Raw genomic sequence first — 57,671 nt, forward strand, 5'->3', positions numbered from 1 at the left:
TTGCCCACGTGCTGGGTCCATATCGTCAACTCCTGACAGTCCGCGGACTGCCGAGCGTGCTCGTCTGGTCACTCCTGGGCAGGCTGCACCTACCTGGCACTCCTCTGGCCACCACTTTCCTCGTCGCGGGGTGGACTGGTTCATACATCGCATCGGGTGTCGTCGGGGGTCTCTACACCGTGGGTGTAGCCGTTGGTGGCCCATTGCGTGGTAGATCTGCCGACCAGGGTGACCCGGCGCGCCTCTTGATCGCCATTTCACTCGCCTACGCGTTGGGACTCACGGCGCTCGCATTCGCCCCTTCGCTGGTGGGGGCGACGTGGTGGCCGATAGCCGCCGTGGTCGCTCTGGTGACCGGACTAGCCCAGCCGCCAGTGACGCAGATCGCTAGGGCAGCCTGGCCGAGGTTGACCGAGGACCCTGCCGCGCGCAGGTCTCTCTACACACTTGAGGCCACCCTCCAGGAGCTGCTGTGGGTAGTTGGCCCGGTACTCATCGCCGTCGTGGTGGCCTTCGGCGGCGGTAGGGCGGGCATGCTCACTTGTGCTGGTCTGGCGCTGGTGGGCTCATGCGGCTTCGCGTTCGTCCTGCACAAGGTGGGCCTGCGCGTGCCCTTGGAGCAAGAGCACCGCACGCCGGGGTCGGTGCTAAGAGCTCACGGCATGCGGGCAGCACTGACGATGAGCCTCTGCGTCGTCGCACCGCTGGTGATCCTGGACATGGCCGTGGTCGCGTGGGCGCGCGACTTCGCCACCCCCGCCGCGGCGGGCGTGCTGATCGCGGTCTGGGCGGTCGGGTCGCTGGTGGGTGGCTTCGCCGCCGGTGCGAGCTCCGCGCCGCCGCGGTTGGCGCTGCGGATCGTGCTCATGGCGTTGGGGTTCGTCGCGCTGGTCCCAGTGCTGCCGCCGGTCACGGGCGGGTCGACGTGGCTGATCGGGCTGGTCCTCGCGGTCGGCGGGATCGCGGTGGCGCCCGCGCTGGCGGCGTCGAACGTGCGCATCGGCGAACTGGCCCCCGCGGGTCGGACCGCGGAGGTGTTCGGCTGGGTGATGACGGCGGCGACGCTCGGCTCGGCGGTCACCCTGCCGATCGCCGGGTGGCTGCTCGACCACATCGGTCCGGCGGCCGCGGCGGGAGCGGCCGCGGTGCTGGCCATGGCGGCCGCGGGCTTCGCCCTGGCGGTGCCGGATCCCAGCAGGCAGGCGAGCGCGGCGTGACATTTGTGTCAACGTCACATCTGTGCCAACCTGCTGCGGCCCCACCGGGAGGAACCACCATGTCCGACGGCGACCTCGCGCCGCACCTGAGCAGGCTCGGCCTGCCGGACGACGAGATCCGCGCATACCTCTACCTGCTGCGCACCGGTCCGTCCACGATCGACCAGGTCTCCATCGGCCTGGCGGAACCCATCGACATCGTCACCCCCGCCGTGCGCACCCTGGTGGACGCGGGCCTGGTCGGGACCGGCGGTGTGGATGGCCGGATTGTGACTCCGGTCCCACCCGCGAGCGGGCTGCAGATCCTGAGCCGCCGCCGCGAGTCCGAATTGGAGCAGGCGCGGGTGGCCACGCTCAACGCCTACGACACGTTCCGACGCGCGGTGTCCCCGCAACGCACCGACGACCTCATCGAGGTGGTCACCGGTACCGCTATCGCCCAGCGCATCCAGCAGATGGAGCTCAGCGCGCGCAAGGAGATCCGCAGGCTCGACTCGCCGCCGTACTTCACCGAGGGGCACGTCAACAACGCCGAGCTCGAACAGCTCGCGCGCGGCGATGTGACCTACAAGGTCGTCTATGCGCGAGCGGCCATAGAGGACCCGGGCCGGTACGCGCAGAACGTCCAGCCCTGTGTTGCCGCGGGGGAGCAGGCCAGGGTGCTGCCAGAGGTGCCGGTGAAGCTGACGATCGTCGATCAGCAGTTCGCGACGGTGTCTCTACCGGTCGCAGAGGCCGATGTGAACCGCTCGCTCTTAGTCGTCCGGCCCAGCAGTCTCCTGTCAGCCCTAATCGGACTGTTCGAGGCGTCGTGGCGGTTGGCAGTACCGCTGCACGCTGGCGCAAGAGCTCCGTCGCCCGTCCAACCCATAGAGCAGCGCCTGCTGGGCCTACTCGCGGCAGGCGCCAACGACGACTCCATCGCGCGCCAGCTCGGGGTCAGTCGAAGGACCGTCTTCCGCCACCTCCAGCGCCTGATGGACCACGCGGGCGCGACCTCAAGGTTCCAGCTGGCCGTTCACGCAGTGCGCCACCGATGGATCTAGCCAACCGGCCCGTGGTGGCCCGCGTGGCGGCAGTCCTGGTCACCGTCCTCGGCGGGGTCGGGCTCGCCACGCAGAGCCGCGTCAACGGCCAACTCGGCGCCCACCTGCGGGACGGTCTGGTCGCCGCGCTGATCTCCTTCTCGATCGGCCTCGTCCTCTTGGCCGTAGGTGTCCTCGTCGCCCCGAAGGCGCGGGCGGCGGTTCCGAAGGTCGTGCAGGCTGTCCGCGAGCGTCGACTACGGCCGTGGCAGGTCTTGGGCGGCGCGGCCGGCGCCCTGTTCGTGACCGCGCAGGGCCTGACCGTCGCGGCCCTCGGCGTGGCGATGTTCACCGTGGCCGCGGTGTCCGGGCAAGTCCTCAGCGGACTGCTGATGGACCGCGCGGGCATCGGACCTGGCGGCCCACGGCCGATCACCCCGACCAGGGCGGTCGGCGCTGTGCTCGCGGTCGTCGCGGTCACCGCCGCCGTGTCCGACGAGTTCGACTCGCCGTCGCGGCTCTGGCTGTCCCTGATCCCGGCCGCGGCAGGACTAGGTCTCGGCTGGGCGCAGGCGGTGAACGGGCGGGTCCGGGCAGCCTGCGGGAGCGTCAGCGTCGCCACACTGGTCAACTTCGGGGTCGGGACCGCCGTGTTAGCCCTGGCCTGCGTGGTTGAGGTACTCGTGCGAGGACTTCCGGCAGGTCTACCTTCCAACCCGATCCTCTACGTCGGTGGCGCGCTAGGAGTCATCGGCGTCTCCGCGAGCGTCTTCGCTGTCCGGTACATCGGTGTGCTCATGGTCAGCCTGGGCATGATCTCCGGGCAGATCGCGGGCGCGGTGCTGTTCGACCTGACCGGGCCCGGTATCGAACCCGCGACCGTGGTCGGTGTCGTGGTCACGCTCCTGGCGGCGGGGGTGGCGTCGTTGCCCAGTGGGCGTCCCCGGAAAGAACCGGCGGCGCAGTGAGAGGATGACCGCCGTGACCGCGACGATCCTTGACGGCAAGGCCACCCGCAACGCGATCCTCGACGAGCTCCGCGTCCGGGTCGCCGCCCTCGCCGAGCGCGGCGTCGTCCCCGGGCTGGGCACTGTGCTCGTCGGCGACGATCCCGGCTCCCACGCTTACGTGCGCAGCAAGCACAACTTCTGCAAGAAGATCGGCCTCAACTCGATCCGCCGCGACCTGCCCGCGCACACCACGCAGGCCGAGCTCGAAGCCGTCATCGACGAGCTGAACGCCAACCGCGACTGCACCGGCTACCTCGTGCAGTTGCCGCTTCCGGGTCACCTCGACCAGGGCCGCGTTCTGGAGCGGATCGACCCGACCAAGGACTCTGACGGCCTGCACCCGGTCAGCCTGGGCAAGCTCGTCCTGGGCGACGCGGGCCCGCTGCCCTGCACCCCCGTTGGCATCGTCGAGCTGCTGCGCCGCTACGACGTACCGCTGGCGGGCGCGCGCGTCACCGTCGTTGGCCGTGGCGTCACCGTTGGTCGCCCCCTCGGCCTGCTGCTGACCCGCCGCAGCGAGAACGCCACCGTGACCCTCTGCCATACCGGCACCAAGGACCTCGCCGCCGAGGTCCGCCGCGCCGACATCGTCGTCGCTGCCGCGGGCAACGCGGGCCTCATCACCGCCGACATGGTCAAGCCCGGTGCCGCCGTGCTCGACGTCGGCGTCACCCGCACCGAGGCGGGCCTGGTCGGCGACGTGCACGAGGACGTGCGCGAGGTCGCGGGCTGGCTGGCGCCGATGCCGGGCGGGGTCGGCCCGATGACCATCGCGATGCTGCTGCGCAACACCGTCGAGGCGGCGGAGCGGGGCCTGCGCGCGTGAACGACGGCCCGCAGCGGGGCGGCAAGCACCCCGCGCTGGTGCACCTGCCGTTCGCCATGGTGATGGCGGTCGTCGTGCTCGGCCTGGTGCGGATCATCCAGTTCTCCTGGCGCGAGGGCACCGTGTGGATCGGCCTCGCCCTGCTGCTCGCCGCCGGGCTGCGGGTGCTGCTGCGCGACGAGCAGGCCGGGCTGGTCGCCATCCGCGGCCGGGCGGTCGACGTGCTGCTCTACGGCCTGTTCGGGGTCATGGTGATCGCGGTCGCGCTGACCATCGAGGGTGGTTGGCTCAGTCGTTGAGGCCGCCGAGCTCGGCGATCATCCTGGTCGACGCCGCCTCGTCCAGCGCGACACTGAGCAGCTCCACCACCACCTGGTCGTAGCGCTTGACCTCGGTCGGGTCCTCGACGAACAGGCTCGACGTCCGGTTCTCCACCAGCACCAGCGCGCCGCGGCCGTGGAACTGCAGCCGCCGGAACGACCCGCGCAACCCCGGGTGGCCGTGGCCGAGCCGCGGCACCACCCGGATCGTCACGTCGGGTTTCGTCCCGGCCTCGACCAGGTAGCGCAACTGCCCGCGCATGACCTCGCGGCCGCCTACGACCGTGCGCAGCGCTGTCTCGGTCAGGATCGCGTAGTAGCGGGGTGGCTGCGGCTTGCGCAGGATCGCTTGTCGTCGGATGCGCTCGGTAGCCCTGTCCTCGATCGCGGGCTCCTCGACCATGTCCACCTCACGCAGCACCGCTTGCGCGTACGGCACGGTTTGCAGCAACGCGGGTACGAGCATCGCCTGGTAGTCGACCAGCATCTCCGCCTTCGACTCCAGCACGCGCAGCGTCGCCGACGGTCGTTGCTCCGGCCACGCGGTCGGCTCGGTGGCGTCGCGGGCCAGCGCGACCAGGTCGTCGCGGCGGGCGTCGCGCACGCCGTAGAGGGACAGCAGCGCCTCGACGTCGTCGAGCTTGTGCGGTCGGCGGCCGTTCTCCAACCTGCTCAGCTTGGAGGTGCTGATCCCGGTCTTCGAGGTCACCTCGGCCAGGCTCATCCCCGCGGTCTCGCGGTGTCGGCGCAGTTCCTCCCCGAGCAGTTCTAGCCGGACAGTGGTGTCCGCGGTGTGCAGCGTCACCCGGCCATGATCCGGCCGCGCGCGGTCACATACCCACAGGTAGGGGGCCTTGTCGGACCAAGTCCACCCGAAGGGGTCGAGACCCTGGTCACCGACGCGGCCCCCGCGCACCCCGGCTTGGTAGCCTGCGCGGTGCCGGGCGACGTCGCCGACAGGGCACAAACTGACTGCCGCGTGACCTCCCCGCTGACTCAATCCGTCTTCCCGGGAGGATCCGCCAAGTGGCACCCGTCAACGTCACAGTCACCGGCGCGGCAGGCCAAATCGGCTACGCCCTGCTGTTCCGCATCGCCTCCGGTGCCCTGCTCGGCCCCGACACCAAGGTCAACCTGCGGCTGCTGGAGATCCCGCAGGCGGTCAAGGCCGCCGAGGGCACCGCGATGGAGCTGGACGACTGCGCGTTCCCGCTGCTGGCGGGCATCGAGGTGACCGACGACGCGAAGAAGGCGTTCGACGGCGCCAACGTCGCGCTGCTCGTCGGCGCCCGCCCCCGCACCAAGGGCATGGAGCGCGGTGACCTCCTGGCGGCCAACGGCGGCATCTTCAAGCCGCAGGGCGAGGCGATCAACGCCGGTGCCGCGTCCGACATCAAGGTGCTCGTCGTGGGCAACCCGGCCAACACCAACGCGCTCATCGCCCAGCAGCACGCCCCGGACGTCCCGGCGGCGCGCTTCACCGCGATGACCCGGCTCGACCACAACCGGGCCATCTCGCAGCTGTCCACCAAGCTCGGCGTGTCGGTCGCGGACATCAAGAAGCTGGCCATCTGGGGCAACCACTCGGCCACCCAGTACCCGGACGTCTTCCACGCCGAGGTCAACGGCAAGTCCGTCGCCGAGCTGCTCAACGACGAGGCGTGGCTGGCCGACACCTTCATCCCGACCGTGGCCAAGCGTGGCGCGGCGATCATCGAGGCGCGCGGCGCGTCCTCGGCGGCGTCGGCGGCCAACGCGGCCATCGACCACATCCACGACTGGGTGCTCGGTACCCCGGCAGGCGACTGGACCTCGATGGCAGTGCCGTCGGACGGCTCTTACGGCGTCCCCGAGGGCATCATCTCGTCGTTCCCGGTGACTACCGCCGACGGTGAGTACCAGATCGTGCAGGGCCTGGAGGTCAACGAGTTCTCCCGCGCCCGCATCGACGCCTCGGTCGCCGAGCTGGTCGAGGAGCGCGACGCGGTCAAGGCGCTCGACCTCATCTGATCCCGGCTTGGTAGATGCGCGGCGGCACCCACTGTTTCGGCGGTGGGGGCCGCCGCTGTGTTTTACGGTGCACTGGTGACCTTCATCCCGTGGCCGATCCCCGAGCCGGACTTACCGGCGAGCGTCAACTCTGTCCTGGCTGACGCGGCCAACGCCGCCGTGGCCGCCTACCGGACCGCGCGCCAGATGCTCACCCGGCCGGAGCTGTCCGAAGAGGTCGCGATGGGGGCGGACGGCACGCCGACCATGCGCGTCGACTCGCTGGTCGAGGACGCCATCGCCGAATCCGCGCAGGCCAACCGCGTCAACCTCTTGTCCGAAGAGGCGGGTTTCATCGACAACGGCTCGTCGACGACTCTTGTCATCGACCCGCTGGACGGTTCGGCCAACGCCGCGTCCGGGGTACCGCTGTCGTGCTTCTCCGGCGTGTTGACCCGTGACTCCATAGCGGTCGAGGCCGTGACCGTGTGGCTGGACACCGGGCGCGTCTGGTGGGCGCGCGTCGGCCAGTCCACCCCGTACCGCACGACCGGTCGCACCACCCTGGACGGCGCCGCCGTGTCGCTGCTGCGGCCCAAGCGCAACAACGGCGACGCCTGGCAGCGGGTGGCCGCCCGCGCCGGTCGGCTGCGGATCCTGGGCACGACCTGCCTGGAGACCGCCCTGGTCGCGGAGGGCTCGGTGGACGCGTTCGCCGACCCCGGGTCGGACACGCTGCGCATCGTCGACCTGGCCGCCGCGCTGGTGCTCGTGCCCGCCGCGGGTGGCGCGGTGATCGACGCGCACGGCAGGCCGCTGGACTTCGACCCGGATCTGACCCGCCGCTGGTCAGGCATCGCGGCGGCCACCTCGGCGCTGGCCGACCAGCTCGCGGAGGCGGTCCTGGGGTGAGGTGGAGCCCTATGAGACGCTGGGGCGGCAGGGACTGACCGATGGGGGTACCGATGGCCGCTCGGGCTAGATGCGCCGTGATTGGAGCAGGTCTCCTACTTGCTGCCTGCACCACCCCCGAGGCGACTCCCTTACCTGATACGCCTGACCCCCACTCGATCTCCAACGCCTCTAGCGCCCACGGCGCCCCAGTGCCGTTTGTCCAGATCGGCGAGTCTTTCCCCTACCGCCTGCTGACCCATTGCGGCATCAAGTACGCCACCTTCGCAGGCCAGAACTGGGTTGCCGAGCACACCTGGCCCGACCCGGAACGTCTCCCCGGCCCGGACGGCAAGGTCACCAACGACGGTTACATAACCGGCCGCGTTGTCCTCCTCGACGACCGAACCCTCCGCTTCAAGGTCGACCAGGCCACCATCGCCGGGAAACCCACCGAGGTCATCTTCCACCCCACCGACGTCGAGATCCCGCTCTGCCAGTAGGCAGATCTCCGCGCCGGAAGGCGTCATGACCGCGCGGCTGGACGGTCTCGTTCTCCGGTGCGGACGGTCCACTGAGGCCGGAGCAGCCGACCTGAGTTCACCTCCGGGTGATGGCGTCATCCGATTACACAGAGACGGGTGCCAAAAGCCGGTCAAATCGTGGCCCGAACGGGGCTGTATGCCCCGATAGCGTGAACGTCGGGCCAATGGCATCACGGGCTGCCGCCAAATGCGTTTCCCTGCTGAAGGTTCGCCACAGCCGACGCGCGAACACCAGGACAGGAGGCTACGAGATGACCAACGACGCCGAGCACTCTGAGCAGATCATCTCGCACTACGGCGGGACTACTCCTGTCCGCTCGCGTTGGACCTACCGGGCCAACGAGCCGTACACCGTCGTCGCCGCCTTCCAGGCCGACGCCGACCGCTGGGTCGAGTGGATCTTCGGCCGCGACCTGCTCGCCGAGGGCCTCGTCCGCGCCGCCGGTGACGGCGACGTGCGGCTGGCCCCGGTGACCACCGGCGGCACCGCCAAGCTGGCGCTGGAGATCGAGTCCCCGGACGGCCACGCCGTGCTCGAGCTCGACCACGCCGCGGTGCAGTCGTTCTTCGCCACCACCACGGCCATGGTGCCGCTGGGCGGCGAGGCCGACTTCTTCGACATCGACGCGCTGATCGAGGAGATCACCAACGTCTGAGCCCGCCAGCCAACCCTGACCCACGTGGACGGATCACTGAGGGGGTGGCCGGTGAACCCAGTACCGATAACGGAGCCGACGGCCGCCTGCGCACCAGGCGGCCGTCGGCTCTCCCGGCTCAGGCGCAGGCTTGGGCCAAGGTGTTGAAAGCGTTGAGCTTCTGCTGTGCCCAGCTGGTGACCGTGGTCGGGTCGAGGTTGGGCACGCTCAGCGACTGGACCTGCTCGGCCATGCCGTTGATGGCCTCGCGCAGCGTGGTGTCCGCCGCGCGCTCGGCGAGGCCGGTGAGGTCTTCCGAGGTCTTCTTCGCGTCCTCGGCGGTCTGCTCGAGGTTCTGCGTGCTCGGGCTGAAGTTCGCCAGCCGGAGCGCCTCGAGGCAGATGCTGGTCTTGTCGGCCGCGTTGCTGGCGTCCTGGACCGCTTGACACGCGGTGAGCGCGCCGAGAAGGGCCGCCGCGCTGAGCGCCGTGATCAGCCGGTGTCGCACTGTGCCCCCTGGAGAGAGTGTGGGTATCTTGCCTAGAATATCCGGTTTGTCGGATCAGCCGGTGGCGAAGGCGCTCCCATCCGGTGGTTCGCCCTCCCCGGGCCGGGCCAAACAGTACAGGTAGAGGCGGTCCGGGCTGCCCGTTTTGCTCGGCAGGATCGTGATCTGCCAGCCGCTGGTGTCCGCGCCCGGCCGGGTCCGCGCGGCCATCACCTCGGCCGTGCAGATGCCCTTGACCTCGGGCGAGGCGGCCAGGTCGGTGCCGGTCATGTCCTGCGCGCCGGTCGGCAGCCAGGTGCCGGTGAACGCCTGCCAGCTGTGCTCGCCACCGCAGTCGAGCGGCTTGGCCTTGATGTCGAGGTCGGCGATGTTCACCAACCCGCCGAAGCACTTGTCCGCGACGCAGAAGCCGTTCTTCTCGCTCTCCGCGCACGCCGTCATGCCCGGTGGCACCGCCGCGGCCTGCGGGGTGCTCTGCGTTTGCGGTGGCTGCTGTTGCTGGGCTTGCTGCTCGGGGCTGGTGAGAGTGCTACCGAAGAAGCCAGCGGCTACGAGCGCCGGTACGGCTACCGCTGCCGCAGCGATGCGCGCTCCGCGGGCGCGGTTGGTCGCAACGTGGGGGAGCGGCCTGATGGGGCGTAGGCCGTCGAGTTCGTCTCTTAGCTGTCTTGCATCCGTTGTCCGGCGCGACGAGTCAGAGGCAAGAGCGTTGAGGAGTGCGGCGTTGAATGCCGGGGGCGCGTCCGGGATCGGTGCTACCGGCGCACGAAGAGCCGCGATCAGGCCGTCGAGAGATTGCGCGGGCCACGGGATGTCGCGGGGACGGCTACCTGTCGCGAGTGTGTAGAGGGTCGCCGCTAGCGAGTAGATGTCTCCTGCGGCACTAGGTGCTGCGTGCGCGAAGACTTCCGGTGCGGCGTAGTAGGGACTGAGGGCGCCAACGGTGACGGTGCTCTCCGCGTGTGCGTCGAGGATCGCGGCCAGACCGAAGTCGGCGAGCTTAACGGCGCCGAACGCGTTCACCAGGATGTTCGCGGGCTTGATGTCGCGGTGCAGGATGCCCACCTGATGCGCCTGCGCGAGTGCGTCAGCGAGCCTGGCCCCCATCTCCGTGACCTCCGGGATGGGCAACCGCCCGCGCTGCGCCAGAACGTCCGCGAGCGAACCGCCCGTGCACAACTCCATGACGATGTAGGGCCTACCGTCCGCGGTTACACCGGCGTCGTAGACGTTCACGACATGCGGGTGCCCTGACAGCCGGGCAGCCGCACGGGCTTCGCGGAGGAACCGGTCCCGGTCGCGATCGGTTTGGAGCACCCGGTTGTCGACCTTCACCGCGACGTCGCGGTGCAGCCGGTCCTGACGGGCGAGGAAGACGGTCCCGAATCCGCCTTGGCCGAGCGGTCCCGCGAGGGTCAGCCCGGGGATCGTCGGCGGGCGGGGTGTCACGTGCACGGGGCGAATGTACTTCCTGCTGCCAGCACCCCGCGTCGAACCAGCCATCGACTCCACGGCCACCCTCTAGCCTTCGACCAACTCCCGTGGCGAGTGGTGCCCGTCTCCCGACTCCCAGCAGAGGTTGGTCAATGAGCTACTTCCACATCCGGCTGTCCGTTGTGGGTTCACCAGACGATGAGGTCAAACTGGACTTGACTCCCGAGCAGTTGGAATCCCAGTTCCTTGCGCCTTACCGAGCCGGCCGGACCATCACGGTCAACGGAACGTCGATCCCTGGACGTATGATAGGTCGCCTGAGGGTCTCAGTGAGCGAAACGCCTTCCAAGAGCCTGATCCAGGACCTTCGAGTGCGAGAAGCGAGTTCATTGATTGCATCCGTCGGGGGGCACTCTCTTAGGTGGCGTGCGGCGAGCCAAGCCCGCGACGTGACCGATGAGTACATCGTCGGCCCGCCTGGCGGCCTTCCCGAACTCGGGTCGGACGAGGGTTCGACTTCTCCGGCGGGGGACAAGAACAAGGTGTTCCTCGTTCACGGACGAGATACCCTGGTGGTCGCTGCGATGAAGCAGTTCCTGCGTTCGCTCGGGCTGAGCATCGTCGAACGAGAGCATGTGGTCAACCACCTCGGGACCCCGAACCCGTACGTCGGCGCTATAGTGCGTGAAGGTTTTGACATGGCCGACGCCGCAGTCATCCTCTTCACACCCGATGAAGTGGTCTCGCTTCGACCCGACCTGACCAACGACTCCGATGGCGAGCCGGAGCGTGCGCCCCAGGCACAATCCTGTCCCGATGTCTACTACGAGGCAGGCATCGCTGACACCATTGATCACCGCCGGACAGTTCTGGTGGAGGTGGGTCGGGTCAAGCCCTTCGGCGATGTCGCAGGTAGGCACGTAGTGCGCTTTGACGGCACGGCGTCGAAGCGCGGGGTGCTGGCCGGACGGTTGAAGACCGCAGGGCTCGCGATCAACAAGAGCGGCACCGATTGGCTCAGTGACGGCGATTTCGAATCGCCACTTCGAGTGATCAACGAAGCGTTGAAGTATCCGACGAACTAGATGGAGTTGAGACAGTGACCGGTTTCTTCCGAGACTTCCTGTACCTGGACGAGCGGACTATCAACAGCTACCTGTCCTCGGTCGAGGGTGGGGTGTACGACGAGGAGGACCGCCACATCACGGTTGACGGCCCCGGCAGCACACCCGAGGGGGAGAAGGCGCCAGCGGGCACGATGGCGACCTCGGATTCCCGCCGGAAGGTCCTGAGGCAGACCGCGGCGGCCAAGTTCGCGAGGCTTTACCACCACATCTCCGATAGCGAACAGGTTCACAAGGTCCGCTCAGGTGAACCCCTGACCGGGTTCGTACCCGCCGATGATGACTTCTGCGAGATCAAGGGGACGGTCGAGATCCCGCAAATAGTCTCGGCCGTCATGAACGCCGAGAAGTACCAGGCGATCGGGAACATGGTCAAGATCTTCGAGGGCCTCGGGTTCTCCACGAATGTCGCGCACACCGAGGCGATGGGCCAACTGGAGGCCCTCGCCCAGGCCCGAGAGGCGATCGGCGACAAGGTGTCGGTCCTGTTGAACGTCGCGACAGGTTTCCCCCGGGTCGTCCTCCCCGTGCGCACCGACGTGATAGGCGACAGGTTCGACGAACTCGAGGGCCGCGTCACCGTGTTCGGACGCGTCGCGGAAGTGCGTCCCCGGGGCAGCGCCTATTCGCTCATCCAGATCCCGGGACAGGCAGGCATGTCCAGGCAGCAGCGCAGGAAGATGGAAAGAGATCGCGGCGCGAACACCGAGGGAATCGTCAAAGGCCCACTGATCGTCCTACACATCCTCGCCGTCTACCGATAACGAAGCCGGCAGTCACGCAGTACCCTTGGCCGCCAACTTGGCCGCCTTCTTGAACTCCCGCACCTCACCAAGACTGGTCGCACTGGTCACGTCCGCGACCGACCGCCGGGAGTTCTTGAGCCCGTAATCCCCAGCAGCCTCCCGCCACCCCCTCGGCGTGACCCCCCGCTGCTTCGCCAACAACGCAAGGAAGATCTTCGCCTTCTGCTCCCCAAACCCCGGCAGCTCCTTGAGCCGCTTCAAGACCTCGGCCCCACCGGGCCCTCCCCGAGTCCAGATAGCTGCCGTGTCCCCGTCGTACTTCTCAACGATGAACTGACACAGCACCTGCACCCGCTTCCCCATAGAACCCCCATACCGATGAATAGCAGGCGGCGTAACCGCCAACTCAACAAACGCCTCCGTCTCGTAGTCGGCGATCTCGTGCACATCGAGCTTGTTCCCCAGCCGCGTGTAGAGCTTGTACGGCCCCCTGAACGCGATCTCCATTTGTATTTGTTGATCTAGCAGCATCCCGATCAACAAGGCCAGCGGGCTCTCGTCCAGCAGGGCGTCGGCTTCCGGGTCTTGGGCGATGCAGAGTTTGGGTGTCATGGGGCACATGGTGGCACGGGGTGCGGGCGGTGCGTCGGACGAGACGGGAGGTGTTGGGGTTATGCGGGGTGCTTGCCGTGGACGGCGTGGTGGGCGGCTTGGCGGAGGGCGGTCATCAGTTCGACCAGGGGTGGGTTGTCGAGGGCGGTTTCGCGGACGGCGGCGTGGATTTCTCGGATGGGTTCTGGGTTTCTGATTCGGCGGACGACTATGCCGGGGTGGGGGTTGGACAGGCCCATGACGGGGATGAGGCTGATGCCGAGGCCCGCGGCCACGAAACCCTGGGCGTTGGTGTAGTCCTCGCTCTCGACGGTGACGTTCGGGGTGAAACCGGCGGCGGCGCAGGCGTCGAGGATGATTCCCCAGCAGGGGCCGCCGATGGGCCACTCGCCCACCCAGGGCTCGTCGGCCAGGTCTGCCAGGTCGATGACGCGCTTGCCCGCGAGGCGGTGGCCGCGAGGTAGGACTACCCGGTACGGGTCGTCCAAGAGGTGGGTCATGTGGACGCCGCGGGGGGCTTCGCGGGGGTGGACGACGATGGCGAGGTCGGCTTGGCCCTGGGCGATCTCGGGGAGCGGGTCGCCGGGGTCGACCAGTTTCAGGTCGACCTGGACGCCGGGGTGCACGGCGCGCAGCCGGGCCAGGGCGGGTGGGACGAGCGCGGACCCGGCGGTGGCGAAGTAGCGCACCGCCAGCCTGCCGGTCCGGCCGGCGCGCAGGTCGGCCAGCGCGGTCTCGGCCTCGGCGACGTGCCGGGAGATGATCGCCGCGTGCTCGGTGAGCAGCCTGCCCGCCGCGGTCGGTTGGACGCCGCGGCCGACGCGTTCGAGCAGGGCGATGCCCGCCTGCTTCTCCAGGGCCGCGATCTGCTGGCTGATCGCTGACGGTGTGTAACCGAGGTTGGTGGCCGCCGCCGTCACCGAACCGCTCGTGACCACGGCGCGCAGTACCTGCAACCGACGCACATCAAGCATGAAGCCCAGCTTAACGGTCCATGCAGGACATTTCACTTGTCCTGGACGAAGCTCTCCGTCATGGTTGCCTGGGGAATGACCCGATGGGGAGGAAAACCAAGTGATCAGCGGCGGTAGGGGCACACTTGTCCGGATGGGCGTGCTTGCGCTGCTCTGGGGGTCCAGCTTCCTCTGGATCAAGCTGGCGCTGCACGGTCTGAACCCGGTCCAGATCACCATCGCCCGGTGCGCGCTCGGGGCGCTCGTGGTGGTCGTGCTCTGCTACTCAGCGCGACACAAGCTGCCCCGGGATCGCCGGGTCTGGGGTCACCTGGTCGTGGCCGCCTTCTTCGGCAACGCGCTGCCGTTCGCGCTGTTCGCCCTGGGTGAGCGGACCGTCGACTCCGGGGTCGCCGGGGTCCTCAACGCCACCACCCCGCTGTGGGCGCTGCTGATCGGCATCCTCATCGGCACCGAGCGCGCCCTCAAGCCCGTCCGGCTGACCGGCCTGCTGCTCGGCTTCGTCGGCACCCTGCTGATCTTCGCGCCCTGGCAGCAGGCGGGTGTCGCCAGCTGGGGTTCGCTGATGATCCTCGCCGCCGCCGCGAGCTACGCCGTCAGCTACACCTACATCGGCAAGACCCTGTCCGGTCGCGGTGTCGCCCCGATAGCCCTGTCGGCAGCCCAGCTCGTTACCGCTACCGGCCTGAGCATCTTCGCCCTCCCGATCGGCGGGTTCGCGACCGTCGACCTGAACCCGACGGTTCTTATCGCGATCGGCGTGCTCGGCGTCTTCGGCACCGGGTTCGCCTTCGCCATCAACTACCGCCTGATCGCCGACGAGGGTCCCACTAACGCCACCACTGTGGGCTACCTGCTGCCGGTCGTCTCCGTGCTCCTAGGAGCCGCGTTCCTCGGCGAGGGCATCAACCTGCGCGTCATCGCAGGCATGGCCGTAGTGCTCATCGGCGTCGGTATGACCCGGTGGCAGAAGAAGACGCCCTCGCCCGTAGTGGCCGAGGACCCGACCGCGGTCCTGGCCAAGGCCCCTTAGACGAGGCGGCGGTCTGAGGCCCAGCGGGAGAGTTCGTAGCGGTTCGACAGTTGGGTCTTACGCAGGACGCTGGATACGTGCGTTTCCACTGTCTTCACCGAGATGAACAGCTCCGACGCGATCTCCTTGTAGGCGTACCCGCGGGCCAGTAAACGCAGCACGTCGCGCTCGCGGGGCGTCAGCAGGTCCAGCTCGGGGTCGCTGATCGGGGCGGCGCCCGGTCGGTCGGCGAAGGCGTCCAGGACGAATCCGGCGAGCCGCGGCGAGAAGACCGCGTCGCCGTCGTTGACCCGGATCACCGCCGTCACCAACTCCTGGCTGGAGATCGTCTTCGTGACGTACCCGCGCGCGCCTGCCCGGATCACCGCGATGACGTCCTCGGCGGCGTCGGACACCGACAGGGCCAGGAACACCACCTCGGGGAACGCCTTGCGCGCCTGCCGCAGCACCTCGGCGCCGCCGCCGTCGGGCATGTGCACGTCGAGCAGGACCACGTCCGGCCGCAGGTGCCCGATCCCGGCGACGGCCTCGCCGACCGTCCCGGCCTCGCCGACCACCTCGATGTCGTCGGTGAGGGTGTCGAGTTCCGCGCGTACCCCGGCGCGGAACATGCTGTGGTCGTCGACCAGGAAGACCCGGACCAAGCGCTTCTCACTCATGTGGTCACCTTCGCACGCGGCATGTGCAGCTGTACCTCTGTCCCGTCGCCGGGGGCGGTGCGCAGGGTGATCTCACCGCCGTTGCGCTCCATCCTCCCCCGGATCGAGTCCGCGAGCCCGTGCCGGTCGTCGGGGACCGCCTCCGGGTCGAAGCCCTTGCCGCGGTCGCGCACGAACACGGTGACCTTCTCCGGCTCGACCTCCGCGTACACCGACACCTCGGCGACCCCGGCGTGCTTGGCCGCGTTGACCATCGACTCGCGGGCGGCCATGACCACCGCGACCAGTTTGTCGTCGAGCTCGCAGTCGCCGACGGCCACGTGCTGGACCTTGATCGCGAAGGTGTCCTCGACCTCGCCAGCCGCCCTGGCCAGCGCCTCGGCCAGCGACCCGCCCGCCAAGCCCTCCGCGCCTCGCCCATAGCCAGATGGCCCGTAGAGCCAGCTGCGCAGTTGACGCTCCTGGCCGCGGGCCAACCGCAGCACCTCGCGCGGCGCCTCGGCCTGCTTCTGGATGAGCGCAAGCGTTTGCAGCACCGAGTCGTGCAGGTGGGCGGCGATCTCGGCGCGTTCCTCGGTGCGGATGCGGGCCCGCCGCTCCTCGCCGAGGTCGCGCACCAGCCGCAGCCACCACGGGACGGTGATCACCGCGACGCCGACCAGCGCGGCCACCACCGCCAGCAGCGCGAACTGCACCTGGTCCAGGCCGATGCTGCTGATCAGGAAGATGATGATGCCCGCGGCGACCAGGGCGGCCCCGCTGAGCACCCGGATGACCGCGGAGCGCCCGCCGCCGCCGAACACCGCACCGCGGACCCGCCGCCGCTGCCCCTGGTCGGCCTCCCGCCAGACCAGCGCGGCACCCACCAGCGCGACGCTGGTCGACCCGGCCACCCAGCCGTTGACCGTGCCTGCCAGCGTGCCCGCGCCGATCGCCAGCCCGACCCCGAGCGCGACCAGGCCGAACGCCTGCTGCCGCTCCCGGCCGGTGATCTCCCGCGCCGGTTCGTCCGAGGACACCTGCGGCACGAAGATCCACAGCAGCCCGTAGGCCACCACCCCGGCCCCGCCGAGCGCCGCGAGCAGGGTGAACGCCACCCGCGCGTACAGCACGGGGATGCCCAAGTGGTCGGCGATGCCCCCGGCGACCCCGGCGACGGCACGGCCGGACCGGCGCCGGTAGACCCGGGTGTCCCCGGGTACCGCCACCTGCCGGTCGACGCTCGTCACCGCCCGCTCGATGTCCGCCTCCGCCTCGCGCTCACGCAGTACAGCCGTCACGTCAAGAATGCTCACACGAGGCCATCAGCGCCACATCGGGGTTTGACCCTGAACGCGAAGTCAGGGTCGTTCCCCGATGCAGAACGTGCAGGTAACGGGCCATTCTTGTCCTCGTGAGTGGCACAACGAACCAGACGCGCCCCGGCGCAGCAGGCGTCGAGGAGACGCTCAAGGACTTCTGGGCGTCCCGACCGCGGCGACCGAGGCAGGGTCGCAAGGTCGCGGGCGTCGCGGCGGCCATCGGCAACCGCTACGGCGTCGACCCGGTCATCATCCGGGTCGCCCTCGCCGTCGCCACCTTCTACGGGGGCGCCGGTGTCATCTTCTACCTCTTCGGCTGGCTGCTGTTCCCCGAGCAGGACGACGAGTCGGCGCCCGCCGAGGCGCTGATCGGCCGCGGCCGCAGCTCCAGCTCGACGCACTTCACGGTGGGCCTGATCGTCGCGGTGATCGTGTCGTTCAGCGTCGGCTTCGACTTCAACGGGTTCCTCGGTCTGCTCGTCATCTCGGCGCTGATGTTCCTGCTGCACCGCAGCCGGGGGCACCTGAACCGGCCGGTAGGGCCCACGTCCGACTACGACACGTCGGTCCCGCTGATGACCGTCCCGGTAGCCACGACGACTGAGGTGCCATCGCCGATGACAGCGCCACCTTCCGGGGCCGAGACAACGCCCCTGAACACCCCACCTGACTACGGTTACCCCAACCAGCCCCCCGCGTGGGACCCGCTAGGTGCGGCTCCGTTCGCGTGGGACCTGCCCGAGCCCGCGGCGGCCATGCCGGACCCGGAACCCCCGGCCGTCCGACGCCGCTCCAAGATCGGCGCGGTCACCCTCGCCGTCGCGTTCCTGTTCGTGGGCACCGCGGTCGTCATCGAGCCGCACACCGGTGACTGGTTCAGCGTCCGGCACATCGTCGGCGTCGTGCTCGGCGTCCTCGGCGCTGGCATGGTCATCGGCGCGTTCACCAGGGGCGGCCGCGGCCTGATCGGGCTGGCACTGCCGCTGGCGGCGCTCGGCATCGCGATGACCGTGGTCTGGCCGGACGGCTTCAAGGCCAACGGTGTCGGCGACATCCAGGCGACCCCGCGCACCTTCGCCGAGGTCCAGAACACCTACAGCCGCGACATCGGCTCCATCGACGTCGACCTGACCCAGCTGCCCACCAGCGGCTCGATCAGCACCGTCGCCGAGGTCGGCATCGGGGACGTCACCGTGATGGTGCCGGAGAACGCCGACGTCACCGTGTTCTGCGAGGCGGGCATCGGCGACGTCGACTGCCTCGGTGAGCAGCGCGGCGGCACCGACACCGCCGTCGACCGCACCGACCTCGGCGCCGACGGCGAGGGCGGGCTCAAGATCGAACTGCGTGCCGAGGTCAATGGACCGGGAACTGTGAAGGTGCTCCGTGGCTGACGAGACCAAGACCCCCCGCGGGTTCGACCCGCTGGCCATGATCGCGGGCCTTGCCACCCTGGCCGCCTCGGCCTACGTGCTCACCGACGGCCGGATCTGGCTGCCGTCGCTCGACCCGCGCTGGATGATCGCAGGCGTCGCCGTCCTGGTGGGGCTGCTGCTGCTCGGCGGCACCCTCCGCGGCCGGAACAGGTGCCGCAAGTAGCCACTACGACGCCACTCACGACGAAGGCCCGGCTGGGACAACCAGCCGGGCCTTCCCGTGTCACAGCCTGTCTAGGCCAACGCGGCCTCTAACGCCTACTCCCACACTGCGCCTATCCCGCCCGCCCTACTCCCACACTGCGCCTATCCCGCCCGCCCTACTCCCACTCGATGGTGCCCGGCGGCTTGCTGGTCACGTCCAACACCACCCGGTTGACCTCCGCGACCTCGTTCGTGATCCGGGTCGAGATCCGCTCCAGCACGTCGTAGGGCAACCGGGTCCAGTCCGCGGTCATCGCGTCCTCACTGGACACCGGGCGCAGCACGACCGGGTGGCCGTAGGTGCGGCCGTCGCCCTGCACGCCGACGCTGCGGACGTCGGCGAGCAGCACCACCGGGCACTGCCAGATGTCGCGGTCGAGCCCGGCCGCGGTCAGCTCCTCGCGGGCGATCGAGTCGGCGGCGCGCAGGATCTCCAGGTTCACGGCGTTGACCTCGCCGATGATCCGGATCCCCAGGCCGGGCCCGGGGAACGGCTGGCGCTGCACGATCGTCTCCGGCAGCCCCAGTTCGGTGCCGACCCGGCGCACCTCGTCCTTGAACAGCGCGCGCAGCGGCTCGACCAGTTCGAACTCCAGGTCGTCCGGCAGCCCGCCCACGTTGTGGTGGCTCTTGATGTTGGCCGCGCCCGCGCCGCCGCCGGACTCGACGACGTCCGGGTACAGCGTGCCCTGCACCAGGAACCGGTACTTCTCGCCGCCCGCCTCGGCCTGCAGGTCCAGCTCGGCCTGCTCGAAGACCCGGATGAACTCCCGGCCGATGATCTTGCGCTTCTCCTCCGGGTCGGTCACCCCGGCCAGCGCGTCGAGGAACCGCTCGCGGGCGTCCACGGTCACCAGCCGGACCCCGGTCGCGCTCACGTAGTCGCGCTCGACCTGGGCGCGCTCACCGGCGCGCAGCAGCCCGTGGTCGACGAACACGCAGGTCAGCCGGTCGCCGATGGCCCGCTGGACCAGGGCGGCGGCCACGGCGGAGTCGACCCCGCCGGAGAGCCCGCAGATGGCCTTGCCGTCGCCGACCTGGGTCCGGATCCGCTCGACCTGCTCGTCGACGATCGACGCCGTCGTCCACCGCGGGCGCACACCGGCGATGTCGTGCAGGAACCGGCGCAGCACCTCCTGGCCGTGCGGCGAGTGGTGCACCTCCGGGTGGTACTGCACGCCCGCGAAGCGCCGCTCGGTGTCCTCGAACGCCGCGACCGGCGCGCCCTCGCTGCCCGCGGTCACCGCGAAGCCCGCGGGGGCCTTGGTCACGCAGTCGCCGTGGCTCATCCACACCGGGTGCCGCTCGGGCAGCCCGTCGTGCAGGACGCCCTCGTTCGCGGCCAGGTCGGTGCGGCCGAACTCGCGGGTGCCGGTGTGCTCGACGGTGCCGCCCAGCGCCAGCGCCATCGCCTGGAAGCCGTAGCAGATGCCGAACACCGGGACACCGGCGTCGAACAGCGCCGGGTCGACCGAGGGGGCGCCGTCGGCGTACACGCTCGACGGGCCGCCGGAGAGGATGATCGCCGCGGGGTCCTTGGCCAGCAGGTCGGCCACCGGGGTGGTGTGCGGGACCACCTCGGAGTACACCTGCGCCTCCCGCACCCGGCGCGCGATCAGCTGCGCGTACTGGGCACCGAAGTCCACCACGAGGACCGGGCGCTGACTGTCTGTCATCGACGTGCACCTTCCGTTGGCGCGGAAGCCGGAGCACCGAAACGGGGGGTCCCCACATCGGCGCACGGCGTCCATGACCGTGCGCCGACCGGTCCCTCCCTGGGTTTCTCTCCCGGAGATGCCTGCCCGCGCACCTGTCCGCGCGGGCTTTCCGTGACGCTCGAACCAGACCCGGGCCTGATCAGGCCCGGCGGAACCCTAGTCACCACCGTCGGTCAGCCACCGACATCCTAACCCGGGGCGTTCTCGGCCAAGCCCCGCACCCGGACGCGGCCTACCGTTGCGTCATGACCGACGAACAAGACGCCGTGGTCGCCAAGCCGCGCCCGTTCTGGGTGGCGGGCAGACCGCACAGCAGCGACGACACCATCGAGGTGCGCCACCCCTACGACGGCACCGACGTGGCGACGGTGTCGGTGCCCGGCCCCGAGCACGTCGAGGCCGCCATCGCCGCCGCGGCCGCCGCGGCCAAGCCGCTGCGCTCGGTGCCCGCGCACGTGCGGGCGAGCGCGCTGGCGCACGTCGCGCGCACACTGGCCGCCCGCACCGAGGAGATCGCCGAGACGATCACCGCGGAGAACGGCAAGCCGCTCAAGTGGTCCACCATCGAGGTGGCCAGGGCGGTGTCGGTGTTCACCTTCGCCGCCGAGGAGGCCCGCAGGCACGTCGGCGAGCTGCAACGGCTCGACACCGACGTCGCCGGTGAGCGCCGCCTCGGCCTGATCCGGCGCCGCCCGCGCGGCCCGGTGCTGGCCGTCGCGCCGTTCAACTTCCCGCTCAACCTGGTCGCGCACAAGGTCGCCCCGGCGCTGGCGGTCGGCGCCCCGGTGATCGTCAAGCCCGCGTCGGCCACCCCGCTGTCCGCGCTGCTGCTCGGCGAGATCCTGGCCGAGACGGACCTGCCGGCAGGCTCGTTCTCGGTGCTGCCGGTGCGCGGCGCGGACATGGCGACGCTGATCGAGGACCCCCGGCTGCCGGTCATCTCGTTCACCGGCTCCACCGGCGTCGGCCACGGCATCAGCGCGGCCGCCCCGCGCAAGCACGTGGTGATGGAGCTGGGCAGCAACAGCGCGGCCATCCTGTGCCCCGACTGGACCGACCTGGACTTCGCCGCCAAGCGGATCGCCACCTTCGGCAACTACCAGGCCGGGCAGTCGTGCATCGCGGTCCAGCGGGTCGTGGTGCACCGGTCGCTGGCCGACGAGTTCATCCCCAAGCTGGTCGCCGAGGTCGAGGCCCTGCGCACCGGCGACCCGCACGACCCGAACGTCGACGTCGGTCCGCTGATCGACGAGCGCAACGCCGAGCGGGTCGAGACCTGGGTGACCGAGGCGGTGGCGGCCGGGGCGACGCTGCTGACCGGGGGCAAGCGCACGGGGGCGACGGTCGAGCCCACCGTCCTCAGCGGTGTTCCGGCGGCGGAGAAGGTGTCCTGCGAGGAGGTCTTCGGGCCGGTGCTCGTGGTGACCGTCGTGGACACGGTGACGGAGGCGTTCGAGGTCGCGAACGGGACCGACTACGGGCTCCAGGCGGGCGTGTTCACCCGCGACCTGCAGACCGCGTTCCAGGCATCCGCCGACCTGGAGGTGGGCGGCGTCGTCATCGGCGACGTCCCGTCCTACCGGGCCGACCAGATGCCTTACGGCGGCGTGAAGGGCTCCGGGACCGGCCGCGAGGGCCTCCGCTCGGCGATGGACGACTTCACCGAGGAACAGGTGATGGTCCTGTCCGGGATCGACCTGTAGTGGTTTTGCCGAGCTGGTCATCCCTCTGGTAGTCGTACCGGGATGACCAGCTCGATCACCTTCCCGGACGGCGTCACCGTCGAGGCCAGGGGCCTGCGCACCGGCCCCCGCACCGGCACACCCCCCGACTTCGGCCTCTACCTCGGCGGCTCCCGCCTGCGCCGCCACGAACCCACCCTCACCTGGCCCCACTCCTGGATCGACTGGCCCGACTTCCTCCTCCCCCGAGACCGCTCGGAAGCCATCCGACTGATCCGCGCCACCCACACCCGCGCGGCAGGCGGCGAAGTCGTGGAAATCGCTTGCGGCGGGGGAGTCGGCCGAACGGGGACAGTCCTGTCGTGCTTGGCCATCTTGAGCGGGGTAGCGCCCACTGACGCCGTTGCCTGGACACGACAGCACTACCTGCCGCGTGCGGTCGAAACCCCGTGGCAGAAGCGTTGGGTGGAGCGGTTCCCGACTACCTGAGCCCATGTCGATCCGGTGCCTCGTCGGTCTCCGCTGCTAGCGTTGACCAGTGAGTTCAGTTGCTGCGAGAAGCCTGGGCCGAGACGTCTTCGTCATCCACGGTCGCAACAAGAAGGCCCGGCGGGAGTTCTTCGACTTCTTGCGCGCCATCGGCCTCAGACCCATCGAGTGGGGCGAAGCCCAGGCGCGGGTGCCCGACGGCTCGCCGAACATCTGGGACACCGTGGACACCCTCATCGGTGGGCAGCACGCCATTGTCGTGTTGTTGACCCCGGACGACATCGTTCGACTCGACACCGCCCACGCCGACGACGAGGACGACCCGGAGTTGCTGGCCACGGGCCAGGCCAGGCCCAACGTGGTGTTCGAAGCGGGCGTCGCGTTCGGGCGCTGCCCCGAGTTGACCGTGCTGGTGGAGTTCGGGAAGGTGCGCCGCTTCACCGACCTGGACGGGCGCTTCAAGGTGCGGCTCGACAACAGCCCGCAGAAGCGGGTCGAGTTGGCCAACCGCCTCAAGGCCATCGGGTGCCCGGTCGACACCGTCGGCAAGGACTGGCTGGTGTCCGGCGATCTCACCCCGCCCGTCCTCTCGGAGCAGGGTGCCGCGACCTCGTGAGGCACGGCGGGTCGTGACCGGGTTCTCCATCGGCGCTGTGCAGGGGAACGCGCTCCAGGCCACCGCGATCCACGGTGGTGTGTCGATCGGGGCGGTGCCCACCCCCGTTCCCCGACAGTTGCCGTTGGCCGGGCACCCCTTGGTGGGGCGGGACGGCCTGCTCGCGCTGGTGGACGACTCGCTGGCCGAGGGTGGGATCGTCGTGTTGTCGGGCATGGCGGGTGTCGGGAAGACCGCGGTGGCGGTGTGGTGGGCGCGTCGGGCGGCGGCGCGGTTCCCGGGTGGGCAGTTGTTCGTCGACCTCCGGGCGTTCGCCTCGGCGGCGCCGCGCGGGGTGGCCGAGGTGTTGGCGGCTTTCCTGCGGGCACTGGGGATCGAGCGGCCGGACGAGTTGACCGCGGTGGAGCGGGAGGCGACGTTCCGGACGCTCATGGCCGGGCGCAGGGCGATCGTCGTGTTGGACAACGCGCGGTCGGTTGACCAGGTGCGCGCGCTCTTGCCCGGCGAGTCCCGGTGCGCGGTCGTGGTCACCAGTCGGGTAGCCCTGCCGGGATTGGCGGTGCACTTCCCGGTGACGGCCGTGGAGGTGCCCAGGCTCGACCACGTCGCGTCGGTGGCCTTGGTGGCGGAGGCCGTGGGCACCGCGGACGTTCGTGAGGTCGACGAGTTGGCACGCTTCTGCGCCGGGCTCCCGCTGGCGCTGCGACTGGCCGGGTGCAGGCTCGTCGCGGGGGATCGGGCGCCGCTGTCGTTGGACCTGTTCGACTTGGAGGACGGTTCGACCGTGGCGTTGCGCAAGGTCTTCTCGTGGTCCTACGACCACCTAGAGGCCGAGGCGCGGATCGTCTTCCAGCTGTTCGGCGCGCTCCCGGGCGGCAGCCTGGACGCGGCCGCCATCCGCGCGATCTCCGGCTTGCCGAGCGAGGCGGCCGAGGCTGCGGTGCGTTCACTGCGGCGGGCGAGTCTGCTGGTGGAGAGCGCGGCCGGGCGGTACGAACCGCACGACCTGTTGCGCAGCTATGCGCGTGAGCTCGTGAGCGACCCGGTCACCTTCTTGGACCGTGCCTTCGACTACTTCACCGCTGCCGCCGATCACGCTGATGACCTTGTCTCGCCGGGGCGGTATCGCCCGCCGTGGACCCTTCGAGGCGGTGTCGGCGACCGGGCTTCGGCGTTGGCCTGGGTGGACGTGGAGTTGGCGAACATCGTGGCGTTGTGCGCTGTGGGAGACGAGCGGCTCGACCACCGGAGGTGGCGGCTGGCCTACGCCGTGCGCGGGTACTTCTACTTCACCAAGCGCGTCGACGCCTGGATCCGGACGCACACCGCCGCGTTGGCCGCCGCGGTCAGGCTCGGGGATCTCGCTGCTGAGGCGCTCACCCGCAACAACCTCGGGATGGCACTGGTGGAGGCCGGTCGCCTGGATGAGGCGACGGAGCACTACGGCCGCGCGGGCGAGCTGTTCGGCCAGGTCGGCGACTCGCACGGCCGGTGCAACGCCTTGGTCAACCTCGCTGCCGTTCTCCGCAGGCAGGGCGACTTCGTGGCCGCGCTGGCCAACCACCAGGAAGCCCTCGCCTACTACCGCGATCACGGGCTCGGCCGCAACGTCGGCATCACGGTGCGGAGCATGGCCCGGGTGGAGTCGGAACTCGGGATGACAGCGGAAGCCGTCGGTCACGCGGAAGAGGCGATCTCCCTGGCGGTGTCGATGGACCTGTACCTCGACGCTGCCCAAGCCTGCAACACCCTCGGGCTTGTCCTCGTCAGTGCCGAGCACTACGCACGCGCGGAGGTCGCCCACCATCTTGCGGTCGACTACAGCAGGAAGGCGCGGAGCCTGCGCGAGGAGGGCATTGCCCTGTGGCGGCTCGGTGGTGTGGCCCGATCGACCGGTGATCCGCAGGGGGCGGCGAGGTGGTGGTCGGCGGCCCGCGACTGCTTCCAGGCGATCGGCGCCAAGGAGGTCAGGGCTGTCGACGACGATTTGGGCAGCCTGGAGGGGTTCCCGGCTACCTGAAGTCGCGGGATTTGGCTTCTATGCGCATGTGCAGGGTCTGGAGGTGGTCGGCGTAGAGGCTGATCACGCCCTCGTGCTTCTCCAGGGTGCCGCGGATCAGGAGGGCTGCGCTGGTGCGGGCTACGCGGCGGTAGCGGGTCCAGAGGCCGGGGGAGCAGACGACGTTGACCATGCCGGTTTCGTCTTCGATGTTCAGGAAGGTCACCCCGCCCGCGGTCTGCGGGCGTTGGCGGTGGGTCACCGCGCCGCCCAGGAGGACCCGGGTGCCGTTGTCTACTGTGGACAGCTTTGTCACGGAGAGGGCGCCTAGACGGTCCAGGTAGGGGCGGATGAACTGGGTGGGGAAGCTGTCGGGGGAGATGCCGGTGGCCCAGACGTCGGCTATGGCTTGGTCCAGGGTGTCCATGCCGGGCAGGGTGGGGGCGTTAGCGCCAACGACCGTGCCGGGGAGGTGGCCCTTCCCTTCGGAGACAACGGCACCTGCGGTCCATAGGGCTTCCCGCCTGTGTGGGGTGAAGCAACTGAAAGCGCCCGCAGTAGCCAACGCCTCTATCTGGGGACGGGTCAGTTCAACGCGGCGCGCTAGGTCTGTCATGTCGGTGAAGGGGGTCTCGCTGCGGGCCTCGACGATGCGGGTGGCTAGTTTCTCGCCGATGTTGCGGATGGTGCTTAGGCCAAGGCGGATGGCAGGTCGTTCACCCGCCGGTTCGAGGATGGGATAAGAGATGCTGGCGTTGATGTCCGGCCCGAGCACTGTTACCCCGTGGCGGCGTGCGTCGGCTACCAGGGACTGCGGCGAGTAGAACCCCATCGGCTGCGCGCGCAATAGGGCGGCACAGAACGCCTCTGGGTAGTAGAGCTTGAACCAGGCGCTGGCGAAGACAAGGTAAGCGAAGCTGAGGGCGTGGCTCTCCGGGAAGCCGAAGTTCGCGAACGCCAGTAGTTTCGCGTAGATGCGCCCGGCCAGCTCCTCGTCGATCCCGTGCGCGGCGGCACCGGCGTAGAACCGCTCCCGCAGCCGCTCCATCCGCCGGGTGGACCTCTTCGCGCCCATCGCGCGGCGCAGCTCGTCGGCCTCCGCCGGGGTGAAGTCGGCGATGTCGACGGCCATCTGCATCAGCTGCTCCTGGAACAGCGGCACGCCCTTGGTCTTGTGCAGGGCCTTCTCCAGCAGCGGGTGGTCGTAGGTGACCTTCTCGTTGCCGTTCTTGCGCCGGATGTACGGGTGCACCGACCCGCCCTGGATCGGACCGGGCCGGATCAGCGCCACCTCCACCACGAGGTCGTAGAACTCCTCCGGCCGCAACCGGGGCAGCGTCGCCATCTGCGCGCGGCTCTCCACCTGGAACACACCGACGGAGTCGGCCCGGCACAACATCTCGTACACGCCCGCGTCGGCCAGGTCGAGCGCGCCGAGGTCGACGTCCTCGCCGTGGTGGTCGCGCACCATCTCCACCATGTAGCGCAGCGCCGACAGCATGCCCAACCCCAGCAGGTCGAACTTCACCAGCCCGACAGCGGCGCAGTCGTCCTTGTCCCACTGCAGCACGGTCCGGTCGGCCATCCGCGCGGGCTCGACCGGGCACACCTCGCTCACCGGCCGGTCGCAGATCACCATGCCGCCGGAGTGGATGCCCAGGTGCCGGGGGAAGTCCTCCAGCTGCCCGGCCAGCTCGAGCACCGCGTCCGGCACGTCGAGGTGGTTGTCGCCGACGGTGCTGGTCAGCGGGCCCCACCGGTCGATCTGCTTGCTCCACGCGTCCTGCTGGCCCGGCGAGTACCCCAGCGCCCGCGCCATGTCCCGCACCGTCGACTTGGCCCGGTAGGTGACCACGTTCGCCACCTGCGCCGCGTGCCGCCTGCCGTGCTTGGCGTAGACGTACTGGATGGCCTCCTCCCTGCGGTCGGACTCGATGTCCAGGTCGATGTCCGGCGGCCCGTCCCGCGCCGGGGCCAGGAACCGCTCGAACAGCAACTCCCACCGCACGGCGTCGACGTTGGTGATCCCCAGCGCGTAGCAGACCGCCGAGTTCGCCGCCGACCCCCGGCCCTGGCAGAGGATCCCGTTCACCCGGCAGAACCGCACGATGTCCCACACCACCAGGAAGTAGCCAGGGAAGCCGAGTTCCTCGATCACCGTGAGCTCGTGCGCGATCTGCGCGTGCGCACTCGGCGCCTCCGCCGCCGACCCGTACTTCTTGGCCGCGCCCAGGTGCACCAGCTCACGCAGGTAAGTCACCTCGTCATGCCCGTCCGGCACGGTAAACGGCGGCAGCTTCGGCGCCACCACCTCTAGGTCGAACGACACTGCGACACCCAACACCGCCGCGCGCTGCACCGCCCCCGGATACCGTTCAAACCGCGCCGACATCTCCGCCCCAGTACGCAAATGAGCCGTAGGCGCGGGCGGCAACCACCCCTCCAACTCCTCCAGACTCCGCCGCGCCCGCACAGCCGCCATCGCCGCCGCCAGCCGCCCCCGCCCGGGATGCGCGTAGTGCACAGCATTGGTCGCGACGGTCGGTAGACCTAGATCAGTCGCCATGCCCGCGAGAAGGTCGTTGCGCTTGGAGTCCGTGGGGTAACCGTGGTCGACCAACTCGACGAAGACGCGGTCCTCGCCGTAAGCGACCTTGAGTAGCCGCAACTGCTCAAACGCTGCGGTAGGACCACCTTCGCTGAGCGCCTTACGAACAGCCCCCTTGCGGCAACCCGTGAGAGCGACACAGTGATCCCGCGTCTCTTCCACTACCGCCCGCAGATCGTAGAGCGGCTTGCCTTTCTCCTCACCGTCGAGATGGCCCGTAGTGAGCACCCGACACAGCCGGTGGTAACCCTCTTGCCCGGCCGCGAGGAGGAGGAGATGCTCCCCCTCAGGATCAGCAACCCCATTCTGCGGAGCCGTCAACCCCAAGCTGAGCTCGGTACCGAAGACTGTTCTGACCCCCACTTCCCTTGCCGCCTCGGCAAACCGAACGACCCCGTACATCCCGTCGTGGTCGGTGATCGCAATGGCATCAAGCCCCAGCAACGCTGCGGCTTCCACCAACTCCTCGGGATGTGAAGCGCCATCGAGGAAGCTGAAGTTGCTGTGACAGTGCAACTCCGCGTAAGGAACCCGCCCCTCCCCGCCGCCACTATCGGCAACCACCTCCCCCACCGCCGAGAAAAACCGCTCCCGCTGCCGAGTCCACGCCGGACTATCCCCCCCATCCCCCACCGCCGGCGGCCGCCCGGACAAAATCCTCTCCAACTCCGACCACCGAACCGGCGGATTACTCCACCCCACGCGACCCCCTCCACGTCCGTTGCCCCAGGAGCCCCGATAGAGACTCCGCGCCGTTGGCCCTACGCGTCCGCCACGGTCGTTTGCCCAACCGCGCCCTCGAAGTCCCACTCCCAACCCGTAGAGACTCTGCAACGTCGCCCCCGACGCGCCCCTCACGATCGTTGGCCCAACCGTGCCCCTCCCAGGCGCTGGTCCCCACCCGGCCCTCGCGATCGTTGGCCCCTGCGTGCCCCTCTACAACGTTGGCCCCAACGTGCCCCTCCCGGGCATTGGTCCCCACCCGGCCCTCACAGACGTTGGCCGACCACGCGCCCCTAAACAACGTTGGCCGAACACCGCTCCTCGGAGTCGCTGGTGCCAGGCAGGCTCGATGGGGTGGACTTGTTTTGTGTGGGGGGACAGCAGCCGTAGCGTCGTTCACGCGGCAGGGCCTGCTTTTGGGCCCCTGCTTTGTGGTTCTGCCACGGTTGTTGTAGGGGCCCCGCGCAAAACAAGTTCGCCGCATCGAGCTCTTCGCTTTCTCGCGCCCCGGCCAATGCCGCAGGCGAGGCGTTTACCGTCGACGGCGAAGCCGAGAACAAGAGCCGGACTGCCCCCAGCTCAAGATCAAACCCGCCAAAGCACCCCCCGATATACAGCTTACCGAGCGGCACCGACAAACCGGTCAGAGCAAGCAGCCACCCTGTGGACAACCCCACGGAGCGCCCCACCCCTCACTCCGTCCTCGTCTCCTCCGGCGACCTCCGCTGCACCGGAATCAGCTCAGCCAGGTCGAACAGATCAAGCCACTCATCCAGAATCGGGTCAGTCGGGGACATCAGTCGTAGATTCCTTCCACGGACCACTTCTCGTTCTCGCGTACCAGGAGCAGCGCGTCCTGGTTGTCTACTTCGGACTGCTCGGCCAGCAGCACCTGCAACCGCGCCCGTCGCCTCCCGTTGTCCTTCTCCCACCAGCGTTCGTCCGCAGGCCACGGCCCCGCCCACGCGATTACCCGCCGGGTGCTGCCCGCAACCGCTACCTCATCCGGTTGCGAGGTAAGCGTGAACCGCCCGGTTACCCCTACCTCCCCGCCATCGCGGTCCAGCACCGTCGCCGGGACGCGTTGTGTGGGGATCGTTGCCGGTGATGGGCTCGGTAATCGGCCGGGCCAGGGGAGGTCGGGGGAGGTGGTGGGGGTTTGTTCGTCGCCCCAAGGGGTCAGGGTTACCTGGTCGCTGGGGGAGCGGCCGCCGTTGATAGTGGGGGTGAGGACGCCTTCTTGGCCTAAGAGACCTTGGACGTGGATCATTGCTCGGGAGGCGCGGGAGGTTTGTTCGTCGTTGCCGCCTTGCCATAGGCCCAGTTGGAGGGCGTGGCCGTCGACGGTTTCCTCGGGTTCTAGGTGTAGCAGGGTGATTCCGGCTGACGGGCGGGCAGGGCTGCGGAGCCAGCCGTCCAGTTGCCAGCGGACACGGTCGGAGATGCCGGACGGGGTAAGAGGATCCGCGCAGCGCCAGAGGCGGGTCAGGTCCTCGCCGTTGGCGGTGCTGGCGTGGATGGCCAGGCGGGTGCAAGCCAGGCCGTGGGAAGAAAGCAGGTTGTGCAGCTTCTCGCCCAAGGTGCGGGCGATGAAGGCGGCAGCGTCGACTCGGTCGATCGGTGGGTCAGGGCTGAGTGTGACCGATAGGTCTACCGGTGGTCGTCTGCGCGAAGGGGGGCGTTGCTCCAAGCCGCTGGCGAGGCGGTGGGCGTAACCGGCGTCTGCGCCGAATCGGGACGTGACGTCGTTGTGGGACAACGCGGCGAAGGCGCCCAGGGTGTGGATCCCCAACCGCCGCAACAGGTCCACCAGGTCGGGGCGGTCGGCGAGTTCGCGGATGTCCAGCGGCGCGAGGAACCGCGCGCTCTCACCCGGCGGCACGACCAGACCCCGGTGCGCGGCCAGCGTCGCGGCGAACAACCCGTCCGCCACGCCGACCTGGGACTCGGCCCCGGTGCGGGTCGCCACCTGGTCGATCACCCGCTCGGCGGCCGACTCCTCCGACCCGAAGTACCCCGACGGCCCCCGCGCGGGCACCGCGACCACCCCGGGGGCGACCACCTCGACACCGACCGCCAACTCCTCCACCGCGGCCGCCACCGGCTCGAACAACCGCGCGTCCCGGTCGAGGTCGGTGGGCAGCACCGCGAGATCCGGGCACCGGCCCTGCGCCTCCCGGCGGCGCAGGCCCTGGCGCACGCCCTCGCGGCGCGCCTGGGCGTTCGCGGAGACCACCTGGTTCGCCGAGACCACCGCGGCGGGCGCGTCCGCCGCCAGCCCCGCCGCCATGCCCGCGGCCACGACCGGCCAGTCCGGGCACCAGAGGACGAGCAGGCGGGTCACGGTGTTCTCCTGATAGCGGTGTCGTTGTCGCTGATGGCAGCGCTGCCGTGGTCGAACATATGTTCGAACGGCGGTGTCGTCAAGGGCGTCTCACCCCGCAAGGTGAACGTGGTCCGCCGGGGTCGGGCGGCCGCGCCGCGACCACTGGCGCGCACCTCGACCGAGTGGCTGCCGAGATACCCGTGGCCGTCGTGCAGGCCCGACCAGCGCCCGTGCGCCACGGTCAGTTCCAGTTCGGCACCCGGCCACGGACCGACCGCGATCAGTGCCGCGCCCCGGCTGCGGGCGCGCGCGGACAGCTTGCGGGCGAGTTGGTCGCCGATCCGGTTCGCGGCCACCGCCACGATGTCGAACCCGTCGAGCAGTGCCGCGACGACCGCGGTGAGATCCGCGCCAGGTTGCGGTACCAGGGCGATGCGCTGGACAGCCATACCTGCCTCGGATGCGGCCAACATCCCCAGGTTGGGCATGCCTACTACGGCAGTCCAAGACCCCTGTGAGCTTGCCTCTGCGAGCAAAGCGAGTAAGAGCCCGGACGACCCCTGGACCGAGACCGTGCCACCGCGCCGCAAGCCGCCCCAGGGGAACAGGCTCGACAAGCCTTGGTGGACAGGGAGAACGCGCGGACCGGCAAGGGTGCCTGGTTCGACGCGAAAGGGCTGTGGGCTCGAGTGCGCCGACATGCTCAGCCGCCGCAGGGTGAGGCAAGCGCGCCGTGGGCGCGTTGGGGCTTGGAGGGTTCTAGGGCCGCTCCGCGCCGATGGCGCTGACGGACCGATCGGGTGTCGCAAGGCGACGCGTGCCGTGGTGGGCACGCCGGGAAATGGAAAGTGGTCGCTACCTGCGCCCGAGTACTTCCCCGCGCCGGGAACAGGTAGCGACCACACCGCGATACCTCCCACGGGTCCACCGCGCGCGCCGCTCATTTCGCGCGTGGTCTGCCGTGGGGAGACGGCGGTTCCCGGGCGACCGGCTTCGACTCCGACCGCCCGACTCGAACAGGTGTTCGACATCCGAAGAATACCCCACCCGGACCCGCTGTCAAACCGGTCCGGGGCGGGTCGCGCATGACGTAGATCTCGGCGCGCCGACCCCCACCCCGCACTATGGTCGGTTGCGTAAAACCACTGACCACGAGGTGTGCCGCCATGAGCGTCCTGGCCGATGTCGAACGCGTCGACGAGAGTTGGCGCTCCTGGACCGGTGCCCACGGTGGCCTCTTGGCGGGCATAGCGCTCGACCACGCGGGGAGGCTGGTCTCGGGACTACCGGCCCGAGCCGTGCACGTGTCGTTCCTGTCGGCAGTGCGGTCCGACGAGGTTCACGTATCGGCAGACCTGGTCAAGGCGGGCCGCAGCAGCTCGACCGTTATCGCGCGCCTGGAAGCAGGCGAGAAACTCGCCCTGCTCGCTACGGCTACCTTCGGTGGTGGGGACCACGGGCCAGGCAGCCCGGCTATCCCTCTGCCGGACGTCCCTGATGTCGACACCCTGGCGCCGTTCACGCTGCCGCCGGATCTTGTGCCGTTCGCGCAGCACATCGAGTTCCGGCCGGTAGGCGGTGTTCCGCTCAGTGGCGGCGACAGTCCTGTCCTGACCTCTTGGGTCCGCCTTGTTGCCCCGCCCGCTCGACCCGAGTCAGCGGCAACGGTGCTTCTGGACGTGCTCGCGCCAGCGCTCTATGCCACACGCACGACCCCGGTCCCGATCCCCACGGTCGAACTGGCCGTGCACTTCACCGAGGCGGCGCACACCTTCGACGCGGGCGAGTGGGCGTTCGCGCGCATCCACACCGAACACGCGAGCGCGGGTTGGTGCGTCGACGCCAGCGAGGTGTGGAACCGCGCGGGCGAACTCGTCGCCACCGGCCGCCAGACCCGCCGCATCCTCCAGGGCTGACCGTGGGGGCGGGCGAGTCCCCGCCCCCACGACAACGTCAGTGCGCGAAGTGCCTGGTCCCGGTCAGGTACACCGACACCCCGGCCGCCTCGGCGGCCGCGAGGACCTCCGCGTCGCGGACCGAGCCACCCGGCTGCACGATCGCCTTGACCCCGGCCTCGACCAGGACCTCCAGGCCGTCCGGGAACGGGAAGAACGCGTCGGACGCGGCGACCGCGCCCACCGTGCGGTCCCCGGCGCGGGCCACCGCCAGCTTGGCCGCGTCCACCCGGTTGACCTGGCCCATGCCCGCGCCCACGGTCGCGCCGCCCTTGGCGATCAGGATCGCGTTGGACTTCACCGCCCGCACGGCCCGCCAGGCGAAGGCGAGGTCGGCCAGGGTGGCGTCGTCCACCGCGGGCCCGGTCGCCAGCGCCCACTTGGCAGGCTCGTCGCCCTCGGCCTCGATGGTGTCGATGGTCTGCACGAGCAGCCCGCCCGACACCGGCCGCAGCTCGGCGCCCAGCCTGCGCGGCGGCTCGGCGAGCAGCACCCGGATGTTCTTCTTGCGGGTCAGCACCTCCACCGCGCCGTCGGCGTAGGCGGGGGCGACGACGACCTCGGTGAAGATCTCCGCGACCTGCTCGGCCATTGCCAGGCTGACCTCGCGGTTGCTGGCGATCACGCCGCCGAACGCGCTGGTCGGGTCGCAGGCGTGCGCGTTGCGGTGCGCCTCGGCGATGTCCACGTCGGACACCGCGATGCCGCACGGGTTGGCGTGCTTGATGATCGCCACGCACGCCGCGGCGTGGTCGTGCGCCGCGCGCCAGGCAGCATCAGCGTCGACGTAGTTGTTGTAGGACATCTCCTTGCCGTGCAGCTGCGTCGCCGTCGCCAACCCGGACGAACCGTCACCCTGCACGTACAGCGCGGCGCTCTGGTGCGGGTTCTCCCCGTACCGCAGCACGTTCTTGCGCTGCCAGGTAGCGCCAACCCACCCGGGGAAACCGGAACCCTCGTCGTCCGGCGCGAGCGTGCTGCCGATCCAAGAGGCCACAGCGACGTCGTAGGACGCCGTGTGCCGGTACGCCGCCGCGGCGAGGGACTGCCTGTCGGGCAAGGTGAAGCCACCCGCGCCGACCTGCTCCAACAGCCACGAGTAGCGCGAGGGGTCTACCACGACGGCGACGCTGGCGTGGTTCTTCGCCGCCGCGCGCACCATCGCGGGCCCGCCGATGTCGATCTGCTCGACGCACTCCTCCGGCGACGCGCCCGAGGCGACCGTCTTGACGAACGGGTACAGGTTGACCACCAGCAGGTCGAACGGCGCGATCTCCAGCTGGTCGAGCTGCGCGACGTGCGCGGGGTCGCGCATGTCGGCCAGCAGCCCGGCGTGCACCCTCGGGTGCAGCGTCTTGACCCGGCCGCCCAGCGACTCGGGGAACCCGGTGACCTCCTCCACCGGCGTCACCGGGACCCCGGCGTCGGCGATGGTCTTCGCGGTGCCCCCGGTGGAGACGATCTCCACCCCGGCCGCGTGCAGGCCGGTCGCCAACTCCAGCAGGCCGGTCTTGTCCGACACGCCGATCAGCGCGCGGCGGATCGGCCGCCGCTCGACCTCGGTAACGGTCACGGGATGCTCACCTTTCGTCCGTCCACGGTGTAGCCGTCCGCGGTCATCCTGGCGACCACGTCGACCAGCAACCGCCGCTCCACCGCCTTGATGCGTTCGTGCAGGGCCGCCTCGTCGTCGCCGACCTCGACCGGCACCGGCTCCTGGCTGATGATCGGCCCGGTGTCCACGCCGCCGTCGACCAGGTGCACGGTGGCCCCGGTGACCAGCACGCCGTGCTCGATGGCGTCGCGCACCGGGTGCGCGCCGGGGAACGAGGGCAGCAGCGCGGGGTGCGTGTTGATCATCCGGCCGCCGAAGCTGGCCAGGAACGCCGACCCCAGGATCTTCATGAAGCCCGCCGACACCACCAGGTCCGGCTCGTGCGCCGCGACCGCCTCGGTCAGCGCGGTGTCCCACGCGTCGCGGTCGGCGTGGTCGCGGGTGCGCGTGGTGAACGTCGCGATCCCCGCGCGCTCGGCCCTGGCCAGCCCCTCGATGCGGGTGCGGTCAGCGCCGACGGCGACGACGGCGGCCGGGTACCCGGGACGCGCGCACTCGTCGAGCAGGGCCTGCAACAGGGTGCCGGAACCGGAGACCAGGACGACGACCCTGGCAGGCGCGGTTGGCGGGTGGTGAACGCTCAAGCGTGGTCTCCTGCGACGGCCGGAACGGGGGTGTGCCCAGCGTAAGCCGTGCGCAGTCGATCTTGGTCAGCGCCCCGATGCCTGCTCGTCCCCGGTGTCCGCGCTCGCCGCGGGCTCCTCGGCGCCGCCCGGGTCCTCGCGGTCGTCAGCCGGGATGGTGGCGGGGTCGGTGTCGGGGTCAGCCACGTCCTCGACCTCCGCCGACTCGCCATCAGCGGTCTCGAGTTCGTCAGCGTCCTCGACTTCGTCGACATCGTCCGGCTCGTCCTCGGACTCCTCGAACTCCTCGGCGTCGTCGAGGTCCTGGTCGGAGTCCTCGTCCGGCACCGGTTCCGCGCGGGGCGGCTGCGGCCCCGCGGTCCAGGCGACCACCGCGCCGGGCAGCGCGACCCAGGCCACCAGCGCCACCGACAGCCACGCCGCCCGCAGGTCGAGCGGGTGGAACGGGCCACCGCCGAGCGCGCCACCGGCCGCGCCGCCGAGCACCGCGAACGCCATCGCCACCACGACCGAGGCGACCACCACCGCCCGCACCCGCACGGTGGGCGACTCGTCGACCTCCCGCAGCACCCAGCCGACCAGCGTCCCCACCGCGGCGGGGAACGCGAACAGCAGCAGCCACCACGCCTGCCCGTGCTCCGGCAGGGCGCCGAGCAGCGGCAGCGGCGGTACGACGCCACCGTGGAAGTCCACCGGCGACACGACGACCGAGCCGAGCGAGAACCCGGGCCCCGCCGAGAACGCCGTGGCCGCGACCACCGCGTTCGGCAGGTAGCCCAACGACAGCAACAACATGCCGATGCCGCCGCCGATGCCCTCGACCGCGAACAGGTGCTTCACGGTCGGGAAAGACAGCGCCAACGCCAGAGTCAGGACAGCCGCGCCAGACGCCAACAACGCCGCTACCGCGAGCAAACCGGCTCGAAGGCCCCTGAGCGCTATCGCGTCCATCCGGTCGGACAACATGTGCGACAACCCCGCGCGCGGCAACACACCTGCCACAGCAGCGATACCGGACAACAGCGCCGGGTAGTACAACCCTGCCAACGGATCGATCGTGACCGTGCCGTCGGAACACAACAACGCCAACGACAACCCCGCCACGGCGTGCGCGCCGACGATCGCCCCCACGACCTGACCGGCTTCCCGAGGTGTCTCGACCGCCAACCGGTCCGCCGCTGCCGCCGCCGTCCGCCACGCCAGCACCAACACCAACAGCGTGGGCAGCAGGGGCAACGCACCCAGTTCGTGGCCCTCGATCCGCACCGGCACCTGGTGCGCCCCGAGCCAGCCGGGCACCGCCGCCGCCAGCACCCCGGAGGTGGTGAACAGCGCCCGCGGCGCGATCGCGGTGACCAGCGCCAACACCGCGGCCACCGCGGCGTACCCGGTGAGCAGCGGCCCCACCGCGGCGACCGCGAGCACCCGGACCCGCAGGGACCGGGGGAGTTCGACCCGGTCCTCGGCCTCCAGCAGGTCGGTGTGCGGCATGCCGCCAACTCTGACATCCGGGTTGCTCCGATCGGGTCAGGCACGCCGCCGTGACCCCATCCGGTGAGCGCCGGTGCGCGCCGGGAACGCGGAACGGGCGGGGCGGCCGGTTTCCCGTGCCACCCCGCCCGTTCCGGCGAAGAGGTGTGTCAGCCCTGCTGCGGGTACCCGCCGGGCGGCGTGCCCGGCGCGTGCGGCGGCTGGCCGAACTGGCCCTGCTGCGGGGCGAAGGTGGTCTGCCCGCCCGGCTGCTGCTGCGGTGGCTGCTGCTGCACCGGCGGCTGGCCGTAGGGCTGCTGGAACTGCCCCGACGGCGGGTTGTAGCCACCGGGCTGGCCGAAGTGCCCGTGGTGCTGGCGCGGCGCGGGCGGCTTGAGCAGGCCCGCCTCGAACAGGAACGCGGCGACCGCGAGACCCGACTGCAGCAGGCCGAAGACCAGTACGAGGATGCCACCCGCCTTGATCTCGGCGGAGATGGCGAACACGGAGAACAGGAACGCCAGCGTCGTGCCGAGCACGACGGCCATGGAGGCGACACCGACCTTCTTGTCACCCGGGAGCACCGCGGGCAGCGCGAGCAGACCGCCCGCGAACAGCAGACCGGGGATCCAGCCGCCACCGACGCTCTCGTAGAAGCTCACGGCGTTGAACGCGGGCGCGAACCCGAGGAACAGGTTCAGCGCGCCGAGCCCGATGACCAGCAGGTTCAGCGTCTGCGCCAGGGTGAACCTGCTGCCGACCGGCGGCGGTCCGAAGCCCGGCTGCGGCTGGGGCTGCGGTTGTCCCGGCCCCGGGTATCCGCCCGGCGCACCTGGGTAGGTCATCGCGTGCTCTCCTCAGCGACGAAGAAACATCAGAGCCAGCGAAAACGCTAGCCCATCCCTTCCCGTTCGACGTCGGCCGGTCGGTGCCGGTTCCCGAACGGATGAAGCGAAGTGGGGCCGGACGCTACCAGCGCCCGGCCCCACGACCCACCGCGGCGGACTAACCGCGCGCGGTGAACAACTCCCTGGCGAGGGCGGCGGTCTCCGACGGCGTCTTGCCGACCTTGACCCCGGCGGCCTCGAGGGCCTCCTTCTTCGCCTGCGCGGTGCCAGCCGAGCCGGAGACGATGGCGCCCGCGTGGCCCATCGTCTTGCCCTCGGGGGCGGTGAAGCCCGCGACGTAGCCGACGACCGGCTTGGTCACGTGCTCCTTGATGTAGGCCGCGGCCCGCTCCTCGGCGTCGCCACCGATCTCGCCGATCATCACGATCAGCTCGGTCTCGGGGTCGGCCTCGAACGCGGCGAGCGCGTCGATGTGCGTGGTGCCGATGATCGGGTCGCCGCCGATGCCGACCGCGGACGAGAAGCCGATGTCGCGCAGCTCGTACATCATCTGGTAGGTCAGCGTGCCCGACTTGGACACCAGGCCGATCTTGCCGGGGCCGGTGATGTCCGCCGGGATGATGCCCGCGTTGGACTTCCCGGGGCTGATCAGGCCGGGGCAGTTCGGGCCGATGATCCGGGTCTTGTGCCCGGTGGCGACCGCGTGCGCCCAGAAGTAGGCGGAGTCGTGCACCGGGATGCCCTCGGTGATGACGACCGCGAGGCCGATCTCGGCGTCGATGGCCTCCAGGACGGCGTCCTTGGCGAACTTCGGCGGCACGAAGATGACCGACACGTCCGCGCCGGTCTCGGCGATCGCCTCGGCGACGGTGGCGAACACCGGCAGCGACTGGCCCTCGATCTCGACCTTGGTGCCCGCCTTGCGCGGGTTCACCCCGCCGACGACGTTGGTGCCGGACTTGAGCATCCGCGCGGTGTGCTTGGTGCCCTCGGAGCCGGTGATGCCCTGGACGATGACCTTGCTGTTCTCGGTCAGGAAGATAGCCATCTGGGTCAGACCCCCGCAGCCGCGAGCTGGGCGGCCTTGTCGGCCGCGTTGTCCATGGTGTCGACGACGGTCACCAGCGGGTGGTTGGCGTCGGCGAGGATGCGCCGACCCTCCTCCACGTTGTTGCCGTCGAGGCGCACGACCAGCGGCTTGGTGGCCTCGGCGCCGAGGATCTCCAGCGCCGCGACGATGCCGTTGGCGACCGCGTCGCAGGAGGTGATGCCGCCGAAGACGTTGACGAAGACGGACTTCACGTCCGGGTCGCCCAGGATGATGTGCAGCCCGTTGGCCATCACCTCGGCCGAGGCGCCGCCACCGATGTCGAGGAAGTTCGCGGGCTTGACGCCCTTGTGCTTCTCACCGGCGTACGCGACGACGTCCAGGGTGGACATGACCAGGCCCGCGCCGTTGCCGATGATGCCGACCTGGCCGTCGAGCTTGACGTAGTTGAGGTCCTTGGCCTTGGCCGCGGCCTCCAGCGGGTCCTCCGCCTCCTTGTCGACCAGTTCGGCGTGGCCGGGCTGGCGGAAGGACGCGTTCTCGTCCAGGGTCACCTTGCCGTCGAGGGCGATGACCTTGTCCTGCGGGTCGCGCACCAGCGGGTTGACCTCGACGAGGGTGGCGTCCTCGCTGACGAAGGTCTCCCACAGCTTGACGATGACCTCGGCGGCCTGCTCGAGCACCTCGGCCGGGATCTTCGCCTGGGTCGCGATGTCGCGCGCGGTGTCCAGGTCGACGCCCTTGATGGCGTCCACCGGCACCTTGGCCAGCGCGTCCGGGCGCTCGACGGCGAGCTGCTCGATCTCCATGCCGCCCTCGGCCGAGGCCATCGCCAGGAAGGTGCGGTTGGCGCGGTCGAGCAGGAACGAGAAGTAGTACTCCTCGGCGATGTCGGAGGCGACGGTCACCAGCACCTTGCGGGTGATGTGGCCCTTGATGTCGAGCCCGAGGATCGCCTCGGCCTTCTCCTTGGCGCCGTCGGCGTCGTCGGCGAGCTTGACCCCGCCCGCCTTGCCGCGGCCGCCGGTCTTCACCTGCGCCTTGATGACGACGGTCTGCCCGAGGCGCTGCGCGATCGCGTGTGCTTCCTCGGGGGTGCTTGCCACGTCGCCCGGCAGGACCGGGACCCCGTGGGCGGCGAAGAGATCCTTCGCCTGGTACTCGTACAGGTCCACTCGACAGTCTCCTGACTTACGGTGTCGACGTGCTGCTGTGGGACGTGCTGCTCTTGGCGACAGGCTTGGGTGAACGTCGCGCTGTCGGACGACACGGGAACCCTAGCGACGTGGGATGGGGCTTGACACTTCGCATCCGGTGAGGTCCGTCACGACCGGTGGTGATGTCACTCACCGGCCGTGTCGACCACCCAGGACACGATCGAGTCCACGCCGACCACGGCGATGTCGGCGGCACCATTCTCCGCCAACAGCGCGGTGATCGCCCCTAGAGGGGCCGGTGCCGCGATCGCGTCGGCGTCCTCTTGCACTGCCGTGCGCACCAGCCTGGTTGGGTCTGTGTCGACCAGGTAGATGACCTCGACGCCGTGGTCTCTTAGCTGCGTCGCTATAGAGGTGACTGTGGCGCTGCTGTCGCTGACCAGCACGATCCTCACCGGCGGCTCAGCACCATCAACCCGGCGACGACCAGCGCCCCCGCGCAGGCCAGCGAGAGCCACAGGCCGGGGCCGGGCACCGACCCGGCGGCGCGCGCGGCGGTCAGCGGGTACTCCAGGACGCGCACGCCGACCAGGCCCGCGCACCCGAGCAGCAGCGCGCCCGCCCGCTGCGGCCGCGACAGCGGGGTCAGCGCCACCGCGACCACGACGGTGAGCGCGGCGAGCAGCAGGCCGAGCGAGGCCAGCCGGAACTCGGTCCAGATGCCCGGCGGGACCAGGCCGGTCGCCTTGACCACGGGCAGCCCGAACGCGCCGACGGCGAGCAGCCCGGCGACCGCGAGCGGGGCGACCAGCACCAGGTCGAGCGGCCGTTCCTCGACCTCGCCGCGTTCGGCGCTGCCCGCGACCAGCGCGACGACCGCGGCGGCCGCCGCGAGCGCGCCAGCGGCCGCGGTGAACCAGACCGCCGCGCCGGTGCCGACCGTGGCGTCCACCGCGGTCGCGGTCACCACCGCGTCCAGTGTGGACATGCCCGCGAGTGGGACGGCGGCGAGCGCGGCGGCGAAGGCCGGTCGCAGTGGGGTCGCAGTTCTGCTGAAGAGAAGAGGTAGGGCCAACGCGGCTACGAGGATGCCCGCGGGCAGGAACAACCGGTTCGAGTAGGTCTCCTGGGCGACACCGTTGACGGCGATCACGGTGGTGGTGCCCGCCGCGATGGCCGCCAAGCCCGCGAGGAGACCGAGCACGCCCGCGATCCGGACCGGCTCCGACCTGCCGTGCGCCCGCGTGGTCACCCACACGGACACCGCCAGTCCCGCCGCGGACAGCAGGGCCACGTACGGCCCCGGCGCGGCGTCGAGCAGGGCCACCCACAGCCCGGCGGCGATCTGCGGAGCGGTGATCGCGAGCACGCCGAGCGCCGCCCCGATGCTCACCCCGCGCGCCACCGACGGCCGCGACCCGGCACCCACCAGGGCGGCCGCGACCACACCGGCCCCTGCGGCGAGCAGGGCGAACCGGAGCAGCCACGGGCTGTCGATCAGGCCCTCGGCCAGCAGGAAGGCGTTGCCCGAAGTGAACGGGGGCAGCTGGAGTCCGAACGCGGCGGCGACCCCGGCCACCAGACCCAGGGGCGCGGACCGGTGCCGCACCTCGTCGTCGAGCTCGGCGGCGTAAGGGGTCCCGTAGGGAGCACCCGCGCGGTTGGCCGCCATCAGCCCGGCCGCGATCACCAGCAGGTGGCCGACGAGCAGGACCCACAACCCGGCGCCAGCCCGCAGCGGGGCGAGGCTCGTCGGGACCATCACCTCGGGCCGGGACACGACCAGCGGGTCGAGGAGGAACTGCAGGTCGCAGAGGAACCGGCCCGGGGTCAGCAGTGCCGCGCCGACCAGCACACCGGCCGCCACGATCGGCCTGCCCGCGATCGCCAGCGCCGTCGCCACCACCGGCGGCAGCACCGCGAGCAGGACCAGGAGCGGGACCGCGGCGAACGCCGCGGCCGGGGACGCGTCGACCAGTCCGACGAGGGGGCCCACGACCTGGGCCACCGCACCCGCCGCGGCCACCGCGAAGGCGAGCCGCAGCCGGGCCGGGCTCTCCGCCCACCCGATCCGGGGGCCGGGGCTGGCGTCGGCGGCCGGATCGGCGGCGGGCGGGGTGGTGATCCGCAGAGTCATCGCGGGCAACGCTAGCAAGCAGATCGTTCCGGCGCGGCCCAGCGTGCTGCCGGACCCCCTGCGGCACCGTCTTGTTTGTCCGCTCTGTCGCCTGCCTCGACGTGTGCGGTGCGTACACAGAATTAGTGAGCGCCGCCGAGGGCCTCCGTGAGGCTGGAGGAGCGCATGTGGGTGAACGCGAGAGTGTCGCTGCGCGGTGTCACCGGCCGTGACCTGGGGCGACCGCCCGAGGGGGCGGCCGGAAAACGGGTTGCCACCCGGATGGCCGATTGAACGGAGACGCAGCTCACACTAAGGGTGTGACTTCGGGTTAACTTTGCGTAATTACCGCTGGGTGTCGCGGTCTGCCCGTAGGGCGTCCGATGAGATCCGGGTGACCGATGTTGCCTGCGGCGCTGCCGCCCCGTTACTGTCCCCGGGTCCGTTGTCACAGTCCGGTCACGAATAGGGCCGGGGAGGAATCCAGTCGGAAACCTCCTCAGCCGGGTCCCCCGCCCGGTACGCCCCGCACCAACGCCCGTCCCCCCGGCGAGCAGGTGTCGACGCGATCGAACTCCCCGAAGGCGGAAGGCTAGGTCTTGTCCCGACATCGCTCCACCGGTGGCGAACACGAGTTCGCCACGCTCGATGAAGCGCTCGACCGCGGCGCCCGCCGCGCGAAGGGTGCTCACCGGATCGCCCCACCGTCGTCCGCCCTGCGCGGCCGCGTGGTCGTCGCCGCTGTCGCGGTCGGCGCCTTCGCCGCCGCTGCCGCCGGGCAGACGATCCACGCCGTCTCCGGCGACGGCGCCACCACCGGCGCCGCTGCCGACGAGATCGTCCCGGTCGCGGGTGTCCGGCAGGCATCCGCCTCGATGGGCATGGGCGGTGACGCACCCGCCGCTCCCGAGCTGCTCGCGCTGGCCGGTCAGGCCGACGGCACGCTCGAGGCCCAGAAGATGGCCACCACCGAGCGGCTCACCCAGGCCAAGGCCGAGCGCGCCGCCGCGCTCAAGGCGCAGCAGGACGAGGCAGCCCGGCCCAAGTACGTCCGCCCGGCCGTCGGCACCTTCACCTCCGGCTTCGGCGCCCGCTGGGGCGTCACCCACTACGGCGTCGACATCGCCAACCGCATCGGCACCCCGATCCTGTCCGTCGCGGACGGCGTCGTGGTCGAGGCGGGCACCGCGAGCGGCTTCGGCCTCTGGGTCCGCGTGCAGCACGCTGACGGCACCATCTCGGTCTACGGCCACGTCAACGACTACGTCGTGCGCGAGGGCCAGAAGGTCAAGGCGGGCCAGCTGATCGCCCACATCGGCAACCGCGGCCAGTCCACCGGCCCGCACCTGCACTTCGAGATCTGGGACGCGGACGGGCGCAAGATGAACCCCACCCCGTGGCTGGCCTCGCGCGGGATCGCGCTGTAACTCCCCACGGGCGCTGTAACTCCCCACGGGCACTGCCCTCGGTCCGGTATCGACCGGCGGCGCTGGCCACCGCGGCTGGGTGTCTCGCTCGGCGCTGTTCAGTTGTGGCGCTCGGCCGTCACCCTGCCTGGGTCGACACCGTGCGCTGCTGCTCACCGTCCACTAGCAGAATGCCCCCTCCTGCGTCCGACGAAACCCTTTTTCACCCGACCGTGTTCCCATCCGACGTGTCAACCGCTGTGCTGGCCATGGGAGAAGTGAACCGCAGGGGTACGACAATTCCGGGGCCCCGGCTAGGTTGGCGGACATGGACCAGGTGAGGCTGACCCGGCACCGGGACGTCATGGCGCGCCACGTCGACAGCGGGGCCGTGCCGGGGGTCGTCTCCCTGCTCGACCACCGCGGCGAGGCCCACGTGAGCGTCCTCGGCGACCTCCCCGCCGGTGCCGACACGATCTTCCGCATCTCCTCGATGACCAAGCCCGTGACGGCCGTCGCCGCGCTGGTGCTGGTCGAGGAGTGCGTGCTGCGGCTCGACGACCCGATCGGCGACCTCGTCCCGGAGTTGGCGGCGCCGCGGGTGCTGCGCTCGCTCGACAGCCCGGTCGACGACACCGTCCCGGCCCGCCGCCCCATCACCCTGCGTCACCTGCTCAACTCCACCTTCGGCCACGGCGTGCTCATGGCGGCGCCCGGCACCCACCCCGTCCAGGCCGCCATCGCCGCGGCCGGGTTCGAGCCGGGACCGCCGAACCCGGCGTCCACACCGGACTCCGGCGAGTTCGTCCGGCTACTCGGGACACTCCCGCTGCTCAGCCACCCCGGCGAGAGGTGGTGGTACGACACGGCTTACGACGTGCTGGGTGTCCTCATCGAACGCGCGACCGGGCAGGGGCTGGGCGCGTTCCTCGCCGAACGGATCTTCACCCCGCTCGGCATGCCCGACACCGGCTTCCACGTCGCACCGGACAAGATCACCCGGCTGGCCACCGCGTACACGACCACGGACAGTGGCGACCGCGCCGTCTACGACCCGGCCGAGGGCGGCCAGTGGAGCACCCCGCCCGCCTTCCACTCCGGCGCGGGCGGCCTCGTCAGCACCGCCGCCGACTACCGCGCCTTCCTGACCATGCTCCGCCGCGGCGGCGCCCCGGTCCTCTCCCGCCCGTCCGTGCTGACCCTGTCCTCGGACCAACTGACCAGCGCCCAGAAAGCAGGCGGCGGCCTGGTCGACGGCTTCTTCGACACCGCAACCTGGGGCTTCGGCGTCAGCATCATCACCACCCGCGACGACCTCCACAAAACCCCCGGCCGCTACGGCTGGGAAGGCGGCCTCGGCACCTCCGGCCAGGTGGACCCGACCGAGGACCTCATCACCATCCTGCTCACCCAACAGGCATGGACCTCCCCAGCAGGCCCCAAGATCTACTCCGACTTCCTGACCTCCGCCTACCAAGCCCTCGACTGACCCAGTCCCAGGTCCGCCACTTCCACTAGGTCCCCGGCCCGGCGCCCACCCGCGCGCCCGACATCCCATCCGCCCAAGTCGTCCCAACCGACACCAGGTAAACCCAACCGGCCTCAGGTCCCTCTACCGACGACAGGTAGCCCAACCGACGGCGGGTCCCCAGCCGACAACAGGTAATCCAACCGGCCGCAGGTACCCCCACCAGCCGCAGACTCCCCCACCGGAACCGCTTCGCGCGCACGCGGTCCCGACCCTGCCCAGCCCCCACCCACTCCGGGGGGCGTCCCAGTGCCAGTCTATCGGCACCCACCGACAGTCGATCTTGAAACAGGGCCTCGAAGATCCACATGTGGATAACTTCTGTCCCTGAACCGGGTGAACTCGGCGCGGGAGCACGGTGCGAGACCAGTGCGGCGACCTCGCCCAACCAAGCCAGCGAGCTGCGGAAACGCCCGGAAGACCCCCAGCCCGAAAGACCCCAGCCCGCAGGCCGAGGTCCGCCGAGAGCAGTCCCGGCTAGAGCTTCACCATGGGAACGCCGCCGATGAGCATCAGGCGGATGGTGCCTGAGGTGCCGAAGTCGATGGTGGCGGTGGCGCGGGCGCCCTGGCCCTCGGAGGCGATGACCGTGCCCAGGCCGTACTTGTCGTGGTTGACGCGGTCGCCGACGGACAGCGAGAGGGAGGGGGCGTCCTGCCAGCCCCTGGTCGGGGAGGAGCGCTGCCTGCTGGCCTGGACCGACTCGCTGGAGCGGCTGCCCCAGGTGGTGGCCCTGGTGGGCATCGAGCGCTCCGGGCCGAGGCGGCGCCAGTCGAGGAGGTCGGGGGGGATCTCGTCGAAGAAGCGGGAGGCCGGGTTGGTCATCGGCTGGCCCCAGGCCGAGCGGACGATGGCCCTGGACAGGTACAGCCGCTCGCGGGCGCGGGTGATGCCGACGTAGGCGAGCCTGCGCTCCTCGGCCAGTTCGACCGGGTCGCTCAGTGCGCGCATGTGCGGGAAGATCCCGTCCTCCCAGCCGGTGGAGAACACGACCGGGTACTCCAGGCCCTTCGCGGTGTGCAGGGTCATCAGCGTGACCACCCCGCCGGTGTCCTCCGCGTCCGGGATGGAGTCCGCGTCGGCCACCAGCGACACCCGTTCGAGGAACGCCGCGAGCGACCCGGCCGCCGGTCCGGTCTGCTCGACCGGCTCGATGCCCTCTGGCGCGTTGTCGGGTGCCATCACCTCGGGGGCCTCGGTGAACTCCCTGGCGACGGTGATCAGCTCGTTGAGGTTCTCCAGCCGGGACGCGTCCTGCGGGTCGTCGCTGGCCTCGAGCTCGGCCCGGTACCCGGTCTGCTCCAGCACCGCGTCGAGCACCTCGGCCACGTCCTGGCCGTCGTCGACGAACCGGCGCAGGCCGTCCACCAGCTCGACGAACCCGGAGATCGCCCGCTGCGAACGCGGGTTGAGCAGCGGCACCTTGCCCTCGGTGGCCGCGCGCAGCGCCGCGGCGAAGGAGACCCGTTCGCGGTCGGCGTAGGCGGACACGCACGCCTCGGCCCGGTCGCCGATGCCGCGCTTGGGCACGTTGAGCACCCGGCGCAGGCTGACCGTGTCGTCCGGGTTGGCCAGCACCCGCAGGTACGCCAGCGCGTCGCGGATCTCCCTGCGCTCGTAGAACCGGACCCCGCCGACCACCCGGTACGGCAGCCCGAGCCGGATGAAGATCTCCTCGAACACCCGGGACTGGTTGTTGGTGCGGTAGAACACCGCGACGTCGCTGTTGTTCGCCGAGCCGGAGTCGACCAGCCGGTCGATCTCGTTGGCGACGAAGTTGGCCTCGTCGTGCTCGTTGTCGCCGACGTAGGCGACGATCTTCTCGCCGTCGCCCATGGCCGTCCACAGCCGCTTGTCCCGCCGGTTCGGGTTGCGCGAGATGACCGCGTTCGCCGCCGTGAGGATGTTCTGCGTGGAGCGGTAGTTCTGTTCCAGCATGACGGTCGTCGCGTTCGGGTAGTCCCGCTCGAACTCGACGATGTTGCGGATCGTGGCGCCGCGGAAGGCATAGATGGACTGGTCTGCGTCACCGACCACGCACAGCTCTGCCGGTGGCAGCCCGTCGTTGCCCTTGCCGACCAGTTCCCGCACCAAGGTGTACTGCGCGTGGTTGGTGTCCTGGTACTCGTCGACGAGCACGAACCGGAACCGGCGGTGGTAGTACTCGGCGACGTCAGGGAACGCCTGCAGCAGCTCGACCGTCCGCATGATCAGGTCGTCGAAGTCCATCGCGTTGGCCTGCGTGAGCCTGCGCTGGTACTCGGCGTAGACCTCGGCGACGCGGCGCTCCAGGTCGTTGCCCGCGTTCTGCGCGGCGGTCTCGGCGTCGACCAGTTCGTTCTTCAGGTTCGAGATGTGCACCGACAGCGTCCGCGCCGGGTACCGCTTCGGGTCCAGGTCGAGGTCGCGGGCCACCAGGGTCAGCAGCCGCCGCGAGTCGTCGGCGTCGTAGATGGAGAAGCTCGACCCCATCCCGAGCGACTTGGCCTCGCGGCGCAGCACCCGCACGCACATCGAGTGGAAGGTCGACACCCACATGGCGTTCGCCCGGCGGCCGACCAGGTCGGCCACCCGCTCCTTCATCTCGGCGGCCGCCTTGTTGGTGAAGGTGATCGCCATCACCTGGCCGGGGTGCACGTCCCGCTCGGCGAGCAGGTAGGCGATGCGCCTGGTGAGCACCCTGGTCTTGCCGGATCCCGCGCCCGCCACCACCAGCAGCGGGGTCCCGGCGTGCTCGACGGCGCGGCGCTGCTGGTCGTTGAGGTCGTCGATCAGCGCGGCCACCCTGGCCGGGCGCGCGGGGGCCGGGCCGGGATCGGGGGCGGGGAGGTCGAAGAGAGCTTCCATCGTGGCGACAACGGTACCGGGGGTCACCGACGATCCGGCGCCGCCACCGCCCGCGCGTGATCGTCTTCGGGAATTCACGCAACTGCTCGACCCCCGCGCCCGCCGTGTGCCATGCTCGTCTGGTGCTGACCTGCTACGAGTTTTTCTACGGGAACCGGACTCCGGCTCCCGTAGTGGTGTAGGCGCACACAGCAGACCACCGCGAAGCCCCGAGTCCACGGACCCGGGGCTTCCGTTGTCTCGGGAACGTGACCTGGTGCCAGAGATCACCGAGGGAAGATGATGAGCCCGATCACCGAGAACAAGCCCGAATCAGCCAAGCCCAGTGTCGAACTGCCCGCGCCGGAGGAAGTGGCCGAGCTGCGCAAGGAGATCGACTTCCTCGACCAGGAGATCCTGCGCCTGGTCAAGCGCAGGGCCGAGGTGTCCAAGGCGATCGGCGCGTCCCGGATGGCCGCTGGCGGCCCCCGGATCGTGGTCAACCGCGAGATGGACGTGCTCGCCCGCTACCGCGAGCTCGGCCCGGCCGGTCGCACGCTCGCGCTGGCCCTGCTGGACCTCAGCCGGGGCAAGCTCGGCCGCTGACCCGGCCGAACCAGGGGTGGACTAGGGGGAATCCCCCATTTCCGCACGGCAGGGGTGGGGCAGACTGGGCGCATGGTGGATCTCATCGCGGTCCTCGTCGCCGTCATCGCCCTGGTCGCCGCGCTCGGCCTGGTCGGGTACCTCGCGCTGCTGAACTCGGCGGCGCGCAAACGTGGGGCGAGCGGCAACGCCGTCGCCACGTACGTCCGCAGCAGGTGGCCCGTCGCCGGGATCACCACCGCGGGAGCCGCGCTCGCCTGGTTGCTGACCAGCGGCGGCGGGTTCCTCGACGTGGTGGCGATCCTGATCGCGGCGGGCTCCGGCGCGGTCGCGGGCAAGGAACTGTCCCGCACGATGGAGCGCTACCGCACCGATAGGTGAACCCAGCGCGCATTTCCGGCCCGCGCGTCACGCGAACGTGTGGCGCGGGTCGGGCGATGTCGGCGCAGGCGAGACAACAGCGCGTAACCGCATAGTCTTCTCCGCGTGATCGGAGCTACCCCACGCGACGACGTGCGCCGGGCCATGGTGGTCTGCGCGCACCCCGACGACGTCGACTTCGGCGCCGCGGGCACCGTCGCGAGCTGGACCTCGGCCGGGGTCGAGGTCACCTACTGCGTCGCCACCAGGGGCGAGGCCAGCGGCGACGGCAGCCGCCCGCGCGCCGAGGTCGGCGCGACCCGCCAGGCCGAGCAGCTGCACGCCGCCGACCTGCTCGGGGTCGCCGAGGTCGTCTTCCTCGACCACCCCGACGGCGCCGTCGAGCCCACCACCGCCCTGCGCCGCGACCTGACCAGGGTCATCCGGCGGGTCCGCCCGCAGCGCGTGCTCGGCTGGTCCCCCGAGATCAACTGGGACCACGTGCCCACCGCGCACCCGGACCACCGCGCGGTCGGCGCTGCCACCTTCGCGGCGATCTACCCCGACGCGCGCAACCCCAACGCCTACCCAGACCTCCTCGCCGAGGAGGGCCTGGAGCCGTGGGCGGTGTCGGAGCTGTGGATCGCCGACGCGCCGAAACACCTGCGCAACCACTGCGTCGACACCACGGAGTTCTTCGAGCGCCGGATGGCGGCGCTGCGCTGCCACGTCTCGCAGGTCGGTGCCAACACCGAGCTGGAGTCCCGGATGCACGCCCACTTCACCGACACCGCCGCCAGGTACGGCCTGCCCAGGGGGCGGCTGGCCGAGGAGTTCCAGGTCGTCAACACCGGCTGAGACGCCGAAGAGGAGTCGTACGCACGATGGCCCCCAGTGACGGCCAGCACGAAGAGATCCCCGACACCGACCCGCTCCACCTGGACACCGAGTACGCCGATAGCGCTGACGGTGTCGACGACAGCCAGGGCAAGCACCGCGCGTACGGGGTCCGTGCGCGGCGGGTGCGGGGGGCAGGGGCGCACGCGCTCAGCAGCGCCGCCCGTGCCGCCGACGAGACCGACGTGCTCCCGGTCATCGGCGCCACGGTCCGGGTCGACCGGCCCGCCACCGGGCTGGCCAAGTTCGACCTGGGCAGCATCCCGGCCTCGGTCACCCCGCCCCGCTCCTGGCGGCACGCGGCGTGGTTCGCGGTGACCTCGGCGATCCTGGTGGTGATCGGCCTGACCTACGCGGCGGCGACGCTGATGTCCGGGCCGCGCCGCCCGGACGTGATCGAGGCGCTGCCCGGGCTGCCCAGCCAGTTCCCCCGGCCGCTGACCGACGCGCCGTCCGGTCTCACCTCGACCCCGGAGCAGCAGCGGGAGTCCCCGGCGCCCACGACCACGACGGCGGACTCGCCAGCGCCGGGTCCGGTCGCCCCGCCGCCGACCGAGGCGCCGCCCACCGCGAGCGGGCCGGGGTCCTCCGCGCTCGTGCAGTCGACCAGCGCCCCCAGGCCGTTCTTCGAGACCGACGAGCCGCCGAGCGCGGCGCCGCGCAGCACCGTGGTCACCCCGATGCTGGTCGTCCCGCCGAACGACCCGAAGGCGATGGGCGACCGCACCGAGGACTACTACCGGCGCGTGGTCACCGACCCGGACGCGGCCTACGCGATGACCAGCGGCTACCTGCGCCGCCAGGGCCAGGAGCAGATCCAGCGGCGCTACGCCGGGGTGAGCAGGGTCGAGGTGGAGCGGATCGTGATCGACCCGACCAGGGCGCGCACCCGGTCGGTGCTCAAGGTCTTCCGCGAGGACGGCACGGTCGTCAGCGAGGAGCGGGAGCTGACCTTCTCCTACGGCGACGACCCGCTCATCACCGCGGACAAGGTGGCCGACTAGCCGTGGCCGCCGGGTGGTTCACCTCTTGCGCCTGGTCAGGCATGATGGGCGGGGTGGGGCCGAGGTGATGGACCGCGCGGCCCCCGGTGTTGGTCCGATCGCACCCGATCCAGCGGGTTCCGGTCGGAGCCGTGTGTCACCACTGCTCTTTTCGAGTGAATCTGGTCGCCGCCTATCGCCTCGATCGGGTGATGCGCCGAGAAAGAGTGGTGTGAGCACCCGGCAGCACGGTACGAGTTGCCCCGACGAGCGAGTCAGGCGGAGGAAAGCGGCAGTGGATCGTCCGACGACCGGTAAGCGCCGGGTGCGCTCCGGGTCGGTTCGCGTCGCAGACCTGATCCGGCGCCAGCCGGAGCCCGGCCCCGACCCCGTGGACGCCCCCGAGGCGTTCACCCCGACGGTGGACACCCAGTCGGTGCGGTTGGTGCCAGGGCACGAGGTCGGCGAACCGGGCCACCCGGCCTCGCGCACCGCGCGGTTGGCCAAGCTCACGGGTCTCGGCGTGGCCGTGGTCACGCTCTGCGGCGCGGTCGCCGCGGCGACGGTCGTGGCCCGTGATCGGGACTCCGGCCGTGGCGGGCAGCCAGATCACCGGCGAGCGCGCGTTGCTCCCGCACCAGCTCGGCCGGGTCGTCGCCGGTGACGGGCAGGTCGACGTCCAGGTAGTGTCGCAGTCCACCGGCGCGGCCTCGGCCAGCATCAGCCCACCGGCGAGCACCACCAGCCGCCCGCCGGTGGCGGGCTCCGGCCAGCGCAGGGGCACCGGGGACACCAACCCGGCGCGCTCCGAACGCGGCCAGCGGGCGCTCACCTCCAGCCGCGAACTGGTGCTGGAGTACTACCGGCTGATCGAGGTCAACCCGCGGTCGGCGTTCGAGCTCATCGCGGGCGACGTGCTGGGCACCACGCTCGGCGAGTTCCTCGGTTCCTGGACCGAGGTCAGCCGCATCGAGGTGCTCGACGTGGTGGAGCGGCGCGACGGAGTGCTCGCGGTAATCCGGATCCACCTGCGCGACGGTGTCCACCTGCGGGTGCAGCAGCTACTGACGGTCACCAGGACCGTGCCGCAGCGCATCGTCGACGCCGAGTTGGTCTCCGCGCAGCAGGACTGAGGTCCGGTGTGGTTGCCCCCATTCGGGGATGATTGTGACAGTATGTAGCGGTCACCGGTGGCGCCCCCGTGGTGGTGGGACTGCGTTCGTGCGCGCTGCGTGAACGCCTAGCCTGGACCGGTCGGCCAACCCCGGATCCGCACCGGTGACGCCGGTGCCGGGGTGCGCTCCGGTGGCGCGCACCCGCGCCGTTGACGAACAGCCCGCGAAGCGCTTCGCGGGTGAGGGAGGTTCCGGTCGGGATGAGCGACGAGGGCCGGCTGGTCGCCGGGCGCTACCGGCTGGAGCGACGCATCGGCAGCGGTGCCATGGGCGTCGTCTGGCAGGGCGTCGACGAGCGGCTGAACCGCACGGTGGCGATCAAGAAGCTGCTGCTGCCCCCCGGCCTGCCGGTCGACGAGGCCGAGGAGGCGGTGGCCCGCTGCAAGCGCGAGGGCCGCATCGCCGCCCGCCTGCACCACCCGAACGCGATCGCGGTGTTCGACGTGGCCGACGAGGACGGCGCGCCCTGCCTGATCATGGAGTACCTGCCGTCGGTGAGCCTGGCGATCGCGCTGACCGAGCGCGGCCCGCTGGCCCCGGCCGAGGTCGCCGCGATCGGCGCCCAGGTGGCCGCCGCGCTGGCCGCCGCGCACGCGGCCGGGATCGTGCACCGCGACATCAAGCCGGGCAACATCCTGCTCGGCGACGACGGCTCGGTGAAGATCACCGACTTCGGCATCTCCCGGGCCACCGACGACGTCACCGTCACCAAGACCGGCCTGATCGCGGGCACCCCCGCGTACCTGGCCCCCGAGGTCGCCATCGGCCGCGACCCCTCGGCCGCCTCCGACGTGTTCTCCCTCGGCTCGACGCTCTACGCGGCCACCGAGGGCGAGCCGCCGTTCGGCCTGTCGGAGAACACCCTCGGCCTGCTGCACGCGGTGGCCTCCGGCAAGATCAACCCGCCGTCGCAGTCCGGCCCGCTCACCGACGTGCTGGTGGCCCTGCTGGCCTCCGACGTCGAGGCGCGGCCGAGCGCGGCCAAGGCCCGCGACATGCTGATGGCGGTCGCCAGGGGCGACGAGCCGGACGTGCCCCCGGTGCCCACCGCGTCCGACTCGCGCACCAGGCTGATCGCCGCAGGCGCCCCCATCCAGGTCGGCGGGCGCACCCCGAGCAGGCAGGGGATGGCGAAGGTCGCCCCGCCGCCGCTGCCGCCGCGCTCGCGGATGCCGCTGGTGGTCGCCGGGGTCGGGCTGGCCGCGATCCTGGCGGTCGGCACGTTCTTCATCCTCAGCAAGGAGAACAGCGTCGGGCCGTCCGACCGGCCCGACACCGTCAACAACCCGTCCCCCTCGGTCGTGCTGCCCACCACCAGCGCCGACAAGCCCGAGGTCGGCCCGACGACCAAGGTCGTCGTGCCGACCACGAACCAGCCGAGGCAGACGACGGTGGTGACCACCACGACCACCCCGTCGGCGGCGACCACCACGACGACACCGTCGGTGCCGACCACCACCAGCACGCAGGTCACCACGACCACCCAGGACCCGAACAACTCGAGCGCGACCCCGACCACTACCCAGTGAGCCAGGAGCGGTAGCACATGACCAGCGAGCAGACCTTGGTGGCCGGGCGCTACCGGCTCGGCGCGCGCATCGGCAGCGGCGCCATGGGCGTGGTCTGGCAGGCCAAGGACGAGCGGCTGCACCGCACCGTCGCGGTCAAGCAACTGCTCTCCCAGCCGGGGCTCAGCGCCGACCAGGCCGAGGAGGCCCGCCAGCGCGCCATGCGCGAGGGCCGGATCGCCGCCAGGCTCGCGCACCCCAACGCGATCACCGTCTACGACGTGGCCGAGCACGACAACGAGCCGTGGCTGATCATGGAGTACCTGCCGTCGAAGAGCCTGGCGACGGCGCTGACGGAGCGCGAGGTGCTCCCCCCGGTCGAGGCGGCCAGGATCGGCACCCAGATCGCGGCGGCCCTGGTCGCCGCGCACGCGGCCGGGATCGTGCACCGCGACGTGAAGCCCGCGAACGTCCTGCTCGGCGACGACGGCACCGTCAAGATCACCGACTTCGGCATCTCCCGGGCCACCGGCGACATCACGGTTACCGCTACCGGCATGCTCGCGGGCACACCGGCCTACCTGGCGCCTGAGGTCGCCAAGGGCGAGGCTCCTACGCCTGCCGCGGACGTGTTCTCGCTGGGTTCGACGCTCTATACGGCGGTAGAGGGGCATTCGCCGTTCGGGCTATCGGAGAACACGCTTGCGCTGCTGTACGCGGTCGCCGCGGGCAAGGTGACGCCGCCGCGCCAGGCCGGGCCTCTTACGGCTCTCCTGATGCAGCTGCTGCGCGCCGACCCGAAGGAAAGACCGACGATGACGGCGGCGAAGGAAGCCCTCGCCGCGGTCGCCGCGGGCAAGCCGCTGCCCGCTGTCGCCATGCTCAACCAGCGGACCGTTCCCGCGCCCCGCCCGCAGACCCTGCCCCCGGTCAGCGGAACCCGCCTGGACGTCAACCCGTTCGCGGAGCCGAACCCGTCCGGCCCGATGCGCCAGCCCGCGGTCCCCCAACCACAGCAGCCGCCGCGCAACTACGGCCCCCGCACGCCCCCCGGCGGCGCCGTCCGCCAGCCCCCGGCCCCGGAACGCAAGAAGAAGCACGACGTCCGGTCGATCCTGCTGACGGTCCTGGCGATCGTCGCCGCCGCTCTTATCGGCATCCTGGTCGCGAGCCTGTTCACCACCAAGAACTCTCCCCAGGCAAGCGGCCTGTCTTCGACAACTACCGCAGCGCCGACCACTACGACCAGCAGCACGACTCCTCGCGCTTCGACGACCACTCCGCCGCGCCCCACCACGACGTCGCCACCCCCATCGCCGTCGTCAGGCCCAACGGCAGCGGAAGCCGAAGGCGCACTGCGGAACTACTACGCATTCCTCCCCGCGAACACCAAGGCCGCCTGGGAGCTGCTCACCGACAAAGCCCGCGACAAGTCCGGCGGCTACGACAAGTTCACCAAGTTCTACGACACCCTGACCGCCGTGGAACTCGTCGAGGCCAAAGCCGAGGGCAACCGGGTGGCCGCCCAGATCAAGTTCACCCACAAGAACGGCAAAGCCTCCCAGGAGCCCTACATCTTCGTCCTCGCCAAGCAGGACGGCACCCTCAAGATCGACAACTTCGCCCAGGCCCGCAACGGCTGAGGGACGCGCCCCCGCTCCACCCAGGACAGTGCCCGACCCGCGTCGACATCCACTCGATCGTGCGGGTTGGGGTGGTGAACGCCGGTCTTGGGTTGCCGTGGTGGGCGGTGGGGCGCAGGGTGCGGGTGAGGAGAGGAGCCCGGGATGGCGATCTGCGACACCTGTGGGAATGACTACTGGATGGCGTTCGAGGTGCGGACCGTCAGCGGGCAGGTCTACACCTTCGACTGCTTCGAGTGCGCGGCGACGAAGTTGGCGCCGGTGTGCGAGCACTGCTCGTGCCGGATCCTCGGGCACGGGGTGGAGGTCGAGGGGCGCTTCTACTGCTGCGCGCACTGCGCCCGGTCCGTGGACGACCGGTTGGGGGCGCGGATTCGGGACGCCGTGGGGGCGCATCCCGGGTGAGGCAGGCCCGGCCCCAACCGCGCGGGGTGGTGGGGCCGGGTCGCCGGGGGTCAGGTCCGGGGTTTGAGGGTGATCTCGAGGGTGTTGCCCGGTCCGGCGATGAGGCCGCTGAGCAGTGGGGTCAGCGGGCCGCAGCCCTGGAGGGCGGGCAACGTGTAGGTGCCTGCCAGTTTCCCGCCGCGGATCGGGTCGAAACCGGGCTTGGACGCCAGCGGGATCACCGCGGGGGACTTGGTCTGGCAGCCGGGGTTGGCGCTGATCGGGAAGCCGAGGACGCTGACCCGGGGCAGCTTCACGATCACGGTGGACGTGGTGGTCAGTGCCCCGCCGGACAGGGTGCCGGTGGTGCTGCCGACCTGCTCGAAGCGGACCTGGGCGGTGACCGGCAGCAGGCCCCACAACCGGAACCGGCCGGTGGTCGGGTTGAGGGTCAGCTTCGCGTCGACCGCGCCCGTGGTCAGCACGACCTGGGCGTCGATACCGCCGCGCAGGTCCAGGCGGCCGTCGAGGGCGCGGAGTGTGCCGGTGCCGGTCAGTTCGTAGCCGTACTTGATGACCGGCGGCCCCGTGGTCGGCTTGGTCAGCACGGTCACCGCCGCGCTGGCGGGTGACACATTGCCTGCGGCGTCACGGGCCTTGACCGTGAACGTGTACGAGGTGTCCGCGGTGAGCCCGGAGACGGTGGCCGTGGTCCCGGTGACGCTGGTGGCGAGGGTCGTGCCGCGGTACAGGTCGTACCCGACGACGCCGACGTTGTCGGTGGCCGCGTCCCACGCGAGGGTCGCGGAGGTGTCGGTGACGCCGGTCGACCGCAGGTTCCCCGGTGCGCTCGGCGCCGCGGTGTCCGACGACGACTGCGTCCGGACCGTCAGCGCCGCGCTGGCGGGTGACACGTTGCCTGCGGCGTCGCGGGCCTTGACCGTGAACGTGTACGACGTGTCCGCAGTGAGGCCGTTGATCGTCGCCGTGGTGCCGCTGGACGTGGCCACGGAGGCGGTGCCCTGGAAGACCTCGTACCCGGTGACGCCCACGTTGTCCGTGGCCGCGTTCCAGGCGAGGCTGATGCTGGTCTGCGTGACGCCGGTCGAGCGCAGGCTGCCCGGGGCGGTCGGTGCCGCGGTGTCCGGCGCCTGCTGGGTGCGCACCTTCAGCGCCGCGCTAGCCGGGGACACATTGCCCGCCGCGTCGCGTGCCTTGACGGTGTAGGTGTGCTCGGTGTCGGCGGTCAGCCCGGTGATGGTCGCGCTGGTGCCGGTCGAGGTGGCCACGGAGGTGGCGCCCTCGAAGACCTCGTACCCGGCCACGCCCACGTTGTCCGTGGCGGCGTTCCAGGCGAGGTTGACGCTGGTCTGTGTGACGCCGGTCGAGCGCAGGTTGGCTGGGGCGGTCGGTGCCGTGGTGTCGGGTGCGGGCTTGGTGCGTACTGCCAGCGCCGCGCTGGCGGGTGACACGTTGCCTGCGGCGTCGTGGGCTTTGACCGTGACCGTGTATGGGGTGTCTGCGACTAGGCCGTTGATTGTGGCTGTGGTGCCGCTGGTTGTGGCCACGGAGGTGGTGCCTTGGAAGACCTCGTAGCCGGTGACGCCCACGTTGTCCGCCGCCGCATCCCACGCGAGGGCGACACTGGTCTGGGTGACGGTGGTGGCGCGCAGGTTCCCCGGCGCGGTCGGTGCCGCGGTGTCCGGTGCTGCCTCCGTGCGGGCCGTCGCCGCCGCACTGGCGGGTGACACGTTGCCTGCGGCGTCGCGGGCCTTGACCGTGAACGAGTACTCGGTGTCGGGGGAGAGGCCGTCGACGGTGGCGGTGGTGCCGGTGACGGACTTGGCGAGGGTGGTGCCGCGGTAGACGTCGTACCCGGTCACACCCACGTTGTCGCCCGCCGCCGTCCACTCCAGACTGACGCTGGACTGGGTGGTGCCGGTGACGCTCAGGTTTGTCGGCGCGCTGGGAGCCTGGGTGTCCGGTGCCGCAGTGGTCCGAGCGGTCACCGCGGCGCCGGCAGCGGAGACGTTCCCCGCCGCGTCGCGCGCCTTGACGGTGAACGAGTACTCCGTGTCCGCCGTGAGCCCATCGATGGTCGCGGTCGTCTCGGTGACGGACTTCGCCAGCGTCGTGCCCCGGTACACGTCGTACCCGACCACGCCGACGTTGTCGGTGGCCGCCTCCCACGCCAACCCGACGCTGGACTGCGAAGACCCCGTGGACCGCAGTCCGGTGGGCGCGCTCGGTGCTGCCGTGTCCGGTGCCGCCGAGGTGCGCGCGGTCACCGCGTCACTCGCGGCCGAGGCGTTGCCCGCCGCGTCGCGCGCCTTGACGGTGAACGAGTACTCCGTGTTCGCGGCCAACCCGTCCACGGTCGCCGCAGTGCCGGTGACCGTCTTCGCCAGCGTCGTGCCCCGGTACACGTCGTACCCGGTCACGCCCTTGTTGTCCGCCGAGGCGTTCCACGACAGGGCGACACTGCTCTGGGTGACACCGGTGACAGCGAGGCCCGCGGGCGCGGTCGGCGCCTCGGTGTCCTCGGCGTCGACGACGGTGATGTCGGCGAACAGCGTGTTCTGCCCCGGCACCTGGGTGCACGCCGAGTCGAACGTGCCCAGCGGCGCCGTGCCGTCCGGCTTCTTCGGGGTCAGCCGCAGCACCAGGTCCCTGATGAAGATCTGCACGACCCCCACCCGCGGCGCGGTGATCGACGGCGCCTGCCCGGTCGCGTTGACGATGAAGTCCTGCCCGGTCGGTGGCACCGGTTGCAGCGGGACCGTGGCGGGCACCTGCAACGGCAGCGTCAGCCCCGGCATCACCAGTTCGGTGTTGGCCGTCGCCGAGCCCTCGATGGTGACCGCGCCGATCAGGTTCATGCCCTGGGTCGCGGTCGGCCCCGCGTTCGACAC

The 57,671-nt window shown here is 70.6% G+C and carries 51 protein-coding genes (1 of these 51 only partly in view); 30 read left to right on the forward strand and 21 right to left on the reverse strand.

All coding sequences use genetic code 11. The features are described from left to right. The first annotated feature begins 56 nt into the window (after window positions 1-56). Genes CLV68_RS06875 through CLV68_RS06895 form a run of 5 tightly spaced genes read left to right on the forward strand, consistent with a single transcriptional unit; the run spans window position 57 to window position 4,377 of the window. Window positions 57-1,217 (forward strand): MFS transporter, encoded by a 1,161-nt coding sequence (locus CLV68_RS06875; RefSeq protein ID WP_121389645.1) that lies wholly within the window; start codon window positions 57-59, stop codon window positions 1,215-1,217. Window positions 1,218-1,276: 59 nt separating this feature from the next. Further along, window positions 1,277-2,263, forward strand: a complete 987-nt coding sequence (locus tag CLV68_RS06880) for a helix-turn-helix transcriptional regulator (RefSeq protein ID WP_121389646.1) — start codon at window positions 1,277-1,279, stop codon at window positions 2,261-2,263. Window positions 2,264-2,286: 23 nt separating this feature from the next. Then, complete coding sequence (locus CLV68_RS06885) at window positions 2,287-3,210, forward strand: DMT family transporter (RefSeq protein WP_246009694.1); 924 nt, start codon at window positions 2,287-2,289, stop codon at window positions 3,208-3,210. Between the two features lie 13 nt (window positions 3,211-3,223). Continuing rightward, a complete protein-coding gene (locus CLV68_RS06890) occupies window positions 3,224-4,078 on the forward strand; it encodes a bifunctional methylenetetrahydrofolate dehydrogenase/methenyltetrahydrofolate cyclohydrolase (RefSeq protein ID WP_177215554.1) in 855 nt (284 codons plus the stop codon). After that, entirely contained in the window at window positions 4,075-4,377 is a 303-nt protein-coding gene (locus tag CLV68_RS06895; RefSeq protein ID WP_245782345.1) for a DUF3017 domain-containing protein, read from the forward strand. The genes CLV68_RS06890 and CLV68_RS06895 overlap by 4 nt, the downstream gene beginning before the upstream one ends. Here the strand turns inward: CLV68_RS06895 and CLV68_RS06900 are convergent. Then, window positions 4,367-5,203 carry a helix-turn-helix domain-containing protein gene (locus tag CLV68_RS06900; protein WP_121389648.1) on the reverse strand — a complete coding sequence of 279 codons (837 nt, stop codon included), beginning with the start codon at window positions 5,201-5,203 and terminating at the stop codon, window positions 4,367-4,369. The two genes, CLV68_RS06895 and CLV68_RS06900, sit on opposite strands and share 11 nt — an antisense overlap. A 221-nt stretch (window positions 5,204-5,424) precedes the next feature. On the opposite strand from CLV68_RS06900, the gene CLV68_RS06905 reads away from it, so the two are divergent. The 4 genes from CLV68_RS06905 to CLV68_RS06920 all read left to right on the forward strand — a co-directional run bounded on the left by CLV68_RS06905 (window position 5,425) and on the right by CLV68_RS06920 (window position 8,479). Continuing rightward, complete coding sequence (locus tag CLV68_RS06905) at window positions 5,425-6,408, forward strand: malate dehydrogenase (protein WP_121389649.1); 984 nt, start codon at window positions 5,425-5,427, stop codon at window positions 6,406-6,408. 75 nt (window positions 6,409-6,483) lie between these two features. Further along, window positions 6,484-7,299: an inositol monophosphatase family protein gene (locus tag CLV68_RS06910; protein ID WP_342772759.1), complete on the forward strand. Its 816-nt coding sequence runs from the start codon at window positions 6,484-6,486 to the stop codon at window positions 7,297-7,299. Window positions 7,300-7,490: 191 nt separating this feature from the next. Then, complete coding sequence (locus tag CLV68_RS06915) at window positions 7,491-7,781, forward strand: hypothetical protein (RefSeq protein WP_092777815.1); 291 nt, start codon at window positions 7,491-7,493, stop codon at window positions 7,779-7,781. Between the two features lie 293 nt (window positions 7,782-8,074). Continuing rightward, a complete protein-coding gene (locus tag CLV68_RS06920; RefSeq protein WP_092777817.1) occupies window positions 8,075-8,479 on the forward strand; it encodes an SsgA family sporulation/cell division regulator in 405 nt (134 codons plus the stop codon). Window positions 8,480-8,597: 118 nt separating this feature from the next. On the opposite strand, the gene CLV68_RS06925 is transcribed toward CLV68_RS06920, so the two are convergent. Next, window positions 8,598-8,966, reverse strand: a complete 369-nt coding sequence (locus CLV68_RS06925) for a bacteriophage spanin2 family protein (RefSeq protein WP_121389651.1) — start codon at window positions 8,964-8,966, stop codon at window positions 8,598-8,600. A gap of 54 nt (window positions 8,967-9,020) precedes the next feature. Beyond that, complete coding sequence (locus CLV68_RS06930) at window positions 9,021-10,421, reverse strand: serine/threonine-protein kinase (RefSeq protein WP_246009695.1); 1,401 nt, start codon at window positions 10,419-10,421, stop codon at window positions 9,021-9,023. 131 nt (window positions 10,422-10,552) lie between these two features. Between CLV68_RS06930 and CLV68_RS06935 the strand changes: the two genes are divergently transcribed. Both CLV68_RS06935 and CLV68_RS06940 read left to right on the forward strand, forming a co-directional pair. Continuing rightward, window positions 10,553-11,485 carry a TIR domain-containing protein gene (locus CLV68_RS06935; RefSeq protein WP_121389652.1) on the forward strand — a complete coding sequence of 311 codons (933 nt, stop codon included), beginning with the start codon at window positions 10,553-10,555 and terminating at the stop codon, window positions 11,483-11,485. A gap of 14 nt (window positions 11,486-11,499) precedes the next feature. Beyond that, window positions 11,500-12,288: a DUF6414 family protein gene (locus tag CLV68_RS06940; RefSeq protein ID WP_121389653.1), complete on the forward strand. Its 789-nt coding sequence runs from the start codon at window positions 11,500-11,502 to the stop codon at window positions 12,286-12,288. Between the two features lie 12 nt (window positions 12,289-12,300). Here CLV68_RS06940 and CLV68_RS06945 read toward each other — a convergent pair whose 3' ends face one another. Together CLV68_RS06945 and CLV68_RS06950 are read right to left on the reverse strand one after the other, a co-directional pair. Then, window positions 12,301-12,882 (reverse strand): HhH-GPD-type base excision DNA repair protein, encoded by a 582-nt coding sequence (locus CLV68_RS06945; protein WP_121391017.1) that lies wholly within the window; start codon window positions 12,880-12,882, stop codon window positions 12,301-12,303. Window positions 12,883-12,941: 59 nt separating this feature from the next. Further along, window positions 12,942-13,856 carry a LysR family transcriptional regulator gene (locus CLV68_RS06950; RefSeq protein WP_121389654.1) on the reverse strand — a complete coding sequence of 305 codons (915 nt, stop codon included), beginning with the start codon at window positions 13,854-13,856 and terminating at the stop codon, window positions 12,942-12,944. A 133-nt stretch (window positions 13,857-13,989) separates the two neighbouring features. Here CLV68_RS06950 and CLV68_RS06955 point away from each other — a divergent pair, with 133 nt between their 5' ends. Continuing rightward, complete coding sequence (locus CLV68_RS06955) at window positions 13,990-14,889, forward strand: DMT family transporter (RefSeq protein ID WP_121391018.1); 900 nt, start codon at window positions 13,990-13,992, stop codon at window positions 14,887-14,889. On the opposite strand, the gene CLV68_RS06960 is transcribed toward CLV68_RS06955, so the two are convergent. Together CLV68_RS06960 and CLV68_RS06965 are read right to left on the reverse strand one after the other, a co-directional pair. Then, on the reverse strand, window positions 14,886-15,548 hold the full coding sequence (locus CLV68_RS06960) for a response regulator (protein WP_092777840.1): 663 nt from the start codon (window positions 15,546-15,548) through the stop codon (window positions 14,886-14,888). The two genes, CLV68_RS06955 and CLV68_RS06960, sit on opposite strands and share 4 nt — an antisense overlap. Continuing rightward, entirely contained in the window at window positions 15,545-16,789 is a 1,245-nt protein-coding gene (locus CLV68_RS06965; protein WP_246009848.1) for an ATP-binding protein, read from the reverse strand. The genes CLV68_RS06960 and CLV68_RS06965 overlap by 4 nt, the downstream gene beginning before the upstream one ends. Window positions 16,790-16,941: 152 nt before the next feature. Between CLV68_RS06965 and CLV68_RS06970 the strand changes: the two genes are divergently transcribed. Both CLV68_RS06970 and CLV68_RS06975 read left to right on the forward strand, forming a co-directional pair. Beyond that, window positions 16,942-18,243 carry a PspC domain-containing protein gene (locus tag CLV68_RS06970; protein ID WP_121389655.1) on the forward strand — a complete coding sequence of 434 codons (1,302 nt, stop codon included), beginning with the start codon at window positions 16,942-16,944 and terminating at the stop codon, window positions 18,241-18,243. Beyond that, window positions 18,236-18,448: a hypothetical protein gene (locus CLV68_RS06975; RefSeq protein ID WP_121389656.1), complete on the forward strand. Its 213-nt coding sequence runs from the start codon at window positions 18,236-18,238 to the stop codon at window positions 18,446-18,448. Before CLV68_RS06970 ends, CLV68_RS06975 begins: the two co-directional genes overlap by 8 nt. Window positions 18,449-18,605: 157 nt before the next feature. Here the strand turns inward: CLV68_RS06975 and guaA are convergent, their stop codons facing one another. Beyond that, a complete protein-coding gene (gene guaA / locus CLV68_RS06980; RefSeq protein ID WP_121389657.1) occupies window positions 18,606-20,165 on the reverse strand; it encodes a glutamine-hydrolyzing GMP synthase in 1,560 nt (519 codons plus the stop codon). A gap of 287 nt (window positions 20,166-20,452) precedes the next feature. Here guaA and CLV68_RS06985 point away from each other — a divergent pair, with 287 nt between their 5' ends. The 4 genes from CLV68_RS06985 to CLV68_RS07000 are packed head-to-tail and all read left to right on the forward strand — an operon-like array spanning window position 20,453 to window position 25,014. Beyond that, complete coding sequence (locus CLV68_RS06985; RefSeq protein WP_121389658.1) at window positions 20,453-21,910, forward strand: aldehyde dehydrogenase family protein; 1,458 nt, start codon at window positions 20,453-20,455, stop codon at window positions 21,908-21,910. A 42-nt stretch (window positions 21,911-21,952) separates the two neighbouring features. After that, a complete protein-coding gene (locus CLV68_RS06990) occupies window positions 21,953-22,378 on the forward strand; it encodes a protein-tyrosine phosphatase family protein (RefSeq protein WP_121389659.1) in 426 nt (141 codons plus the stop codon). Between the two features lie 49 nt (window positions 22,379-22,427). Continuing rightward, a complete protein-coding gene (locus CLV68_RS06995; RefSeq protein ID WP_121389660.1) occupies window positions 22,428-22,994 on the forward strand; it encodes a TIR domain-containing protein in 567 nt (188 codons plus the stop codon). 13 nt (window positions 22,995-23,007) lie between these two features. Then, window positions 23,008-25,014: a tetratricopeptide repeat protein gene (locus tag CLV68_RS07000; protein WP_121389661.1), complete on the forward strand. Its 2,007-nt coding sequence runs from the start codon at window positions 23,008-23,010 to the stop codon at window positions 25,012-25,014. Here CLV68_RS07000 and CLV68_RS07005 read toward each other — a convergent pair. The 3 genes from CLV68_RS07005 to CLV68_RS07015 form a co-directional block, all read right to left on the reverse strand. Then, on the reverse strand, window positions 25,007-28,303 hold the full coding sequence (locus CLV68_RS07005) for an error-prone DNA polymerase (protein ID WP_121389662.1): 3,297 nt from the start codon (window positions 28,301-28,303) through the stop codon (window positions 25,007-25,009). The genes CLV68_RS07000 and CLV68_RS07005 overlap by 8 nt on opposite strands. Before the next feature lie 817 nt (window positions 28,304-29,120). After that, window positions 29,121-30,614, reverse strand: coding sequence for a DNA polymerase Y family protein (locus CLV68_RS07010; protein WP_211346518.1), 1,494 nt, complete (start codon window positions 30,612-30,614; stop codon window positions 29,121-29,123). 50 nt (window positions 30,615-30,664) lie between these two features. Next, window positions 30,665-31,138, reverse strand: coding sequence for a hypothetical protein (locus CLV68_RS07015; RefSeq protein ID WP_147459896.1), 474 nt, complete (start codon window positions 31,136-31,138; stop codon window positions 30,665-30,667). Window positions 31,139-31,816: 678 nt separating this feature from the next. On the opposite strand from CLV68_RS07015, the gene CLV68_RS07020 reads away from it, so the two are divergent. Further along, window positions 31,817-32,566 (forward strand): acyl-CoA thioesterase, encoded by a 750-nt coding sequence (locus CLV68_RS07020; RefSeq protein ID WP_170224144.1) that lies wholly within the window; start codon window positions 31,817-31,819, stop codon window positions 32,564-32,566. 37 nt (window positions 32,567-32,603) lie between these two features. Here CLV68_RS07020 and purH read toward each other — a convergent pair whose 3' ends face one another. The 8 genes from purH to CLV68_RS07060 all read right to left on the reverse strand — a co-directional run bounded on the left by purH (window position 32,604) and on the right by CLV68_RS07060 (window position 41,464). Beyond that, window positions 32,604-34,178 carry a bifunctional phosphoribosylaminoimidazolecarboxamide formyltransferase/IMP cyclohydrolase gene (gene purH, locus CLV68_RS07025; RefSeq protein ID WP_121389665.1) on the reverse strand — a complete coding sequence of 525 codons (1,575 nt, stop codon included), beginning with the start codon at window positions 34,176-34,178 and terminating at the stop codon, window positions 32,604-32,606. Then, a complete protein-coding gene (gene purN, locus CLV68_RS07030; protein ID WP_121389666.1) occupies window positions 34,175-34,804 on the reverse strand; it encodes a phosphoribosylglycinamide formyltransferase in 630 nt (209 codons plus the stop codon). Before purN ends, purH begins: the two co-directional genes overlap by 4 nt. Before the next feature lie 66 nt (window positions 34,805-34,870). Then, entirely contained in the window at window positions 34,871-36,295 is a 1,425-nt protein-coding gene (locus CLV68_RS07035; RefSeq protein ID WP_121389667.1) for a cell division protein PerM, read from the reverse strand. Window positions 36,296-36,444: 149 nt separating this feature from the next. Next, on the reverse strand, window positions 36,445-37,119 hold the full coding sequence (locus tag CLV68_RS07040; RefSeq protein ID WP_121389668.1) for a DUF5336 domain-containing protein: 675 nt from the start codon (window positions 37,117-37,119) through the stop codon (window positions 36,445-36,447). A gap of 160 nt (window positions 37,120-37,279) precedes the next feature. Continuing rightward, window positions 37,280-38,170 carry a succinate--CoA ligase subunit alpha gene (gene sucD, locus CLV68_RS07045; RefSeq protein WP_121389669.1) on the reverse strand — a complete coding sequence of 297 codons (891 nt, stop codon included), beginning with the start codon at window positions 38,168-38,170 and terminating at the stop codon, window positions 37,280-37,282. Window positions 38,171-38,175: 5 nt separating this feature from the next. Beyond that, a complete protein-coding gene (gene sucC, locus CLV68_RS07050; RefSeq protein WP_121389670.1) occupies window positions 38,176-39,345 on the reverse strand; it encodes an ADP-forming succinate--CoA ligase subunit beta in 1,170 nt (389 codons plus the stop codon). Window positions 39,346-39,512: 167 nt separating this feature from the next. Then, on the reverse strand, window positions 39,513-39,782 hold the full coding sequence (locus tag CLV68_RS07055) for a hypothetical protein (protein WP_121389671.1): 270 nt from the start codon (window positions 39,780-39,782) through the stop codon (window positions 39,513-39,515). Next, a complete protein-coding gene (locus CLV68_RS07060) occupies window positions 39,779-41,464 on the reverse strand; it encodes a hypothetical protein (protein WP_121389672.1) in 1,686 nt (561 codons plus the stop codon). The genes CLV68_RS07055 and CLV68_RS07060 overlap by 4 nt, the downstream gene beginning before the upstream one ends. 578 nt (window positions 41,465-42,042) lie before the next feature. Here CLV68_RS07060 and CLV68_RS07065 point away from each other — a divergent pair. Beyond that, complete coding sequence (locus tag CLV68_RS07065) at window positions 42,043-42,870, forward strand: M23 family metallopeptidase (protein ID WP_170224145.1); 828 nt, start codon at window positions 42,043-42,045, stop codon at window positions 42,868-42,870. A 307-nt stretch (window positions 42,871-43,177) separates the two neighbouring features. Continuing rightward, on the forward strand, window positions 43,178-44,338 hold the full coding sequence (locus CLV68_RS07070) for a serine hydrolase domain-containing protein (RefSeq protein ID WP_121389673.1): 1,161 nt from the start codon (window positions 43,178-43,180) through the stop codon (window positions 44,336-44,338). 516 nt (window positions 44,339-44,854) lie between these two features. Here the strand turns inward: CLV68_RS07070 and pcrA are convergent. Beyond that, a complete protein-coding gene (gene pcrA, locus CLV68_RS07075; protein ID WP_121389674.1) occupies window positions 44,855-47,224 on the reverse strand; it encodes a DNA helicase PcrA in 2,370 nt (789 codons plus the stop codon). Between the two features lie 282 nt (window positions 47,225-47,506). Here pcrA and CLV68_RS07080 point away from each other — a divergent pair, with 282 nt between their 5' ends. The 9 genes from CLV68_RS07080 to CLV68_RS07115 all read left to right on the forward strand — a co-directional run bounded on the left by CLV68_RS07080 (window position 47,507) and on the right by CLV68_RS07115 (window position 54,780). Next, window positions 47,507-47,809, forward strand: a complete 303-nt coding sequence (locus CLV68_RS07080) for a chorismate mutase (protein WP_092777878.1) — start codon at window positions 47,507-47,509, stop codon at window positions 47,807-47,809. Between the two features lie 72 nt (window positions 47,810-47,881). After that, window positions 47,882-48,190: a hypothetical protein gene (locus CLV68_RS07085; RefSeq protein ID WP_092777880.1), complete on the forward strand. Its 309-nt coding sequence runs from the start codon at window positions 47,882-47,884 to the stop codon at window positions 48,188-48,190. Window positions 48,191-48,295: 105 nt separating this feature from the next. Further along, on the forward strand, window positions 48,296-49,027 hold the full coding sequence (locus tag CLV68_RS07090; protein ID WP_246009696.1) for a PIG-L deacetylase family protein: 732 nt from the start codon (window positions 48,296-48,298) through the stop codon (window positions 49,025-49,027). Between the two features lie 26 nt (window positions 49,028-49,053). Beyond that, window positions 49,054-50,070 carry a hypothetical protein gene (locus tag CLV68_RS07095; RefSeq protein ID WP_121389676.1) on the forward strand — a complete coding sequence of 339 codons (1,017 nt, stop codon included), beginning with the start codon at window positions 49,054-49,056 and terminating at the stop codon, window positions 50,068-50,070. Between the two features lie 274 nt (window positions 50,071-50,344). Continuing rightward, a complete protein-coding gene (locus tag CLV68_RS33305) occupies window positions 50,345-50,713 on the forward strand; it encodes a hypothetical protein (protein WP_147459897.1) in 369 nt (122 codons plus the stop codon). After that, the gene (locus CLV68_RS07100; protein WP_121389677.1) at window positions 50,625-51,182 is read left to right on the forward strand and encodes a hypothetical protein; all 558 of its coding nucleotides are present in this window, start codon (window positions 50,625-50,627) and stop codon (window positions 51,180-51,182) included. Before CLV68_RS33305 ends, CLV68_RS07100 begins: the two co-directional genes overlap by 89 nt. 242 nt (window positions 51,183-51,424) lie before the next feature. Next, window positions 51,425-52,753, forward strand: coding sequence for a serine/threonine-protein kinase (locus tag CLV68_RS07105; RefSeq protein ID WP_121389678.1), 1,329 nt, complete (start codon window positions 51,425-51,427; stop codon window positions 52,751-52,753). A gap of 17 nt (window positions 52,754-52,770) precedes the next feature. Beyond that, the gene (locus CLV68_RS07110; RefSeq protein ID WP_121389679.1) at window positions 52,771-54,375 is read left to right on the forward strand and encodes a serine/threonine-protein kinase; all 1,605 of its coding nucleotides are present in this window, start codon (window positions 52,771-52,773) and stop codon (window positions 54,373-54,375) included. 144 nt (window positions 54,376-54,519) lie between these two features. After that, the gene (locus tag CLV68_RS07115; protein ID WP_121389680.1) at window positions 54,520-54,780 is read left to right on the forward strand and encodes a Prokaryotic metallothionein; all 261 of its coding nucleotides are present in this window, start codon (window positions 54,520-54,522) and stop codon (window positions 54,778-54,780) included. Between the two features lie 50 nt (window positions 54,781-54,830). Here the strand turns inward: CLV68_RS07115 and CLV68_RS07120 are convergent, their stop codons facing one another. Continuing rightward, window positions 54,831-57,671 carry the 3' portion of a fibronectin type III domain-containing protein gene (locus CLV68_RS07120; protein ID WP_246009697.1) on the reverse strand. The gene runs 237 nt beyond the window's last position, so the window shows 2,841 of its 3,078 coding nt (coding positions 238-3,078); its start codon lies beyond the right edge, outside the window — the gene reads right to left on this strand; it ends in the stop codon at window positions 54,831-54,833.

The sequence above is a fragment of the Actinokineospora cianjurensis genome, assembly GCF_003663795.1.
Classification (GTDB): Bacteria; Actinomycetota; Actinomycetes; order Mycobacteriales; family Pseudonocardiaceae; genus Actinokineospora; species Actinokineospora terrae.

Excerpts from the sequence above, each read along its gene's own strand:
- pcrA (WP_121389674.1), bottom strand. The coding sequence starts at position 47,224 with ATGGAAGCTCTCTTCGACCTCCCCGCCCCCGATCCCGGCCCGGCCCCC.
- CLV68_RS07085 (WP_092777880.1), top strand. The coding sequence starts at position 47,882 with ATGGTGGATCTCATCGCGGTCCTCGTCGCCGTCATCGCCCTGGTCGCC.
- CLV68_RS07110 (WP_121389679.1), top strand. The coding sequence starts at position 52,771 with ATGACCAGCGAGCAGACCTTGGTGGCCGGGCGCTACCGGCTCGGCGCG.
- CLV68_RS07115 (WP_121389680.1), top strand. The coding sequence starts at position 54,520 with ATGGCGATCTGCGACACCTGTGGGAATGACTACTGGATGGCGTTCGAG.
- CLV68_RS06990 (WP_121389659.1), top strand. The coding sequence starts at position 21,953 with ATGACCAGCTCGATCACCTTCCCGGACGGCGTCACCGTCGAGGCCAGG.
- CLV68_RS06960 (WP_092777840.1), bottom strand. The coding sequence starts at position 15,548 with ATGAGTGAGAAGCGCTTGGTCCGGGTCTTCCTGGTCGACGACCACAGC.
- CLV68_RS07040 (WP_121389668.1), bottom strand. The coding sequence starts at position 37,119 with ATGACCTACCCAGGTGCGCCGGGCGGATACCCGGGGCCGGGACAACCG.
- CLV68_RS07060 (WP_121389672.1), bottom strand. The coding sequence starts at position 41,464 with ATGACTCTGCGGATCACCACCCCGCCCGCCGCCGATCCGGCCGCCGAC.
- CLV68_RS06880 (WP_121389646.1), top strand. The coding sequence starts at position 1,277 with ATGTCCGACGGCGACCTCGCGCCGCACCTGAGCAGGCTCGGCCTGCCG.
- CLV68_RS07015 (WP_147459896.1), bottom strand. The coding sequence starts at position 31,138 with ATGCCCAACCTGGGGATGTTGGCCGCATCCGAGGCAGGTATGGCTGTC.
- CLV68_RS06955 (WP_121391018.1), top strand. The coding sequence starts at position 13,990 with ATGGGCGTGCTTGCGCTGCTCTGGGGGTCCAGCTTCCTCTGGATCAAG.
- CLV68_RS07095 (WP_121389676.1), top strand. The coding sequence starts at position 49,054 with ATGGCCCCCAGTGACGGCCAGCACGAAGAGATCCCCGACACCGACCCG.
- CLV68_RS07080 (WP_092777878.1), top strand. The coding sequence starts at position 47,507 with ATGAGCCCGATCACCGAGAACAAGCCCGAATCAGCCAAGCCCAGTGTC.
- CLV68_RS06985 (WP_121389658.1), top strand. The coding sequence starts at position 20,453 with ATGACCGACGAACAAGACGCCGTGGTCGCCAAGCCGCGCCCGTTCTGG.
- CLV68_RS06945 (WP_121391017.1), bottom strand. The coding sequence starts at position 12,882 with ATGACACCCAAACTCTGCATCGCCCAAGACCCGGAAGCCGACGCCCTG.
- CLV68_RS07105 (WP_121389678.1), top strand. The coding sequence starts at position 51,425 with ATGAGCGACGAGGGCCGGCTGGTCGCCGGGCGCTACCGGCTGGAGCGA.
- CLV68_RS07020 (WP_170224144.1), top strand. The coding sequence starts at position 31,817 with ATGAGCGTCCTGGCCGATGTCGAACGCGTCGACGAGAGTTGGCGCTCC.
- CLV68_RS06935 (WP_121389652.1), top strand. The coding sequence starts at position 10,553 with ATGAGCTACTTCCACATCCGGCTGTCCGTTGTGGGTTCACCAGACGAT.
- CLV68_RS06920 (WP_092777817.1), top strand. The coding sequence starts at position 8,075 with ATGACCAACGACGCCGAGCACTCTGAGCAGATCATCTCGCACTACGGC.
- sucD (WP_121389669.1), bottom strand. The coding sequence starts at position 38,170 with ATGGCTATCTTCCTGACCGAGAACAGCAAGGTCATCGTCCAGGGCATC.
- guaA (WP_121389657.1), bottom strand. The coding sequence starts at position 20,165 with ATGACAGACAGTCAGCGCCCGGTCCTCGTGGTGGACTTCGGTGCCCAG.
- CLV68_RS06950 (WP_121389654.1), bottom strand. The coding sequence starts at position 13,856 with ATGCTTGATGTGCGTCGGTTGCAGGTACTGCGCGCCGTGGTCACGAGC.
- CLV68_RS07070 (WP_121389673.1), top strand. The coding sequence starts at position 43,178 with ATGGACCAGGTGAGGCTGACCCGGCACCGGGACGTCATGGCGCGCCAC.
- CLV68_RS07010 (WP_211346518.1), bottom strand. The coding sequence starts at position 30,614 with ATGGCGGCGGGGCTGGCGGCGGACGCGCCCGCCGCGGTGGTCTCGGCG.
- CLV68_RS07035 (WP_121389667.1), bottom strand. The coding sequence starts at position 36,295 with ATGCCGCACACCGACCTGCTGGAGGCCGAGGACCGGGTCGAACTCCCC.